The sequence below is a fragment of the Cupriavidus sp. GW823-FHT06D04 genome, from assembly GCF_058795055.1.
This window is the reverse complement of record NZ_JBXAHL010000025.1, coordinates 1-55,142: the sequence shown is the minus strand read 5'-3', so window position 1 is coordinate 55,142 and position 55,142 is coordinate 1. Positions and strand designations below refer to the sequence as shown.

Annotated in this window: 57 protein-coding genes and 1 other RNA gene; 19 read left to right on the top strand and 39 right to left on the bottom strand. The window is 64.4% G+C overall.

The window, feature by feature from the left end; genetic code table 11:
• Window positions 1-123 precede the first annotated feature (123 nt).
• From rfaD to cmk, 8 genes are all read right to left on the bottom strand, one after another.
• Entirely contained in the window at window positions 124-1,119 is a 996-nt protein-coding gene (gene rfaD, locus AC1Q7H_RS25960; protein ID WP_153955029.1) for an ADP-glyceromanno-heptose 6-epimerase, read from the bottom strand.
• Between the two features lie 28 nt (window positions 1,120-1,147).
• On the bottom strand, window positions 1,148-2,095 hold the full coding sequence (gene rfaE1 / locus AC1Q7H_RS25955) for a D-glycero-beta-D-manno-heptose-7-phosphate kinase (RefSeq protein ID WP_013955854.1): 948 nt from the start codon (window positions 2,093-2,095) through the stop codon (window positions 1,148-1,150).
• Window positions 2,096-2,175: 80 nt separating this feature from the next.
• Window positions 2,176-3,558, bottom strand: coding sequence for a UDP-glucose dehydrogenase family protein (locus AC1Q7H_RS25950; RefSeq protein WP_013955853.1), 1,383 nt, complete (start codon window positions 3,556-3,558; stop codon window positions 2,176-2,178).
• Between the two features lie 38 nt (window positions 3,559-3,596).
• Window positions 3,597-4,826: a lipopolysaccharide assembly protein LapB gene (lapB, locus tag AC1Q7H_RS25945; protein WP_013955852.1), complete on the bottom strand. Its 1,230-nt coding sequence runs from the start codon at window positions 4,824-4,826 to the stop codon at window positions 3,597-3,599.
• Between the two features lie 3 nt (window positions 4,827-4,829).
• Window positions 4,830-5,171: a LapA family protein gene (locus AC1Q7H_RS25940; RefSeq protein WP_153955027.1), complete on the bottom strand. Its 342-nt coding sequence runs from the start codon at window positions 5,169-5,171 to the stop codon at window positions 4,830-4,832.
• 286 nt (window positions 5,172-5,457) lie between these two features.
• Window positions 5,458-5,877 (bottom strand): integration host factor subunit beta, encoded by a 420-nt coding sequence (locus AC1Q7H_RS25935; protein WP_041228311.1) that lies wholly within the window; start codon window positions 5,875-5,877, stop codon window positions 5,458-5,460.
• Window positions 5,878-5,907: 30 nt separating this feature from the next.
• The gene (gene rpsA / locus AC1Q7H_RS25930) at window positions 5,908-7,602 is read right to left on the bottom strand and encodes a 30S ribosomal protein S1 (RefSeq protein ID WP_010812954.1); all 1,695 of its coding nucleotides are present in this window, start codon (window positions 7,600-7,602) and stop codon (window positions 5,908-5,910) included.
• Window positions 7,603-7,768: 166 nt separating this feature from the next.
• A complete protein-coding gene (gene cmk, locus AC1Q7H_RS25925) occupies window positions 7,769-8,437 on the bottom strand; it encodes a (d)CMP kinase (protein ID WP_013955848.1) in 669 nt (222 codons plus the stop codon).
• Window positions 8,438-8,562: 125 nt separating this feature from the next.
• Here cmk and AC1Q7H_RS25920 point away from each other — a divergent pair, with 125 nt between their 5' ends.
• On the top strand, window positions 8,563-8,778 hold the full coding sequence (locus tag AC1Q7H_RS25920; RefSeq protein WP_013955847.1) for a DUF2061 domain-containing protein: 216 nt from the start codon (window positions 8,563-8,565) through the stop codon (window positions 8,776-8,778).
• Here AC1Q7H_RS25920 and aroA read toward each other — a convergent pair.
• The 7 genes from aroA to gyrA form a co-directional block, all read right to left on the bottom strand.
• Complete coding sequence (gene aroA / locus AC1Q7H_RS25915) at window positions 8,775-10,079, bottom strand: 3-phosphoshikimate 1-carboxyvinyltransferase (protein WP_211980821.1); 1,305 nt, start codon at window positions 10,077-10,079, stop codon at window positions 8,775-8,777. The two genes, AC1Q7H_RS25920 and aroA, sit on opposite strands and share 4 nt — an antisense overlap.
• Before the next feature lie 41 nt (window positions 10,080-10,120).
• Entirely contained in the window at window positions 10,121-11,017 is an 897-nt protein-coding gene (locus tag AC1Q7H_RS25910; protein ID WP_249678676.1) for a prephenate dehydrogenase, read from the bottom strand.
• Window positions 11,018-11,135: 118 nt separating this feature from the next.
• Window positions 11,136-12,263, bottom strand: a complete 1,128-nt coding sequence (gene hisC / locus AC1Q7H_RS25905; protein WP_153955023.1) for a histidinol-phosphate transaminase — start codon at window positions 12,261-12,263, stop codon at window positions 11,136-11,138.
• 28 nt (window positions 12,264-12,291) lie between these two features.
• Window positions 12,292-13,452 carry a prephenate dehydratase gene (pheA, locus tag AC1Q7H_RS25900; protein WP_010812960.1) on the bottom strand — a complete coding sequence of 387 codons (1,161 nt, stop codon included), beginning with the start codon at window positions 13,450-13,452 and terminating at the stop codon, window positions 12,292-12,294.
• Between the two features lie 108 nt (window positions 13,453-13,560).
• A complete protein-coding gene (gene serC, locus AC1Q7H_RS25895) occupies window positions 13,561-14,718 on the bottom strand; it encodes a 3-phosphoserine/phosphohydroxythreonine transaminase (protein WP_013955843.1) in 1,158 nt (385 codons plus the stop codon).
• A 160-nt stretch (window positions 14,719-14,878) separates the two neighbouring features.
• Window positions 14,879-15,442: a DUF2059 domain-containing protein gene (locus AC1Q7H_RS25890; protein WP_010812962.1), complete on the bottom strand. Its 564-nt coding sequence runs from the start codon at window positions 15,440-15,442 to the stop codon at window positions 14,879-14,881.
• Window positions 15,443-15,536: 94 nt separating this feature from the next.
• Window positions 15,537-18,203, bottom strand: coding sequence for a DNA gyrase subunit A (gyrA, locus tag AC1Q7H_RS25885; protein WP_436221035.1), 2,667 nt, complete (start codon window positions 18,201-18,203; stop codon window positions 15,537-15,539).
• Between the two features lie 433 nt (window positions 18,204-18,636).
• Here gyrA and ompA point away from each other — a divergent pair, with 433 nt between their 5' ends.
• From ompA to AC1Q7H_RS25850, 7 genes are all read left to right on the top strand, one after another.
• Window positions 18,637-19,290 (top strand): outer membrane protein OmpA, encoded by a 654-nt coding sequence (gene ompA / locus AC1Q7H_RS25880; protein ID WP_012352078.1) that lies wholly within the window; start codon window positions 18,637-18,639, stop codon window positions 19,288-19,290.
• A gap of 123 nt (window positions 19,291-19,413) precedes the next feature.
• Window positions 19,414-20,172 (top strand): bifunctional 2-polyprenyl-6-hydroxyphenol methylase/3-demethylubiquinol 3-O-methyltransferase UbiG, encoded by a 759-nt coding sequence (ubiG, locus tag AC1Q7H_RS25875; protein WP_153955021.1) that lies wholly within the window; start codon window positions 19,414-19,416, stop codon window positions 20,170-20,172.
• Window positions 20,169-20,843 (top strand): phosphoglycolate phosphatase, encoded by a 675-nt coding sequence (gene gph / locus AC1Q7H_RS25870; protein ID WP_013955840.1) that lies wholly within the window; start codon window positions 20,169-20,171, stop codon window positions 20,841-20,843. Before ubiG ends, gph begins: the two co-directional genes overlap by 4 nt.
• Before the next feature lie 83 nt (window positions 20,844-20,926).
• Window positions 20,927-21,285, top strand: a transfer-messenger RNA (tmRNA) gene (ssrA, locus tag AC1Q7H_RS25865).
• 165 nt (window positions 21,286-21,450) lie between these two features.
• Window positions 21,451-22,671, top strand: a complete 1,221-nt coding sequence (locus AC1Q7H_RS25860) for a tyrosine-type recombinase/integrase (RefSeq protein WP_492381902.1) — start codon at window positions 21,451-21,453, stop codon at window positions 22,669-22,671.
• 10 nt (window positions 22,672-22,681) lie between these two features.
• Entirely contained in the window at window positions 22,682-23,251 is a 570-nt protein-coding gene (locus tag AC1Q7H_RS25855; RefSeq protein ID WP_492381901.1) for a hypothetical protein, read from the top strand.
• Between the two features lie 229 nt (window positions 23,252-23,480).
• Window positions 23,481-23,687, top strand: a complete 207-nt coding sequence (locus AC1Q7H_RS25850; protein ID WP_492381900.1) for a helix-turn-helix transcriptional regulator — start codon at window positions 23,481-23,483, stop codon at window positions 23,685-23,687.
• A gap of 38 nt (window positions 23,688-23,725) precedes the next feature.
• Here AC1Q7H_RS25850 and AC1Q7H_RS25845 read toward each other — a convergent pair whose 3' ends face one another.
• Entirely contained in the window at window positions 23,726-24,064 is a 339-nt protein-coding gene (locus AC1Q7H_RS25845; protein WP_492381899.1) for an Arc family DNA-binding protein, read from the bottom strand.
• A 28-nt stretch (window positions 24,065-24,092) separates the two neighbouring features.
• Between AC1Q7H_RS25845 and AC1Q7H_RS25840 the strand changes: the two genes are divergently transcribed.
• The 4 genes from AC1Q7H_RS25840 (at window position 24,093) to dnaB (ending at window position 26,891) form a co-directional block, all read left to right on the top strand.
• Window positions 24,093-24,275 carry a hypothetical protein gene (locus tag AC1Q7H_RS25840; RefSeq protein ID WP_492381898.1) on the top strand — a complete coding sequence of 61 codons (183 nt, stop codon included), beginning with the start codon at window positions 24,093-24,095 and terminating at the stop codon, window positions 24,273-24,275.
• Between the two features lie 211 nt (window positions 24,276-24,486).
• Window positions 24,487-24,714, top strand: coding sequence for a hypothetical protein (locus AC1Q7H_RS25835; RefSeq protein WP_492381897.1), 228 nt, complete (start codon window positions 24,487-24,489; stop codon window positions 24,712-24,714).
• A 21-nt stretch (window positions 24,715-24,735) separates the two neighbouring features.
• Window positions 24,736-25,524, top strand: coding sequence for a YdaU family protein (locus AC1Q7H_RS25830; RefSeq protein WP_492381896.1), 789 nt, complete (start codon window positions 24,736-24,738; stop codon window positions 25,522-25,524).
• Window positions 25,521-26,891, top strand: coding sequence for a replicative DNA helicase (gene dnaB / locus AC1Q7H_RS25825; protein ID WP_492381895.1), 1,371 nt, complete (start codon window positions 25,521-25,523; stop codon window positions 26,889-26,891). The genes AC1Q7H_RS25830 and dnaB overlap by 4 nt, the downstream gene beginning before the upstream one ends.
• A gap of 176 nt (window positions 26,892-27,067) precedes the next feature.
• Here dnaB and AC1Q7H_RS25820 read toward each other — a convergent pair whose 3' ends face one another.
• From AC1Q7H_RS25820 to AC1Q7H_RS25760, 13 genes are all read right to left on the bottom strand, one after another.
• Window positions 27,068-27,544: a hypothetical protein gene (locus AC1Q7H_RS25820; protein WP_492381894.1), complete on the bottom strand. Its 477-nt coding sequence runs from the start codon at window positions 27,542-27,544 to the stop codon at window positions 27,068-27,070.
• Between the two features lie 236 nt (window positions 27,545-27,780).
• Entirely contained in the window at window positions 27,781-28,479 is a 699-nt protein-coding gene (locus AC1Q7H_RS25815) for a hypothetical protein (protein WP_492381893.1), read from the bottom strand.
• Between the two features lie 77 nt (window positions 28,480-28,556).
• On the bottom strand, window positions 28,557-29,666 hold the full coding sequence (locus tag AC1Q7H_RS25810; RefSeq protein ID WP_492381892.1) for a phage late control D family protein: 1,110 nt from the start codon (window positions 29,664-29,666) through the stop codon (window positions 28,557-28,559).
• 100 nt (window positions 29,667-29,766) lie between these two features.
• Window positions 29,767-30,183: a tail fiber assembly protein gene (locus AC1Q7H_RS25805; protein WP_492381891.1), complete on the bottom strand. Its 417-nt coding sequence runs from the start codon at window positions 30,181-30,183 to the stop codon at window positions 29,767-29,769.
• Window positions 30,183-31,598, bottom strand: coding sequence for a glycine-rich domain-containing protein (locus AC1Q7H_RS25800; protein WP_492381890.1), 1,416 nt, complete (start codon window positions 31,596-31,598; stop codon window positions 30,183-30,185). Before AC1Q7H_RS25800 ends, AC1Q7H_RS25805 begins: the two co-directional genes overlap by 1 nt.
• A 17-nt stretch (window positions 31,599-31,615) precedes the next feature.
• Complete coding sequence (locus AC1Q7H_RS25795; protein WP_492381889.1) at window positions 31,616-31,786, bottom strand: hypothetical protein; 171 nt, start codon at window positions 31,784-31,786, stop codon at window positions 31,616-31,618.
• Between the two features lie 12 nt (window positions 31,787-31,798).
• Window positions 31,799-32,581, bottom strand: coding sequence for a hypothetical protein (locus AC1Q7H_RS25790; protein WP_492381888.1), 783 nt, complete (start codon window positions 32,579-32,581; stop codon window positions 31,799-31,801).
• Window positions 32,582-32,605: 24 nt separating this feature from the next.
• Window positions 32,606-32,884: a hypothetical protein gene (locus AC1Q7H_RS25785; RefSeq protein WP_492381887.1), complete on the bottom strand. Its 279-nt coding sequence runs from the start codon at window positions 32,882-32,884 to the stop codon at window positions 32,606-32,608.
• Between the two features lie 7 nt (window positions 32,885-32,891).
• Window positions 32,892-33,077, bottom strand: a complete 186-nt coding sequence (locus AC1Q7H_RS25780) for a hypothetical protein (protein ID WP_492381886.1) — start codon at window positions 33,075-33,077, stop codon at window positions 32,892-32,894.
• Window positions 33,074-33,379: a helix-turn-helix domain-containing protein gene (locus tag AC1Q7H_RS25775; RefSeq protein WP_492381885.1), complete on the bottom strand. Its 306-nt coding sequence runs from the start codon at window positions 33,377-33,379 to the stop codon at window positions 33,074-33,076. The genes AC1Q7H_RS25780 and AC1Q7H_RS25775 overlap by 4 nt, the downstream gene beginning before the upstream one ends.
• Window positions 33,380-33,392: 13 nt before the next feature.
• Window positions 33,393-33,593, bottom strand: coding sequence for a helix-turn-helix transcriptional regulator (locus AC1Q7H_RS25770; protein WP_492381884.1), 201 nt, complete (start codon window positions 33,591-33,593; stop codon window positions 33,393-33,395).
• A gap of 227 nt (window positions 33,594-33,820) precedes the next feature.
• On the bottom strand, window positions 33,821-34,405 hold the full coding sequence (locus AC1Q7H_RS25765) for a recombinase family protein (protein ID WP_492381883.1): 585 nt from the start codon (window positions 34,403-34,405) through the stop codon (window positions 33,821-33,823).
• A 16-nt stretch (window positions 34,406-34,421) separates the two neighbouring features.
• Window positions 34,422-34,733 carry a hypothetical protein gene (locus AC1Q7H_RS25760; RefSeq protein ID WP_492381882.1) on the bottom strand — a complete coding sequence of 104 codons (312 nt, stop codon included), beginning with the start codon at window positions 34,731-34,733 and terminating at the stop codon, window positions 34,422-34,424.
• Window positions 34,734-35,224: 491 nt separating this feature from the next.
• Between AC1Q7H_RS25760 and AC1Q7H_RS25755 the strand changes: the two genes are divergently transcribed.
• Window positions 35,225-35,722 (top strand): hypothetical protein, encoded by a 498-nt coding sequence (locus AC1Q7H_RS25755; RefSeq protein ID WP_492381881.1) that lies wholly within the window; start codon window positions 35,225-35,227, stop codon window positions 35,720-35,722.
• Between the two features lie 437 nt (window positions 35,723-36,159).
• On the top strand, window positions 36,160-36,381 hold the full coding sequence (locus AC1Q7H_RS25750; RefSeq protein ID WP_013955839.1) for a hypothetical protein: 222 nt from the start codon (window positions 36,160-36,162) through the stop codon (window positions 36,379-36,381).
• A gap of 198 nt (window positions 36,382-36,579) precedes the next feature.
• Here the strand turns inward: AC1Q7H_RS25750 and AC1Q7H_RS25745 are convergent, their stop codons facing one another.
• The 5 genes from AC1Q7H_RS25745 to AC1Q7H_RS25725 form a co-directional block, all read right to left on the bottom strand.
• Window positions 36,580-38,301 carry a gamma-glutamyltransferase family protein gene (locus AC1Q7H_RS25745; protein ID WP_013955838.1) on the bottom strand — a complete coding sequence of 574 codons (1,722 nt, stop codon included), beginning with the start codon at window positions 38,299-38,301 and terminating at the stop codon, window positions 36,580-36,582.
• A 132-nt stretch (window positions 38,302-38,433) separates the two neighbouring features.
• Window positions 38,434-38,970 carry a DUF1097 domain-containing protein gene (locus AC1Q7H_RS25740; RefSeq protein WP_114132327.1) on the bottom strand — a complete coding sequence of 179 codons (537 nt, stop codon included), beginning with the start codon at window positions 38,968-38,970 and terminating at the stop codon, window positions 38,434-38,436.
• A 37-nt stretch (window positions 38,971-39,007) separates the two neighbouring features.
• A complete protein-coding gene (locus AC1Q7H_RS25735) occupies window positions 39,008-40,276 on the bottom strand; it encodes an amidohydrolase family protein (RefSeq protein ID WP_492379715.1) in 1,269 nt (422 codons plus the stop codon).
• A gap of 146 nt (window positions 40,277-40,422) precedes the next feature.
• Window positions 40,423-41,073, bottom strand: coding sequence for a response regulator (locus AC1Q7H_RS25730; RefSeq protein WP_013955835.1), 651 nt, complete (start codon window positions 41,071-41,073; stop codon window positions 40,423-40,425).
• Entirely contained in the window at window positions 41,070-42,149 is a 1,080-nt protein-coding gene (locus AC1Q7H_RS25725; protein ID WP_492379714.1) for a sensor histidine kinase, read from the bottom strand. The genes AC1Q7H_RS25730 and AC1Q7H_RS25725 overlap by 4 nt, the downstream gene beginning before the upstream one ends.
• Before the next feature lie 417 nt (window positions 42,150-42,566).
• On the opposite strand from AC1Q7H_RS25725, the gene AC1Q7H_RS25720 reads away from it, so the two are divergent.
• The 3 genes from AC1Q7H_RS25720 (at window position 42,567) to AC1Q7H_RS25710 (ending at window position 43,906) form a co-directional block, all read left to right on the top strand.
• The gene (locus tag AC1Q7H_RS25720; RefSeq protein WP_492379713.1) at window positions 42,567-43,148 is read left to right on the top strand and encodes a hypothetical protein; all 582 of its coding nucleotides are present in this window, start codon (window positions 42,567-42,569) and stop codon (window positions 43,146-43,148) included.
• Between the two features lie 91 nt (window positions 43,149-43,239).
• Window positions 43,240-43,440 carry a fimbrial protein gene (locus tag AC1Q7H_RS25715; protein WP_492379712.1) on the top strand — a complete coding sequence of 67 codons (201 nt, stop codon included), beginning with the start codon at window positions 43,240-43,242 and terminating at the stop codon, window positions 43,438-43,440.
• Window positions 43,441-43,504: 64 nt separating this feature from the next.
• Window positions 43,505-43,906, top strand: coding sequence for a hypothetical protein (locus AC1Q7H_RS25710; protein WP_013955832.1), 402 nt, complete (start codon window positions 43,505-43,507; stop codon window positions 43,904-43,906).
• Window positions 43,907-43,969: 63 nt separating this feature from the next.
• On the opposite strand, the gene AC1Q7H_RS25705 is transcribed toward AC1Q7H_RS25710, so the two are convergent.
• Window positions 43,970-44,464, bottom strand: coding sequence for a cyanophycin metabolism-associated DUF1854 family protein (locus tag AC1Q7H_RS25705; protein ID WP_013955831.1), 495 nt, complete (start codon window positions 44,462-44,464; stop codon window positions 43,970-43,972).
• Window positions 44,454-46,751, bottom strand: a complete 2,298-nt coding sequence (locus AC1Q7H_RS25700; protein WP_013955830.1) for a cyanophycin metabolism-associated ABC transporter — start codon at window positions 46,749-46,751, stop codon at window positions 44,454-44,456. The genes AC1Q7H_RS25705 and AC1Q7H_RS25700 overlap by 11 nt, the downstream gene beginning before the upstream one ends.
• A gap of 239 nt (window positions 46,752-46,990) precedes the next feature.
• Here AC1Q7H_RS25700 and cphA (AC1Q7H_RS25695) point away from each other — a divergent pair, with 239 nt between their 5' ends.
• Together cphA (AC1Q7H_RS25695) and cphA (AC1Q7H_RS25690) are read left to right on the top strand one after the other, a co-directional pair.
• Complete coding sequence (cphA, locus tag AC1Q7H_RS25695) at window positions 46,991-49,624, top strand: cyanophycin synthetase (RefSeq protein ID WP_153955015.1); 2,634 nt, start codon at window positions 46,991-46,993, stop codon at window positions 49,622-49,624.
• Between the two features lie 46 nt (window positions 49,625-49,670).
• Window positions 49,671-52,241: a cyanophycin synthetase gene (gene cphA, locus AC1Q7H_RS25690; RefSeq protein WP_013955828.1), complete on the top strand. Its 2,571-nt coding sequence runs from the start codon at window positions 49,671-49,673 to the stop codon at window positions 52,239-52,241.
• Window positions 52,242-52,301: 60 nt separating this feature from the next.
• Here cphA (AC1Q7H_RS25690) and AC1Q7H_RS25685 read toward each other — a convergent pair whose 3' ends face one another.
• The 3 genes from AC1Q7H_RS25685 to AC1Q7H_RS25675 form a co-directional block, all read right to left on the bottom strand.
• Complete coding sequence (locus AC1Q7H_RS25685; protein WP_013955827.1) at window positions 52,302-52,961, bottom strand: amino acid ABC transporter permease; 660 nt, start codon at window positions 52,959-52,961, stop codon at window positions 52,302-52,304.
• A 122-nt stretch (window positions 52,962-53,083) separates the two neighbouring features.
• Complete coding sequence (locus tag AC1Q7H_RS25680; protein ID WP_013955826.1) at window positions 53,084-53,905, bottom strand: transporter substrate-binding domain-containing protein; 822 nt, start codon at window positions 53,903-53,905, stop codon at window positions 53,084-53,086.
• A 200-nt stretch (window positions 53,906-54,105) separates the two neighbouring features.
• Window positions 54,106-55,017 (bottom strand): glutamate/aspartate ABC transporter substrate-binding protein, encoded by a 912-nt coding sequence (locus tag AC1Q7H_RS25675; protein ID WP_492379711.1) that lies wholly within the window; start codon window positions 55,015-55,017, stop codon window positions 54,106-54,108.
• Window positions 55,018-55,142 lie beyond the last annotated feature (125 nt).

Genomic DNA, 55,142 nt, shown 5'->3' with positions numbered 1-55,142 from the left:
TACCACCCCCCGCCGGGGCGGCGAGGTCAGGTCAGGATAGGGGCGGGCCGCAGCTGCGGCCCATGCAGCAACAAAAGTTGACACCGGCCGCACGAAAGCGTGTCAGCCGGTTGCGCGCCGGTATCAGCCGGCGCGTTCGATCAGCCAGCGGCAGTAGCGCGCCACGCCTTCCTCGACGGACAGGAAGGGCTCGCTGTAGCCGGCGCTGCGCAGCTTCGACACATCCGACTGCGTAAAGCACTGGTACTTGCCGCGCAGCGCATCGGGGAACTTGACGTACTCGAGCAGGCCTTCCTGCACCAGTTCTTCCAGCGACAGGCGCGGCTTGCCTTCGGCCTCGCGCAGGGTGTTGACCACGGTGGCGGCGATGTCGTTGAACGGCTGCGCGCGGCCGGTGCCGAGGTTGAAGATGCCGGACTTGTCCGGATGGTCAAAGAAGTGCAGGTTGACCTTGACCACGTCCTCGACCGAGACGAAGTCGCGGCTCTGCATGCCGGGGGCATAGCCGCCGTACTCGCCGAACAGCTTCACCGTGCCGTCGGCGCGGAACTGGTTGAAGTTGTGGAAGGCAACCGAGGCCATGCGGCCCTTGTGCGTTTCACGCGGGCCGTACACGTTGAAGTAGCGGAAGCCCACGATCTGCGACAGCGCCGACGGCAGCCGGCGCCGCACGATCTGGTCGAACAGGAACTTGGAGTAGCCGTACACGTTCAGCGGGCGCTCGAACTCGCGGTCTTCGCGGAACACCTGCGAGGCGCCGTAGGTGGCCGCCGACGACGCGTACAGGAACTGCGTGCCTTGTTCCAGGCAGCTCTCCATCAGCGACAGCGTGTAACGGTAGTTGTTCTCCATCATGTAGCGGCCGTCGGTCTCCATGGTGTCGGAGCACGCGCCTTCATGGAATACCGCCCGCACCTTGCCGAACTCGCCGCGGGCTAAGCGCGCGAGGAAGTCCTGCTTGTCAAGGTAGTCGGAGATCTCGCAGTCGACCAGGTTGTGGAACTTGTCGGCACGGGTCAGGTTATCGACGGCGATGACGTTGGTTTCGCCGCGGTCGTTCAGACCCTTGACGAGGTTGCTGCCGATAAAGCCAGCGGCGCCGGTGACGATGATGGTCATGGTCGGATCAGGATGGGGGCGCCACGCCTCACGGGGCGGCGCCGAACAATTCAGAATAGGAGACGACGGCGGTACCAAGCTTGCCCACCACGATGGCGCCGGCACGATTGGCAAGCTGCACGGCTTCCTTGAGCGGCACGCCGGCACCCAGCATGGTGGCGAGCGTGGCAATCACGGTATCGCCCGCACCCGATACATCATAGACCTCGCGCGCCTGGGCGGAGACGTGCAGCACTTCGGCCTCGGTGTAGAGCGTCATGCCCTCTTCCGAGCGCGTCAGCAGCAGTGCCTCCAACTGCAGCCCGCGGCGCAGGTTCTGCGCGCGGATGGTCAGGTCGGCCTCGGTCTTCCAGGCGCCGACCACGGCACGCATCTCGGCCCGGTTGGGGGTGATCAGGGTGGCGCCGCGGTAGCGCGAGTAGTCGTCTCCCTTGGGGTCGATCAGCACCTTGCGCCCGGCTGCGCGGCTGGCGTCGATCATGCGCGTGACGTGGGTCAGGCCGCCTTTGCCGTAATCGGAAAGCACCAGCACCTGGTAGTCGTTGATCAGGGCCAGGAAGCGGTCCTGTACCGCGGCCAGCACTTCATGCGCCGGCGCGCTCTCGAAATCCACGCGCAGCAACTGCTGCTGGTGCGCCACCACGCGCAGCTTGATGGTGGTGTTGAGCTTGGGATCGCGGTGCAGATAGGGCTGCACGTGGCTCTCGCCCAGCAACGTTTCGAGCGTTCGGGCCGGCTCGTCGTCGCCGACCACGCCCAGCATGCCCACGCGTGCGCCCAATGCCGCGGCATTGCGGGCCACGTTGGCGGCGCCGCCCAGGCGCTCGTCGCTGCGCTTGACCTGCACCACCGGCACCGGCGCTTCCGGCGAGATCCGTTCCACATCGCCGAACCAGTAGCGGTCCAGCATCATGTCGCCGACCACCAGGATATGGGACTGCCGGATCTGCTCCTGCGGAATGACGGTCTTGTTCATGAAGATCCTTGGCAATATCGCGACGGCCGCAGCCGTCGCGCTAGCTTATCGGTTGATGAGTCCGTTGACCCGCCGGCGCCTCATTCGTTCACGGCCGGCCGGGTCGGGCGTCCGATGGCGTGGTACTCCACGCCGTTCTCGACCATGGCCTCGGGCTCATACAGGTTGCGCCCGTCGAAGATCACCGGGGTCTTCAGGCGCCGCTTGATCTGGCCGAAGTCGGGGCTGCGGAACACCTTCCATTCGGTCACGATCACCAGCGCGTCGGCGCCGTCCAGCGCATCCATCTGGTTCTCATGGAAACTCACGCGCGCGGCGCCGCCCGGCAGGTCGGCCAGGTCGGCATCCAGCACGCGCCGGGCTTCGGCCATCGACACCGGGTCGTGCATGCGCAGCGACGCGCCGCGCGACACCAGTTCGCGCGCCAGCACCCGCGACGGCGCCTCGCGCATGTCGTCGGTGTTGGGCTTGAAGGCCAGGCCCCACACGGCAAAGGTGCGGCCGGTCAGGTCATCGCCGAAGCGGCGCACGACCTTGTCGCCCAGCACGCGCTTCTGCGCGCCGTTGACCGATTCCACCGCCTCCAGCACGCGCATTGGCTTGCCATGGTCGGCGGCAGTGCGCATTAGCGCCTGCACGTCCTTGGGAAAGCATGAACCGCCATAGCCAGCACCGGCATACAGGAAGCTGTAGCCGATGCGCGGGTCCGAACCGATGCCCATGCGCACCAGTTCGATATCGGCGCCAACCTCGTCGGCCAGGTTGGCCAGCTCGTTCATGAACGAGATGCGCGTGGCCAGCATCGAATTGGCCGCGTACTTGGTGAACTCGGCCGAGCGCACGTCCATGTAGAAGGTGCGCTCGTGGTGCCGGTTGAACGGCGCGTAAAGCTGGCGCATGGTGGCCTGCGCGTGGCGGCCGGCGACGTCGGCGTTGCAGCCCAGCACGATGCGGTCCGGGCGCATGAAGTCCTCGACCGCGGCGCCCTCTTTCAGGAACTCGGGGTTCGACACCACTGAGAACTGCAGGTCTTCCAGGCTGCGCGCGACCAGCTCCTCGCGGATCGCGGCGGCCACGCGGTCGCCGGTGCCGACCGGTACGGTGGACTTGTCGACCACGACCTTGAATCCGGTCATATGGCGGCCGATATTGCGCGCCGCCGCCAACACGTACTTCAGGTCGGCAGAGCCGTCTTCGTCCGGGGGCGTGCCCACGGCGATGAACTGCACGTCGGCGTGCTCGACACTGGCCGCCACGTCGGTGGAAAAGGTCAGCCGCCCGGCGGCACGGTTGCGCTGGATCAGCTCCAGCAGGCCCGGCTCGTAGATTGGCACGCCGCCTGCGTTAAGCAGCGCGATCTTCTGCTCGTCCAGGTCCAGGCAGAACACGTCATTGCCAAGTTCCGCCAGGCAGGCGCCGGTGACAAGGCCGACATAGCCGCTGCCGATGATGGTGACTTTCATAGCGTTAATTCAATTCTGTTGCACAGGACCGCCCGGGATCAGCCGAGCGTCTCGGAGCGCCGCGGGGCATAGGTTTCCCAACGGTTGCATCCCGGGCATTGCCAATAGAAAAGCCGGGCGCGGAAGCCGCACTCGCGGCAGGTGTAGCGCGCGAGGTTGCGCGTGCGCAGCTGCAGCAGGTCACGGATGGCCGTGGTTTCCTGCGCTTGCTCGTTGTTGCCGTCGGCGCCCTCTGCCGGGGCATCGGCACCCGCCGGCTGCGCGGACGGGGCGCCGGCCGCGACCACCGCCGCCTGCGCCTCGAAATACTTGGTCAGCGCCAGCAGCGTGGGCTGGCGGCGCAGCTGCTCGCGCATCAGGCGCGCGGCGGCTTCCGGGCCGTTCACGTCCAGTTCTGCCTGGTAGGCGGTATCGAGCACCTCAGGCGCCAGCTTGCCCTTGAGCAGGCCGCGCAGCCATTCCAGCGCGGCGCCCTCCTCCTGCAGGCTGGCGTAGGCCTTGACCACGCGGTCCGCCACCAGCGGCAGGAAAGATGCATCCTGCCGTTCGATGCCAAGCCAGTGGCCAAGCGCCGCGCGGGCGTCGCCCGCGGCCGCGGCCACGTCGCCCAGCAGGATCGGGGCGCGCACGTTGGCAGGATTCTCGGCAACGGCCTGGTTCAGCCACTTCACCGCATCTTCGGGGCGCTTGCGCTGCAGCGCGTCCTGCGCCAGCTCGCAGCAGAACTGGGCAATCTGCAGGCTGTAGCTCGTCTGCTCCAGCGTCTGCAGCTCGCGCGCGGCCTCGATCGCCTTCTGCCACTCCTTTTCCACTTCATAGAGCTCAAGCAGCACGCGCTTGGCCGACGCCGCGTACGGGCCCGACATCAGCCGGCGCAGCGATTCCTCGGCACGGTCCAGCAGGCCGGCGCGCAGGAAGTCCTCGCCCAGTTCAAACAAGGCATGCTCGCGCTCGGGCTCGGGCAGGTCGGGGCGGGTCGCCAGGTTCTGATGCACGCGGATGGCGCGCTCGGTTTCGCCGCGGCGGCGGAACAGCGCGCCCAGCGCAAAGTGCAGCTCGGTGGTTTCCGGGTCCAGCCGGGCCACCTCGATAAAGGCATCGATGGCCTGGTCGGGTTGCTCGTTGAGCAGGAAATTGAGGCCCTTGAAGTACGAGCGCGGCAAGGCGCCCTGTTCGCTGATGAGCTGGCGCACGTCGAAGCGCGCCGCCATCCAGCCAAGGCCAAAGACAAGTGGCAGCGCCAGCAGCCACCAGGTTTCAAACATCATGGATCAGACTTTCGGGCCGACTACGTTATAGGGAACAGGCTTGCCGTCACGCGGCGCGGATGCGGCCGCCGACGACGCTGCTGCGGCGGACGCCGGTGCCTGCGCCTCCGCGGCCACGCGGCGCAGTTTCGCCACCTCCATGCGCTGGCGCATCAGCCCGGGCGCGACCGATGCCAGTGCCGCCACCGCGCCCAGCACGAAGGCGGCGAACAGGATCAGGATCAGCGGCGCATGCCAGACGGCATTGAAGAACAGCTGCAGCGAGGCTTCGGCGGTATTGCGCAGCGCCAGCACGAACAGCAGCACGAATACGACGATACGGACGATCCAGGCGAACAGTTTCATGCAGGTAGGCAGCGAGTCAGCGTGACATTGGGACGGGGCAAGCGACAGGCGAGGCGTACTGGCGCAAGGCCCGGCAAGGACCCCGGCATTGTAACGGAATCACTTCCCGGATTCGGTAACGTGGCGGTAACGGGGTGCGAACCCGCTGCGGCGATCGACCCCTGGCATCGACTTGCGCACGATGCAGCACCTGGCATGGCGTCATCTCAGAAGCATCAAACGAAAAAAAGCGCCCCAACGGGGCGCTTTCTTACCAACAACACAGCAGCAGGCAAAGCCCGGGCAATCAGGAGCGGACAAAATTCAGCCCGCTCTCATGCAATCCCGCCGGTGTGACGGGAGCGGCACCCTGGCCAGCCTTGCCCGGCGCGGCTTGCACCGCGCCGCCGGAATGGCCGTTGCCATTGACGCCCGCAGGCACCGGCTGGCTACGGTCAACCCGTTCGCGCAATTCCTTGCCCGCCTTAAAGTGCGGCACCCGTTTCTCGGGCACCAGCACACGCTCGCCGGACTTGGGATTGCGCCCCACGCGAGGCGGACGCTTGTTCAGACCAAAACTGCCGAATCCGCGGATCTCGATGCGATGGCCGTCGGCCAGCGCCTCGGACATCGCGTCGAGTATCGTTTTGACCGAGATGTCCGCGTCCCGCAGCAACAGCTGGGGGAAGCGGGCAGCCAGTTTTTCGACGAGCTCCGACTTGGTCATGGGCATACGCGCAAGCGCGGGGGCCTGCGATTACTGGTTGTCCTGGCCGAGCTTGGCCTTCAGCAGGGCGCCGAGGTTGGTCGTGCCAGCCGTGCCGGTGTCAGCCTGGAACTTTTGCATCGCTTCTTGCTGCTCTGCGCTGTCCTTGGCCTTGATCGACAGGTTGATATTGCGCGACTTGCGGTCGACGTTCACCACCAGGGCGGTGATCTGCTCGCCTTCCTTCAGCACGTTGCGGGCGTCTTCCACGCGGTCAGCGGAGATTTCCGATGCACGCAGGTAGCCTTCCACATCGTCAGCCAGCTGGACCACGGCGCCCTTGGCGTCAACGGCCTTGATGGTGCCCTGAACCAGCGAACCCTTGTCGTTGGCCGAGATGAAGTTGTTGAACGGATCGCCCGACAGCTGCTTGATGCCCAGCGAGATGCGTTCCTTGTCGACGTCGATGCCCAGGACCACGGCTTCGACTTCGTCGCCCTTCTTGTACTTGCGCACGGCTTCTTCGCCAGTCTCTTGCCACGACAGGTCGGACAGGTGCACCAAGCCGTCGATGCCGCCCGGCAGGCCGATGAACACGCCGAAGTCGGTGATCGACTTGATCTGGCCGGCCAGCTTGTCGCCCTTCTTGTGGTTACGCGAGAAATCGTCCCACGGATTGGCCTTGCACTGCTTCATGCCCAGGCTGATACGACGCTTGTCTTCGTCGATATCCAGCACCATGACTTCGACTTCGTCGCCCAGCTGGACAACCTTGGACGGCGCAACGTTCTTGTTGGTCCAGTCCATTTCCGACACGTGCACCAGGCCTTCGATGCCGGCTTCGATCTCGACGAACGCGCCGTAGTCGGTCAGGTTGGTCACCTTGCCGAACAGGCGGGTGCCTTGCGGGTAGCGGCGCGAGATGCCGACCCACGGATCTTCGCCCAGCTGCTTCACGCCCAGCGAGACGCGGTTCTTTTCCTGGTCGAACTTGAGGATCTTGGCGGTGATTTCCTGGCCAACCGACAGCACTTCGCTCGGGTGGCGGACACGGCGCCAGGCCAGGTCGGTGATGTGCAGCAGGCCGTCAATGCCACCCAGGTCCACGAACGCGCCGTAGTCGGTGATGTTCTTGACGATACCGTTGACGATGGCGCCTTCCTTCAGGGTTTCCATCAGCTTCTGGCGCTCTTCGCCCAGGGTCGCTTCGACCACGGCGCGGCGCGACAGCACCACGTTGTTGCGTTTGCGATCCAGCTTGATGACCTTGAATTCCAGGGTCTTGCCTTCGTACGGGGTGGTGTCCTTGATCGGGCGCACGTCAACCAGCGAACCCGGCAGGAACGCACGGATGCCGTTGACCATCACCGTCAGGCCGCCCTTGACCTTGCCGGTCACGGTACCCGAGATGATTTCGCCGTCTTCCAGCGCCTTCTCGAGGTTCAGCCACGATGCCAGGCGCTTGGCCTTGTCGCGGGAGAGGATGGTGTCGCCATAGCCGTTCTCGAGCGCATCGATGGCCACGGAGACGTAGTCGCCGGCCTGCACTTCGAGTTCGCCCTGGTCGTTCAGGAACTCCTCCACCGGCACGAATGCCTCGGACTTGAGGCCGGCATTGACGACCACGAAATTGTGGTCGATGCGCACGACTTCAGCGGAGATCACTTCGCCAGCCTTCATATTGGAGCGGGCGACGGATTCCTCGAACAGTGCGGCAAAGGATTCGTTAGTTTGCAGGTCGGACATAAACGTAAGGTGAAATCCGCAATACGCTGGCCGGCGCGACTATCGCGCTCAGTCTGCCAGGGCAGCGGGGTCAGGTTTGACACAAGCCAGCCACAAGTCTTGCCCGGGCTGGCGCCATCTGGTGCCGTCGGGGTACGCCGCTTCTACTGATGCGCCCGCATGCATCTCATGCACCGGGCCGCACAGCGGCAAACCACTCCAGCACCTGCGCCACTGCCTGGTCCACCGTCATATCGGAGGTATCCAGCAGCTTTGCATCCTCGGCGGGACGAAGCGGCGCGGCGGTGCGGGTGCGATCCCGTACATCGCGCGCTTCAAGGTCACGCAAAAGGTCTTCAATATTAGCAGAAATTCCCTTATCAATCAATTGTTTATAGCGCCTGCGAGCGCGCGCCTCAACACTTGCGGTCAGGAACACCTTGAGCGGCGCATCCGGGAAGATCACGGTGCCCATGTCGCGGCCGTCGGCCACCAGCCCCGGCAGCTTGCGGAAGCTGCGCTGCAGCTGGGTCAGCGCGTCGCGCACCGGCTGGTGCACGGCAATGGCCGAGGCCCGGTTGCCGATCGCCTCGGCGCGGATTGCCAGGCTGACTTCCTCGCCTTGCAGCCAGACGCGGTCAGGGCCGAACTTCACATCGAGGCGGGAAGCGATCTTTGCAAGGGCGTCCACGTCCGCCAGGTCAATCCCGGCGCGGTCGCTGGCCAGCGCCACGAGCCGGTACAGGGCACCGCTGTCGAGCAGGTGAAAGCCCACGGCATCCGCAACCTTGTGCGCGACAGTGCCCTTGCCCGAGGCAGTCGGCCCGTCAATGGCGATGACGTTGACGATAGTCATTATTTATAAAACCAAGAGAAACGATTGATTGTGAATTCAATTGAGAATCATTATCATTTGATTCATGGCACTTCGCCGCAGCCGCGGCACGGTGCCCTTTCCGTCCAGTCGCGAGGCAATCTACCATGGCAAAAACCCTGACGTTCGGCATCATGCACCTTGGCATCGCGTTCAGCGTGACGTATGCGCTGACCGGCAGCCTCGCCATCAGCGGCGCCATCACCTTCATCGAACCGGCCGTCAATACCGTGGCCCACTACTTCTTCGACCGCTACTGGGAGAAGCGCGAGCGCCGCCAGGCCGGGGCTGCCCGCGACCACGCCAACCTGGCCAGCGCTTAGCCGGTCACGCCCGCAAACACGCTGAAGTAATCCGGGAACGTCTTCGCCACACAGCCCGGATCATTGATCCGCACCGGCAGCGGCCCGAAGGCCGCCAGCGAGAAGCACATCGCCATGCGATGGTCATCATAGGTGCCAATGCCTTCGGCCGGAGTCTGCCAGGGCTGCGGCGGCGTCACACGCAGGTAGTCCGCCCCTTCTTCCACGACTGCGCCGAGCTTGCGCAGTTCCGTCGCCATCGCCGCGATACGGTCCGTCTCCTTGACGCGCCAGCTGGCGATATTGGTCAGCGTGGTCGTGCCTTCGGCAAACAGCGCCGCCACCGCCAGCGTCATCGCCGCATCGGGGATATGGTTGCAGTCCAGTTCGATGCCGTGCAGGCACCCGTCGTCGCGTTCCGTGCCGCGCACTTCGATCCAGTTGTCGCCGGCCATCACATTGGCGCCCATGCGGTTGAGCGCCTCGGCGAAGCGCACATCGCCCTGGATGCTGGCCATGCCCACGCCTTCCACCCGGACCGGGCCGCCGCCGATTGCGCCGGCCGCCAGGAAATAGGAAGCGGACGACGCATCGCCCTCGACGAAGATCTCGCCCGGCGAGCGGTAAGCCGCGCCTGCCGGCAGCACGAAGCGTTCCCAGCCCTGGCGCTCGACCTGGATGCCGAAGCGCGCCAGCAGATTCAGCGTGATCTCTATATACGGCTTGGAGATCAGCTCGCCCACCACCTCGATCTCGATGCGGCCGCTGTCGGATTGCGCCATCGGCAGGCTCATCAGCAGCGCGGTCAGGAACTGGCTCGACACATCGCCGCGCACGCGGATCGGCGCATCGATGCGAATGCCGGCCGGCTGGATATGCAGCGGCGGAAAGCCTTCATTGCCCAGGTAGTCGATCACGGCGCCCACTTGGCGCAGGCCGTCGACCAGGTCGCCGATCGGCCGCTCGTGCATGCGCGGCACGCCCGACAGCTTGTAGCTTCCGCCCTGCAGCGCGAGCGCGGCAGTCAGCGGGCGGATCGCGGTGCCAGCATTGCCCATGAAGAGCTCGGCCGACTTGTTCGGGAAATTGCCGCCGGCGCCGGTGACGATGTAGTCGTCGCCTTCCTGCCGCCACGCCACGCCGAGTGTGCGCAACGCTTGCAGCATCACACGGGTGTCGTCGGAATCGAGCAGGTCGCGCACGCGGGTTTCGCCCGTGGCCAGTGCGGCCAGCAGCAGCACGCGGTTGGAGATGCTCTTCGAGCCCGGCAGCCGGACGGTGCCGTTGGCGCGGGTCAGGGGGCCTAGCGTCAGGTGTTCCATGGTTCTCGTGGGCGCCGGGGCGCCGCGGTCAGGCGATTGGTTCAGGGTTCGGTATGGTTGCCCGCGGCACGCTCTGCGCCCCAGGCCAGCCGGGTCTTGCTGGCGCGCGCGAAGATGCGTTCGAGCGCGTCGCCGTCGCCCTTCTCGATCTGCGCCTTCAGGTGCGCCAGCACCGACTGGTAGGTATTCAGCTCACGCAGCAGCGCGTCGCGGTTGGCCACGCAGATATCGCGCCACATCTCCGGCGACGAGGCCGCGATGCGCGTGAAATCGCGGAAGCCGCCGCCGGCGAAGCCCAGCTTCAGCGCCGCATCTTCCGCATTGGCGACCTGCGCCACCAGCGCGTACGACAGCACGTGCGGCAGGTGGCTGACCGCGGCGAACACCGCGTCGTGCTGCACCGCCGACATCACGTGGCATTCTGCGCCGGCGCTTTCCCACATGGCGCGCACCGCGGCGACATCTGCGCGCGAATTTTCCTGCAGCGGGCACAGCACGGCCTTCTTGCCAACGTACAGGTCCGGCAGCGCCGCCTCCACGCCGTTGAGCTCGCGTCCGGCGATCGGGTGTGCCGGCACGAACTGCGCGACCTTGTCGCCCAGCGCCGTCTTGGCCGCCATGATCACGTCCGACTTGGTGCTGCCGGCATCGGTGACGATGGTGCCTGGCTGCAGATGCGGCTCCAGCGCGTGCAGCAGCGCAAAGTTCTGCGCCACCGGCGCGCACAGCACGATCACGCTGGCGCCGCGCGCGGCATCCGCCAGCGTCGCGGCCTCGTCGATCACCCCAAGATCCAGCGCCTTCTGCAGCGAGGCCGGCGAGCGCCCCACCCCGACCACCGTGCCCACCACGCCGGCGCGCTTGAGCGCCAACGCGAGCGAGCCGCCGATCAGGCCGACACCGACAATGACAACACGGGAAAAATGCAATGCACTCACAATCTCAGGCCGCTAGGGGCAGTGGCTCGGACCAGGCCGAGGTAAATCGATGATTGGCAAAGCGGCAGGCAAGCAGCCCGCCGCTACACGCTGCAAAACGCCGCGATTGTAGCCGCGCTCACGCCAGCGCCCGCTCCAGCGCCGCGATGAAGGCCGCGTTCTCCTCGGCCAGGCCAATGGTCACGCGCAGCCAGCGCGGCAGGTTGTAGTTGCCCACCGGCCGCACGATCACACCCTGCTTCAGCAACGCCAGGTTGACGCGCGCGCCGGCGCCGTCGTCATCGCCCACGCGCACCATCACGAAGTTGCCGGACGACGGCACATATTCCAGCCCGAGCCGGTTGAAGGCATCAGTCAGCTGGCGCTTGCCGGCACGGTTCAGCTCGGCGCTGCGGCGCAGGAAGTCGGCATCGCCCAGCGCGGCGATGGCCGCGGCCTGCGCCACGCTGTTGACGTTGAACGGCTGGCGGATGCGGTTCAGCAGGTCCGACAGCTCCGGCTGCGCCACCGCGTAGCCGATGCGCAGGCCCGCCAGGCCATAGGCCTTGGAGAACGTGCGCGACACCATGAGGTTCGGGTAGCGGCGCACCCAGGCAAGCGAATCGTATTGCTGGTCCGCATCCAGGTATTCGTTGTACGCCTCGTCCAGCACCACCACCACGCTGGCCGGCACCCGCTGCAGGAAGGCTTCGATCTGCGCGGCCGGCACGAACGTGCCGGTCGGGTTGTTCGGGTTGGCGATAAAGACCAGGCGCGTATCCGGCGCGATCGCCGCGGCCATCGCCTCGAGGTCATGGCCGTAGTCGCGCGCGGGCACTTCGATGGCGCGTGCGCCGATCTCCTGCGTGGCCAGCGCGTAGACCGCGAACGAGTACTCGGCATAGACGATCGACTGGCCCGGCTCCACCAGCGCATGCGCGGCCAGCTCCAGGATGTCGTTGCTGCCGTTGCCCAGCGTCAGCCAGTCGGCGGGCACGCCGAGGCGCGCCGACAGCGCGCCCTTCAGCGCAAAGCCGTTGGAATCCGGGTAGCGGCCGAGTTCAGCCACCGCATCGGCCACCGCGCGTCGGGCCGACTCGGGCATGCCGAGCGGATTCTCATTGGAGGCGAGCTTGACGATGCCGGCCTCGTCCAGGCCGAACTCGCGCGCGACTTCCGAAATCGGCTTCCCGGCCACGTAAGGCGAAATCGCCCGCACATAGCCGGGTCCGAACACCGTGCCGCCTTGCTTACCCTGCTCTGCCATCTCGTCTCCTTGTTCTTGCCTGGCTGCCTTACTTGCTCGACGGATACGAGCCCAGCACCTTCAGGTAGGCCGCATTGCGGCGCAGCTCTTCGATGGCGCGCGCCACTGCCGGCTCATGCTGGTGCCCTTCCACGTCGACGTAGAAGTAGTACTCCCACGCGCCGCTGCGCGCCGGGCGCGACTCGAAGCGGCACATCGACACGCCGTTCTCCGCCAGCGGCGCCAGCAACTGGTACACCGCGCCAGCCTTGTTGGGCACCGACAGGATCATCGAGGTCTGGTCGCTGCCCGACGGCTCGGTCTCATAGCGGCCGATCACGGCAAAGCGCGTGCGGTTGTGCGGATCGTCCTGGATATGCGTGCGCACGATATGCAGGTGATAGCGGTTGGCGGCGGACTCGCCGGCAATCGCAGCCACGGTCGGGTCTTCGCTGGCCATGCGCGCGGCCTCGGCATTGCTCGATACCGCCTGACGCTCCAGGTGCGGGTAGTTGGCGGTCAGCCAGTGCTGGCACTGCGCCAGTGCCTGCGCATGCGCGCGCACCACTGTTACGCCCTGCATGTCGGGCGTGGATGCCATCAGGTTGTGATGCACCTTGAGCGCAATCTCGCCGCTGATCTTCAGCGAAGTCTGCAGGAACAGGTCGAGCGTGCGCGACACCGCGCCCTCGGTGGAATTCTCGACCGGCACCACGCCGTACTCGACCGTGCCGGCCTCGACGGCACGGAACACCTCGTCGATGCTCGGGCAAGGCACGCCCGACACCTCATGGCCGAAGTGCGCATACAGCGCCTGCTCGGAGAACGTGCCGGCCGGGCCGAGGAAAGCCACTTCCAGCGGCTTTTCCAGCCCGCGGCAGGCGGACATCACCTCGCGCCAGATCGCCGCCACGCTTTCTCCCAGCAGCGGGCCGGGGTTGGCGCCCTGCACCTTGCGGATCACCTGCAGCTCACGCTCCGGGCGGAACACCGGCGCGCCGTACTTCTTCTTTACCTCGCCGACCTCGAGCGCCAGTTTGGCGCGGCGGTTCAGCATCGCCAGCAGTTCGCGGTCAACGGTGTCGATCTGCTCGCGCAGCGGGCTCAGCTCGACCGACAGCTTGCGCTCGGCTTCGCTCAGGTGGCTGTCGTTCTGCTGCTCATTCGGCGGCGTCTCCTCGCGCGCGGGGGTGCGGTCTTGGCTTGTCATTTTGTATGAATCCGGTGGGCCGCCGGGGCGCGGCGGCCGGAGAAAAACTGACCGCTGCCTGCCGGCGCACTGTGCCTGACGTGCGCGGGCAGCCAGCAGGAATGCGCGTCAGGCGGACGTACGCTCGAACTCGCGCATGAAATCGACCAGCGCCATCACGCCTTCCAGCGACATCGCGTTATAGATGCTGGCGCGCATGCCGCCCACAGTCTTGTGTCCCTTGAGCTGCACCAGGCCGTTGGCCCGCGCCTGCTGCAGGAAGGCCTCATTGCGCGATTCGTCGCCCAGGAAGAACGGCACGTTCATGCGCGAGCGGCAGCTCGGATGGATCTCGTTGCGATAGAAATCGCTCTGGTCCAGGTAGTTGTACAGCGCCGACGCCTTGGCGATATTGCGCTGCTCGATCGCGGGCACGCCGCCCTGGCGCTTGAGCCATTTGAAGACCAGGCCGGCGATATAGATCGCATAGGTCGGCGGCGTGTTGTACATCGAGTTGTGCTCGGCCACCAGGCGCCAGTTGAATGCCGACGGGCACAGCGGGTGGGCATGGCCGATCAGGTCATCGCGCACGATCACGATGGTGACGCCGGCCGGGCCGATATTCTTCTGCGCGCCGCCGTAGACCACCTGCACGCGCGACCAGTCGATCGGGCGCGACAGGATATGGCTGGAAGCGTCCGCCACCACGATGCGGTCGCCCTTGACCTGGCCGATATCGGGAATGTTCTGGAACTCCACGCCGACGATGGTCTCGTTGGTGCACAGGTGCACGTAGCCGGCATCGTCCGACAGCTTCCAGTCCGCGACGTCGGGGATGCGGTGGAATTTCTGCGCCTCGCTGGTGGCCGCGATATTGACCGCGCCATAGCGGCGGGCTTCCTGCTCGGTCTTGACCGACCAGGTGCCGGTGACGACGAAGTCAGCCTTGGGCGCGTCGGCGCTGCGCAGGCGCATCAGGTTCAGCGGCACGATGCCGTTCTCGCCAATGGCGCCGCCCTGCAGGAACAGCACATGGAAGTTGGAGGGAATATGCAGCAGTTCGCGCAGGTCCGCGATCGCTTCGGCCTGAATGCCCTCGAACTCGCGGCTGCGGTGGCTCATCTCCATCACCGAGACCCCGGTCCCGCGCCAGGACAGCATCTCCTCCGCAGCCTGTTGCAGCACTTCGGCAGGCAGCACAGCCGGGCCGGGCGAGAAGTTGTAGACGCGTTCGGCCAATGCACGCTGCATCATGCCGGCAAGAGCGGGATTCTGGGGATCGTTCATGAGACGGAGAATGGAAAAATGGCTGCCGGTGTTACCCAAGCAGCCATTATCCCTCAAAACCCGCGCCCCGTTGGGCACCCGGGGCCCGGCCCCGGTGCCGCACCGGCCTGCAAGGCTGCAGGTGGGCGGCGGTCTGAGTCAGTCGCGGATCACGCCAGCATCACTTCGAAGCGGCGGTGATTTCCTTCTCGGCGGCGTCGCGCATCGACTTGCCGACCTGCGGGCCGTACTTCTGCATCATCGAGCCCCAGATCTCCTGGGTCGCTTTGCCCTGGTTGGCCATGAACTTCTGGCCGGTCGGCGACTTCAGGAAGGTGGTCAGGTCCTTGAGTTCCGCCGTCGAGTAGTACTTACCAAAGGCATCGTAGTGCGCCTGGATCGCGTCCTTGCGGAAGCCATCGGTGCTGAACGCCGAACCGGCGCCGTCAACCATGCGCTGGACCGCGCCGTTCTTCTTCAGCTTTTCGACAGCGGCCTGCTTCTGCTTGTCGTTCAGGGTCTTGTTCTCGACCAGCACTTGTTCCAGCACCAGCGGAGCTTCCTGCTTGGCGCCTTGCTGCCAGTTTTCGGCCTGGCCCTTGACGGCCTGGTCCGCCTGCATGACGGAAAGCAGTTCCTTGATGGCTGCTGTCTTTTCCGCATCCTGCGCGTGTGCATGCTGCGCCATCATGAAGGTCGGAACGAAAGCAGCCAGAACAGCGATACGTCGATAGGTTTTGAGCATTGTGACTCCCTGGTAAATACGTCCGTTTTAGTCCGGACAGCCGCGAGGCGAGTTCCGGCTGGCGTCCTATTGTTGCAACAATTTACGATTTATCTTACGGATTAGCGTCCGCGTCGGCCCCGGCAGCACCTTCTGCGCCGTCGGCGTCTTCAGCCTCTTCGCCACCTGCGCCGTTGTCGGCATCGCTTTCGACGATGCGCTGCAGCCCGGACAACTTGGTGCCTTCGTCAACGTTGATCAGCGTGACACCCTGCGTGGCGCGGCCCATTTCGCGGATTTCGGCCACGCGGGTACGGATCAGCACGCCACCGGTGGTGATCAGCATGATCTCGTCCTCGGGCGAAACCAGTGCTGCCGCCACCACACGGCCATTGCGCTCGCTCGTCTGGATCGCAATCATGCCCTTGGTGCCGCGGCCGTGTCGAGTGTACTCAGCAATGGGGGTACGCTTGCCATAGCCGTTCTCGGTCGCGGTCAGCACGCTGCCGCGCACGCCCGCCTCAGCCTCTTCGGCGGTCTCGGCCGGCGCCACCAGCATGGCGATCACGGTCTGGCCGTCTTCAAGGTTCATGCCGCGCACGCCGCGCGCCTGGCGGCCCATCGGACGCACGTCGTTCTCGTCGAAGCGCACCGCCTTGCCGGCGTCGGAGAACAGCATCACATCGTGCTGGCCATCGGTCACGGCCGCGCCGATCAGGTAGTCGCCCTCGTCCAGGTCGACCGCGATGATGCCGGCCTTGCGCGGATTGGAGAACTCGGTCAGCGCGGTCTTCTTGACCGTGCCGCGGGCTGTGGCCATGAAGATGAAGTGCTCGGCGTCAAACTGCTTGACCGGCAGGATCACATTGATCTTCTCGCCTTCGGACAGCGGGAACATGTTGACGATCGGGCGCCCGCGCGAGTTGCGCGAACCCTGCGGCACCTCGTACACCTTCAGCCAGTAGAGCCGGCCGCGGTTGGAGAAGCACAGGATGTAGTCGTGGGTATTGGCCACGAACAGCGTGTCGATCCAGTCGTCTTCCTTGGTCGCTGCCGCCTGCTTGCCGCGCCCGCCACGCTTTTGCGCGCGGTACTCGGAGATCGGCTGGCTCTTCATATAGCCGCTGTGCGACAGCGTGACCACCATATCCTGCGGGGTGATCAGGTCTTCGGTATCCAGCTCGGTCGCGTTCAGCTCGATCTGCGAACGGCGTTCATCGCCAAATTCGGCGCGGATCGCGGTGAGTTCGTCGACGATGATGGTAGTAATACGCTCCGGCCGCGCCAGGATATCCAGCAGGTCGGCAATTACCGCCATGATGTCGCGATATTCCTGGACGATCTTGTCCTGTTCCAGCCCGGTGAGGCGTTGCAGGCGCATTTGCAGGATTTCCTGCGCCTGGCCATCGGACAGCCGGTACAGGCCATCCGCCTGCATGCCGAACACGGGCGGCAGCCCGTCCGGACGATAGGAGGCGCGCCCGCCCGGCGTCTCGCCTTCGGCGCGTGCAAGCATGTCGCGGACCAGGGCCGAATCCCATGCCTTCGCCATCAGTTCCTGCTTGGCGATCGGCGGAGTCGGTGCGGCTTTGATGATGGCGATGAATTCGTCGATGTTCGCCAGCGCCACGGCCAGGCCTTCCAGCACATGGCCGCGCTCGCGCGCCTTGCGCAGCTCGAACACCGTGCGGCGGGTGACGACTTCGCGCCGGTGCGCCAGGAAGTACTCCAGCATCTGGCGCAGGTTCAGCAGGCGCGGCTGACGATCGACCAGCGCCACCATGTTCATGCCGAAGGTGTCCTGCAGCTGGGTGTTCTTATACAGGTTGTTGAGGACAACCTCAGGCACCTCGTTGCGCTTGAGTTCGATCACCACGCGCATGCCGGACTTGTCCGACTCGTCGCGGATGTCGGAGATGCCCTCGACCTTCTTTTCAGTGACCAGTTCGGCAATGCGCTCAAGCAGGGTGCGCTTGTTGACCTGGTAGGGCAGCTCGTCGACGATGATGGCCTGGCGCTGGCCGCGGTCGATGTCCTCGAAGTGCGTCTTGGCCCGCATCACCACGCGGCCGCGGCCGGTGCGGTAGCCTTCGCGAACGCCCTGGATACCATAGATAATCCCGGCGGTCGGAAAATCCGGCGCGGGAATCAATTCAATCAGTTCATCCACCGTGGCCTGCGGGTTGCGCAACAGGTGCAGGCAGCCGTCAACGATTTCATTCAGGTTATGCGGCGGGATATTGGTGGCCATGCCCACCGCAATACCGGACGAACCGTTGATTAGCAGATTGGGAATACGCGCCGGCAGAATTGAAGGCTCTTTTTCAGAGCCGTCGTAGTTGCTGTCGAAATCGACGGTTTCCTTGTCGATGTCGAACAGCATCTCGTGGGCGATTTTCGCCAGGCGGATTTCGGTATAACGCATGGCCGCGGCGTTATCGCCGTCGACCGAACCGAAATTGCCCTGGCCGTCGACCAGCATGTAGCGCAGCGAGAAATTCTGCGCCATGCGGACGATGGTGTCGTAGACTGCGGTATCGCCGTGCGGGTGATACTTACCGATCACATCGCCGACGATACGGGCCGACTTCTTGTAGGCCCGGTTCCAGTCGTTGTTGAGCTCGTGCATCGCAAACAGCACGCGCCGGTGCACCGGTTTCAGGCCGTCCCGCACATCAGGAAGCGCCCGACCCACGATCACGCTCATGGCGTAATCAAGATAGGAGCGGCGCATTTCCTCTTCGAGGGAGACCGGAAGGGTTTCTTTTGCGAATGGATCCATTGCGGCGTGGTTTATGCGGCAGGTTTAAGCGAATGACAGGCCCTTTAGCGCGCGGCACAGTGGGCGCCTGACGGCTGGGCAACGTGCCATTCTAACATGCCGCCACCCCCCGCCTCCCGCTCTCCGGACAGCCCTTACGCGCACCTCCCGAGGCCCTGACTGAAACCTGGAATCCCTGATGCCACAAGGCTTTGCGGGCGACACAAGACCCGTGTTGCACAAACACCACAGGCCCAAAACCCATGCGGCGAATCGAATATATTTACTTCTTAGGAAACGACCCTTGTGGCACAATTCCCCAGCGAAGAGCCAGACATTGTTCGAAGTGGAGCATCCACCACATCGAGAATGTTATACTCCGAAGAATGTATGACTTGTTTTCGTCCATTTGCTCGCAGTAACCCTGCGGTGATCTCATCCTGAGAGGAGAAATATGAAAAAATTTGCCAAGCTCGCGCTCGTTGCAGCTACCGCAGTAATGGCTGCATCCGCTCAAGCTCAGTCCGTCCCTTATGAAAAGAAGGCAGTGAACGACAACTGGGGCAACGGTACGAGCGAGTACGTGTGGAAGAATGGCACGAACGAGCTCTGCTGGCGCGACAGCTCCTGGACCCCGGCCACGGCCAACGCGCTGTGCGACGGCGCCCTGGCCCCGGCCGTAGCGGCACCGGCACCGGCCCCGGTGGCCCCGCCGGTCGTCTCGAGCGAGAAGGTCACTTTCGCTGCTGACACCCTGTTCGACTTCGACAAGGCTGTCCTGAAGCCGGAAGGCAAGGCCAAGCTGGACGACCTGGTCTCGAAGCTGCAAGGCATCACCCTGGAAGTCATCATCGCCGTTGGCCACACCGACTCGTTCGGTTCGGACAAGTACAACGATCGCCTGTCGATCCGCCGTGCTGAATCGGTCAAGGCTTACCTGGTGAGCAAGGGCGTCGAAGCCAACCGTGTCTACACCGAAGGCAAGGGCAAGCGCCAGCTGAAGGTCGATCCGAAGTCGTGCAAGGGCAACCGCAAGTCCCAGATCGCCTGCCAGCAGCCGAACCGCCGCGTGGAAGTCGAAGTGGTCGGCACCCGCAGCGCACGTTAATCGGATCCCTTCCGATGAAGAAAGCCCAGCGCAAGCTGGGCTTTTTTTTTGGTACAGTTGCCCGGACTGTCCTCTCTTCCCTTCACACCGCCGGCGCGGCTAGTGCCGCCGGCCCCGCATACGATGACGTTGCAATCGCAAACCCTTTCCGCAGCCGACGCCGCCAATCAGGACCAGCCGCGCCGCAATGCCGATCCGAAGGAAATCGACAAGTTCAGCGAACTGGCCCACCGCTGGTGGGACCCGGAAAGCGAGTTCAAGCCGCTGCATGAGCTGAACCCGCTGCGCCTGGGCTGGATCGACGGCATCGCCGGCCTGGCCGGCAAGCGCGTGGTCGACGTGGGTTGCGGCGGCGGCATCCTGTCCGAAAGCATGGCGCGCCTGGGCGCCACGGTACGCGGTATCGATCTCTCGACTAAGGCACTGAAGGTGGCAGACCTGCACAGCCTGGAGTCCGGCGTTGCCGTCACCTATGAGGAGATCGCCGCAGAAGCGCTGGCCGCGCGTGAACCGGCCAGCGTGGATGTGGTGACTTGCATGGAGATGCTGGAACATGTGCCCGATCCGGCATCGATCGTGCAAGCCTGTGCGACGCTGGTGAAGCCCGGCGGCTATGTGTTCTTCTCGACCATCAACCGCAACCTGAAGGCCTACCTGCTGGCCATCGTCGGCGCGGAATATGTGCTCAACATGCTGCCGCGCGGCACGCACGACTACGACAAGTTCATCACCCCGTCTGAGCTCGCGCGCTTTGCCCGCCAAGCTAGGCTGGACCTGGTGGAAATGCGCGGCATGACCTACAACCCGCTGTCGCAGGTGTATGCGCTGGGCCGCGACACCGATGTGAACTACATGATGGCGTTCTGCCGGGTGGCAGCATGACGGCCGGCATCGCTGGGGTCTTCTTCGACCTGGACGGCACGCTGGCGGACACCGCGCCGGACCTGGCGGCTGCCGCCAACCGGCTGGTCATCGAACGCGGCCATCCGCCGGTGGCCTATGAGAAACTGCGTCCCGTCGCCTCGCACGGCGCGCGCGGACTATTGGGTGCAGCCTTCGGGCTGCGCCCGGAGGACGCTGAGTTCCCGGCCCTGCGCGACGTCTTCCTCGACTACTACGAGGCCGACATCGCGGTCCACACGCGCCTGTTCGACGGCATGCCGCAAGTGCTGGCCGCGCTCGAGGCAGCGGGCATCCCGTGGGGGATCGTCACCAACAAGATCGCACGCTTCACCGTTCCGCTGGTCGCCGCGATCGGCCTGGCCCCGCGCGCCAGCGCCGTGGTCAGCGGCGACACCACGCCCCACGCCAAGCCGCACCCCGCCCCGCTGCTGCATGCCGCGGCAAGCGCCGGCGTCGACCCGCGCCAGTGCGTCTACGTGGGCGATGACCTGCGCGACATCCAGGCCGGCAAGGCCGCCGGCATGATCACCGTCACCGCCGCCTATGGCTATTGCGGTGACGCCGAGCCGCCCGAGACCTGGGGCGCCGACCACCTGATCCGCCACCCGGCCGAGCTGATCCCGCTGCTGGTGCCCGCCGCGGTCGCCTGATTGTGTCGCAGGGGTGTCCTGGCCGCGCCAGGAACTCCCCGCGACAGCTTGCGTCCAACCGGGTACAATCCATCTTCCTCACTGGGGCCGACCTGGTTTCGACGTGGGTTACAAAGCAGTGGAGGGCATACCGAGGACCCGTCACCTCGTTAATCAATGGGAATGCAATAACTGCTAACGACGAACGTTACGCACTGGCCGCTTAATTGCGGCCGTCCTCGCACTGGCTCGCTGACGGGCTAGGGTCGCAAGACCACGCGAGGTCATTTACGTCAGATAAGCTCCGGAAGGGTCACGAAGCCGGGGACGAAAATTTAGTGACTCGCCGTCGTAGAGCGTGTTCGTCCGCGATGCGCCGGTTAAATCAAATGACAGAACTAAGTATGTAGAACTCTCTGTGGAGGGCTTACGGACGCGGGTTCGATTCCCGCCGGCTCCACCAGTATTCAGTCCGATGCAGTACAAAGAAGTCCGGAAAGCCCCGTAGATCCTAGGTCTCCGGGGTTTTTTCTTGCCTGTTTGTTCCTCATTGTTCCAAGGGAATCAGGGGGTAAGTGGGGGTTATTTTTGGGGTAAGATGCGCACACGACGCCTCACGTACCCCCACATGTCACTGACAAACACAGCGATCCAGAGCGCGAAAGCTACCGACAAGCCACAGAAGCTGTTCGACGGTAATGGGCTGTTTTTGCTCATAGCCCCCAGCGGGGGTAAATGGTGGCGGCTCAAATACCGGTTTGGGGGTAAGGAAAAGCTTCTGTCGCTCGGAACCTACCCCGAGGTCTCCCTGAAGGACGCGAGAGAGCGCCGCGACGCGGCCAGGAAGCTCTTAGCTGACGGGGTCGACCCGGGAGACGCCAGGAAGGCAGAAAAACGCACAGCTCGGCTTAACGCCGAGAATTCCTTTGAGGCCATCGCGCGCGAGTGGCACACGAAATTTTCCCCGGATCTCTCTGAGTCGCACGCCAAGCGAAACCTGCGGCGTCTTGAGGTCCATGTCTTTCCCTGGCTCGGCGGCAGACCGATTGCCAACATCGAACCGCCCGAGGTCCTCGATGTACTGCATCGCATCGAGAAAAAGGGAACCCTTGAGACCGCCCACCGGGTTCGCGTAGTCATCGGCCAAGTCATGCGCTATGCGATTGCCACCGGACGAGCAACTCGGGACGTCAGTGCGGACCTCCGCGGCGCCATACCGCCAGCCAAGGTTAGGCATCACGCAGCAGTAACCGACCCCAAGCAAATCGGCGGACTATTGCGCGCGATCGAAGGATATGAAGGCACCGCGGTCGTGACGGCGGCTCTGCGACTTGCGCCCCTGCTCTTCCAGCGACCGGGAGAACTGCGCCAGGCAGAGTGGGCAGAGCTCGACCTGGACGGCGCGATGTGGACCGTCCCGTCCGCGAGAATGAAGCGCAAGAAAGCGGGCAAGGAGTTTGGGCCGGACCATCTCGTGCCGCTCTCGAAACAGGCCGTGGCGATCCTCCAAGAACTCCAGGTGATTACTGGCCAAGGTAGGTTCGTTTTCCCAAGTCTCCGCAGTCCTCAGCGACCGATGAGCGACATGGCATTGAGCGCGGCATTCAAGCGGATGGGCTTTGACTCTGACACTGCCCTCCCCCATGGCTGGCGCGCGACGGCCCGCACACTAGCTGTCGAGGCGCTGTCCGTCCCTGCCGAGATCGTCGAGCTGCAGCTGTCGCATGAGGTGCGAGACAGCCTGGGCCGCGCGTATAACCGTACGCAGTGGCTCGATCAGCGACGCGATCTCATGCAGCGCTGGGCCGATTACCTAGACTCCCTGAAGACTTCGAATACGCAAGTCTGACACCATGGCTATGAGCGAACCCGACTACAAGTACTGGGCCACCCTAGACACATGGAACATGACTGAAGCCGCCCTGTTGATCGATGGAAAAGATCCACTCGAGCACAAGAGCAACGGCCCTTCAGTCCGCAATGGAGACCACGGGTACGAGAGCGCTTATAAAATCTGGGACGCCTTCCACAGAACGAACTGGAAGACCCTCTTTGGCGGTGAGGCAAAGAAGGGCCGGCTTCCCCCGCGCTGGGTGCTGTCGGTGGCCAAGAAGAAGGGGTTCGACGTCCCGCTAGAGCTGCTACAGCACCTACAGCCCAGCGGCGACGAATCGAATGCCCCAGAGCAGACGTTGCGCGCGTCAGCAGACACCAAAGAGCGCAACACCATGCTGAAGCTGATACTCGGGCTCGCCCATGCCGGCTTCAACGTTGATCTCGACGGCAATAGGAACACAAAGGCAAAGCAAATGCGCGAGGCCCTGGAGCGCTGCGGCCTTGGCGTCGACGACAGCACCATCAAGAAGTATCTCGACGAGGCCAGGCAGCTCCGCAGGCGGGTCCTCGCGGAGCGCGATTCCACCGACTAGAGCGCGAGGGTGTGTGTGGATCGGTGTGGATCGGTGTGGGTGCGTCTGGATGCGTTTCTGTGAACGTGACACACAATCGGAAACATCAAACCACCCGCTATCCCTTATGGGATAAGGGACCACACCCGATTTCACATTTTCTTTGGATAGTCGGACAGTAGCCGCTCTCGCAACACTACGATCACTGCCATGTTCCGGGATGTGCCCGGGGAATCCAGTCAGAGGAAACATGGCAGAACGCATCCATTCAGCGCAGACCATCCTGCGCCGCAAGCAGGTGGAGCAAGAGACCGGGCTTTCGCGCTCGACCATCTACGCCCGCATCAAGCTCGGAACCTTTCCCGCACCGATCCCGCTCGGTCCGCGTTGTGTGGGCTGGCGCCGCGGAGCCATTGACGCCTTCCTGGCGAACCCTGCCGGCTATCGCGCAGCGTAATGGGCCCGGCCAAGCTCGGTGCAAGCAGTTCGGCGAGGCTAGCGCTTACGGGCCCTCGTTACGGGCGGTGTCGACTCTTCCGGCGCTCCCTCGAGCTTTCTCATGACGAGATCAAGCTTGGCGCTCAGGTGTTTGGTTTCCTTGAGCAGAAAATCCACCACTCCTTCTGCGTCACCCCTCGCAAAGCTGGCGGCCAGGCGACTGACGACTTCGGCATTGATCGAGCGTCCGCTCTGGGCAGCAGCTTCCGCGAGCTTCTCTTTAAGCTCCGCCGGCAGCCGCAGTTTCATTTGGGGATCTTCACGTGTCATAGCAAGGATGATGATGGACCACGGTGGTGTTGACAATGGCACCACGGTGGTCCATACTGAAGTCATGAACCACGGTGATCCACCCGGAGAACAGATGAAGCAACAAGACTCGCAGATGAAGATCCGGCTACCGCTCAGTCTCAAATTTTGGCTTGTCAGCCAAGCACGGCTGAACCGTCGAAGTGTCAATGCTGAAGTGGTCTATCAGCTGGAAAGTGTGAAGACAAAAGAAAACGCCCCGGCGGCGGCAACCGTCGAGGCGTTGGATGCGAAGTGAACCCCTTGTCCAAGGAACACACATCATGAGAAATGTTAGCACAGCGCAAGCGCAGCGCAAGAGCAATCCCGTAGTCACGCTGTTTCCCAAGTCCGGAGCGCGTCTCAGCAGGACTAGGATCATCCTTGAGTCTGAGATCAGAAGACCTGGGGAGGCAGCAATCCGACAGCTCATCGCCGGAGAGGCGAGGTCGGAGTTCCCGAATCGTTCAGTGATCGCGAGTGCCGAGGACCTCCTCGCCGATCTCGAATTGCTGCCTCCCGTAGCACAAGTTTCCCGCGAGCAGTTTGTCGTCTTCGCAAACGGCATCGCCGCGGTATCGCGACTGATCGCACTTCGCCTGGCGGAACGCACCCCCGATCTCGAAGCCATCGCACACGCATCCTGGCTGATCGCCGATCTTGCCAACGTTGTCGAGGATGAGCTCGATCGAGGCTGAACAGGCCCCAGGGGGACGGCAGTGAATTTTTACAAGCGCCACATCGGCGACTACATCAAGGACGCCGCGCACCTGACTCTGCTCGAGCACGGCATCTATGCGCGCCTGATGGATGTCTACTACACGAAAGAGTCCGGGATTCCCGATGGACAGGCTGCGCGCCTAATCGGCGCCCACTCGAAGGCCGAACAGCAGGCCGTCAAGAACGTGCTCACCGAGTTCTTCCGCTTGGTTGATGGCGTATGGACCCAGAGGCGTTGCGAGGCTGAGATCTTGGCAGCGAATGCTCAAGCGGAAGCAAACCGGAACAACGGCAAAAGAGGGGGGAGGCCCAAGCGAACCGATACCGACGAGAAACCCAATGGGTTTAATCTGGGTTCTGATTCGGAAAGCGAAAAAAACCTTAGCCAGACTCCAGACTCCATTACTAAAGAACCCCCCATACCCCCCAAGGGGGGCGAAACACCGGCCGACGACAAGACTGCCAAACCGAAGCGCACTGCCATAGGCCTACTGTCGTTCCTGCAGTCTTGCAAGCAATCCGGGAGGAAGCCGATCCCCGAGGGAGATCCCGTGTTCGCCTACGCCGACCAGGCCGGCATTCCGCTGGAGTTCCTGCGCCTGCACTGGCTCGAGTTCAAGGCCCGGTATGCCCATCCTGACGCCAAGCGGTACAAGGACTGGCCGGCAGTGCATCGCAAGTCGGTGCGCGGCAACTGGTTCCGGCTGTGGTTCATCGCCGGTGATGGCGCTATCGCGCTGACCACGGTTGGCGAGCAGGCCAAACGCGTGCATGGAGAGGCTGCATGAACGCCCCAATGCCAGAAATCCGAGGCGACGACCGCCTCACCGCGGTGCCATCTGAACATGCCGTCCTTGGCGCGCTGCTCATCGACAACGACTGCTTCGACCGTCTTGGCGACCTACGGGCCGAGCACTTCAGCGTTGGCGACCACCGGGCGATCTTCGCTGAACTGGCCAGCCAGATCGCTGCGGGCAAGCCGGCCGATGCCGTCACGGTGTTCGATCGTCTGCAGGCCAGCCGCCAAAGCGCAGCAGATCTTGGATATATCCTGGCGCTGGCCCAGAACACGCCTGGCTCGGCCAGCGCCGGCCGTCACGCCGCCATCGTCCGAGAGCGCGCCATCCGCCGCGCCCTAGTGGCGCTCGGCGACGAGCTAGCCCACGAAGCCAAGCAGTCCGCCGAGGATGCTCCGGACCTTATCGACCGCGCCACCAGCCGCCTGGAGGGCATCGCCCAGGCGCGAATGCGCCGTGAGCCGACCCATGTCGGGGCAAGCCTTATCGAGCATGCGAAGATCCTTGCCGACCGCGAGACGGACGCCGTCCGGGCGACGCCGACCGGCTTCCGCGACGTTGACGCGATGCTGAACGGCGGCCTGCGCCCCGGTGAGCTGGTAGTCGTGGCCGCGCGCCCGAAGATGGGCAAGACTGCGTTTGCGCTGAACGTCGCCTCGCACATCGCCCGTGGCAAGCAGGTGCTGGTCCAGTCGATGGAAATGCCCAAGGCGCAGCTAAACGACCGCAACCTGGCCGCGATCGGCCACATCCCGCTGCCGCACCTGCTGAACCCGAAGCAGATGCTGCCGGACGAGTGGACGCGCCTGTCGGAAGCCATGGAGGCGCTCGAAAAGATGGGGCTGTGGCTGGACGACCAGGGCGGCCTGCGGCTGATGGACGTCCGGATGAAGGCCAAGCAGGTGAAACGCAAGGCCGGGCTCGACGTGATGGTGATCGACTACCTGCAGCTCATGGAAGGCGACGGCGACAATCGCAACGCTCAGATCGAAGGCATCACCCGTGGCCTGAAGGCGCTGGCGCTGGAGCTGGGCATCACGATCATCCTGTTGTCCCAGCTCAACCGGGAGCTCGAGCGGCGCCCCAACAAGCGCCCCCAGCCGTCCGATCTGCGCGACTCGGGTGCCATCGAGCAGGACGCTGATGTGGTCATCTTCCTGTACCGCGACGACGTCTACAACCCGGACACGGGCGACAAGGGCATCTGCGAGGTGGACGTAGCGCTGAACCGGCAAGGCGAATCTGGCCGCGTGGCGCTGAAATACGTCGGCGCCGAGACTAGGTTCGAGACGCTGGCCGCTCCGTGGCATCCGATCGCACCGAAACGCCACTCACCCCCGTCGCGCGGCTTCGATTGAGGGCAACACATGTCGACTCACCCGGGCGCGCGGCGTCGACGCATGAGTGTAAGTCTGGGGTAAGCCCAAGCTTGACTGTCAGATGGGTCAGGCTTGGGCGTCAGAATACGGTCGGTTGATCAGTTTATGGACACCAAGCAACCGTCATCTAGACCCATACCTGACATCGGGGCCCGTCAGCGCGGCTTCCCTGACTTGTATGGCTTGAGCTGACCGCTCATTGCGTCGGTCATGATGGCCCATATTACGGAGCCCTCAGTAGCGCGGGTTGTATCGCTCTGGAGAACCTGGCTGTTGACGGTAATCTTGGACTTGACAAACGTGCAGGGTGCCTTGCAGGTGAAAGTGTGCCGGGCTGGTCCTTGCACCACGGCTACCGTGTATGTGCCGTCCTTCTCGCCGAGATAGCGGACCATTAGAAGCGCGGAAGTAAGCTTGCCGGCCTTCTGATCGTCCTCGCTTACCCCCTTCTCATATCCGTATTCGCCGTCTTCCTCGATCGCGTAGAAATGCGTTGGCTTCGGAGGTGGCGGTGGCGTCTGCGCTACCACTTCCGCGGCAGGGGCGGTTTGAGGGGGCGCCTCTGCGGTCGTCTCAGCCTTCCCGCACCCAAAAAGAATCAGCACCACAGCGGCGCCGGCAAGAACTCGCATACGGACCTCCCCTTGTTGTTTTGCGCATTGTAGGCGCCCCCTAATGCTCCCGATGAACCCTACATCGGGAGGGAGTAGTGGCGCCCCAGCGCGGGCGCTGACGAGGGGCCCGACGCCCTCACCACGATCGGCGATAGTCCCGGACCGCGCGGAGCATCTCGTTCATGCGACGCACATGTTCGAGCCACTCCGCAGACCGGAGGCCGTGCTTGAGGGCGTTCTGCGACGATATGGCCTTACCCTCCTCGCTTATCGGCCCGGTTGACCGCTCCCATGGCTTCCAGCGCCTGATTGCTTCCGCCTGTTTGGCCCGGCGTTCCGGGGTCCAGCCATTCGCCATTGCTCGCCTCCAATAGTTCGTTCGATCGTCCGGGCTCTTCCGCGCGCGCGCGCGAGGCGGCCGGGGGCGACGTCCCAGCACCGTTGTTCACCTGCTGCGGCCCATTCGCGTTGTTCTGCTGCCGGATGAATGCCACCGAGCGAGGATTCTTGATCTCACCCAGCACCTTCGCCGTGCTCGCGCACTGCGCTTGGGCCTTCAGCGCCAATCGGAGAATCGCCTCCTTCGCCTGAAACCCGGAGGTTTCGAGGGCCTTCATGCTCATGTGATTGAATAGCGCGTCCAAGGTCATCGCTTGGGTGACCAGCATCGACTCGATCCCAGAGAGGTCGCCGCCGGCGACGGCCTTGGTCTGCTCACGCAGCCTTTTCACGTAGGTGGTGATGTCCGCGTCGTCAGCCAGATATGACGTGAGCTTACGGGACGTGATTGCGCCCCTGGTCACGGGGTTCACCGCGTGCCTGACGATGGCATCAGCGCTGCTTTCACCATCCTTTCGCACAATAGTGAGTGTGTTCTGAGGGCGCTCCGGCGGGGCAACCGCGGCCCCGCCCTCCTTGCTGGCCTCTGTCTCCTTTGCCTTTGCCTTTCCCATACCCTCTCGCTATCAGATTTCAGTGCCGGCAGGGAGAGCGCGCTGATAGCGCCCCACCCGCCCAAGCGGTTATGGCCTCACAACGCCGGGACGGATTCCGGGTTGTGGTTCTTGGCCGAAACGGTCATGGAATACCCATGGTCCACGCTCATCGAGCGGGTGATGGAGTCGACGTAATAGTCCTGGTCGAACTTGGTGCCGGTGCCGTCAAGCCGCACCATGGCCGTTTGTGTCAGGATATTGTCGGCCGGCAGGCGCGCCCAAAGCTTCATTTCGTGCTGGGTGATCTCGCGGTGGGTCTTCTGGGCGAGTTGCGTCGTGGCTTCCTGCGTCAGGCCGCCCCGTCTGATGGTGTAAATCTGGCGGCTGGGCGATGCTTGGCCGGGTTGCGTCGTCTTGCTTTTGCTCGGGTAATAGGCGGTGAAGCCCTTTCCCTGCTTGGAGTTCCACGAGCGGACCACGACTGTCACGCCCTTGGCGACGTTCATGCTGCGCGACAGGTTCAGGTCTTGCACATTTGCCGACGGCAGGCCGTTCTCGCCGACCTCCCAGCGAATCGCATACGGATCGCCCTGCTCATCCGGTCGCGGCTCGAAATGCAGTGTCGTGCCCCGGACATAGCACAGGAACCCTTCGTTCTCCGCGAGGTAAGTCAGGAGATCCCACTCGCTGCGCTCGTCGGTCATGCTGACATGGTCATAGGCGTAAAACGTACCTGCCGGCGTCTTCGTTGCGGGCCCAGATACCGTCAGCCCGTGGGCCTCGGCCAGCTTCGTCGCGATCTGCGACGACGTCAGGTTCTGAAACTGCACCGACGTCTTGGTATCGATGAATGCCGCGGTCAAGTCACGGCCGTTCAGCGTGAGGGCAGTAGCGACTGGGTCGTATTCGACGTCATCGACCTGACCATAGATCAGGCTTATGAGGTCGGCCTCGCTGAAATTCTGCGGATCGGCGGGGAAGCCGGCGAAGATCTCGACGAAGGCCTCTTTCTGGTCAGATAGCCAGTTCGCGTCGGTCTCTGCCGGCAGAGCGGTCGCCGCGAAGGTCACGCGAAAGGTGTCAGCCTGGTAGTGGGTATTGTTGTTCACGGACCAGCTTACCCATGCCGGGACGATGACCCCTGCCACCTTCACGATTGCGCGCGGCTGGCGGGCGGCTGGCTGTATGGGGAGAGTGTTGAGCATATCTGTTCCTAGTTGTGTTGCCGGCCCCATCCAAGCGCCGCCGGCCAGCGCGCAACATGGTCAGCCGCCCGAGGCTGGCATGATTCGGAGTATCGTCAAGTCAGATTGGCACGGGCGGCCAGGTGATCGTCGATGCCGTCAGGTCCACGCGGTACAGTGCGACGCGGTACTGCTTCCACGCTTTCAACGCCGCGGCCTCCGCAGCAGTGGCGACCTCCAGGTCGACTGCGTCCTGCAGCGGAGCCACTCGCTTAGAGGCAACGCTAAGCAGCATGTCGCGCTGCGCCATCATCTCCTCCACGGTCGGCTCAACCGGTGTCGGCACCGGTGCCGAAAACGCGCCATCGACGTACGTCCAACCCTGCTCCGGTTTCGGATCGACGTCAGTGATCTCGACCAACCGCGCAAGGAATGCCTCCGTGAAACGGGCTTCGATAGGAATCTCGAGGTCGCCGTTAAGCAGCGGCGCAATGATCTCGTACACCACGCCCTCATTGATGTGTGCAAACGTCTTCATTATGCGTACTCATAGATGATGACAGTACCTGCCGAACCAGCGGCACCAGGAACAGTCGAACCGTTGATGACGGACACCCCGCCACCGCCGGAACCGTAGCCGACACCAAGGTTGCCAGACAGACCAGAACCTTGACCAACGCCACCACCGCCGCCAAACGCGCTGTCAGCACCATCGCCGCCGAGCGCTTGTCCGGTACCGACGCTGTTGCCAGTAGTGATACCGTAGCGGCCTTGCTTCCCTTGGCCCCACGTAATGAGGCCCGAGCCAGTTGGGCTAAGTGCGGCAGTGCCGCCAGGCGCGATAGCAACCTGAGACACAGTGTAAGTTGCGTTGCCAGCGCTACCGGAGCCGCCTGGAATGGTAACCAGAGCACCCACCGACGTCGTGCCGCCGTTGCCGCCGTTGCCGCCAGCATTACCACCAGCGCCAGCCGCTCCGACCGTGATGGCGAGCGACGAGAAGCCAGACGAATAGGTCGCCTTGGCATATGCGCCACTACCACCGCCGCCGCTAATCGACACCGCACTCGTTGTCGAGGTTGCCCCAGAGCCGCCACCACCACCGACAGCTTCGACGACGATCGCAGTCGTAGCCGCCAGGGCTGTGAATGTGGCCGCTCCGGTCGTAGTTGCCGCACCACCATTTACGGACACCTGCTGTGTGCCGCCAGCGTTGCGCGTGTAGGCGGTCGTACGCAGCAGGCGGCCAGTAGCCTGCGAGATTTGCAGGTACCGCGCGTCAGCTGTCGACTGACTGATTTTCTGCAGCAGTGTCTCAGTGAGAAACGGAGCGCCCACGGCTTGCGCAATGTTTCCCGCGGTGATCGTCGTCTGGCCGTTGGCCACCGTCACGACGTATAGGCCCGTGTAGCCGGCATCTGGCGCCGGCGTGGTCTGGCTGCCGGTCGTGGCCGCGATGCCGGCTTTGGCCGTGATGTTGACGATCCCCTTGCGGACCGTTGCCTGCTGCGCACCGGAGTTGCCAGGACCAGACCAGGCCTGCTGAGGATTTGACGCATTGTAGTAGGGTAGCGCGACAAGGCTTTCGTCGACCTCTTGAAACGCAGCCTGCACCAAGTAGTTCACGCTCTGACCTGCGGTCACCGGGGCCGGACAGGATAGATTGACCACGTCAAGCGACACGCCCTGCTTGAGCACCTGGTGAGCGGTATCAGCGGGCAGTTCGCCATACGCCGTGGCGTCGACGTTCGCCAGTGCGTACATCTCGCCCGGGTTCACGTTCACCTGCAGCGACGCCGGGCTGGTCGGAACGGTGGCCAACCCATTCACCACCGTCGCGGTACCGAGCATGGCCGCCGCCAGCTTGGCGATCGCAACGATCGTATAGCGGTTGGTGTTGAGGAGGTCGGTACTCAGGGGTACCTGGCCCGGATAGATAATTTGTCTGTCCATTGATGTTCCTTGGGTTCCTACTGATCGGCGCGCGCCGCGTCGTTTTCGTCCGTCTTCCCAGGTTGCGGCATGCCGCCATACGGCATACCCCCGCCGTAGCGCGGCACGAGAGTTCCGTCCGCGAGCTCGACGGTAGCCAGCTCACGCTTGCTTTCGTCCGCCGGTGGGTTCATTGCGTCGTGGTTCATCTCGCCTCCTCGTTATTGACCGTGCTTCATGCGAAGCTGCGTCTGCGAGATTTCTCGTTGCGAGAAGCCAAGCCGCTCGATGAGCGGAGCGAAAATCTTGTCTTGAGCGACCGCAAATCGAAGAATTCGGTCGCGGGGCACGTCCTTGAACGAATGCTGCGTAACGACCGTCGCAAACTGGATGTTCTTGGCGGCCCATTCGATCGATTGCCGGCCGAGTTGAATTGCCTCTGCCTCGATGGGATTCTCAGCCCGTCGAGAGTCTTCCCACACCCGTCGGAAATACGTCTTCTCGACGTCCGTCTGGGGGATCGGACTGCGCAGGATTGCCAGCGCCATGCGCTCAGCGTCGCTTCCTGGCTGCCTGGACTGCTCCATAAATTCGGTCCGCGTTCTGACGTCTTGCCGAGACCACCAGTCGCGGATCTCGCGGTCTTCGAGATGCGCGACGCTGTGTGTTCCCTCGATCTTCGGAATGCGGATGATCGCTTGCTCGCGCTCGTTGATTTCCGACTCATATGTGGAGGCGAGGCTCCAAGCCCCGAGCAGCCGAAGATGGGCAGTCTCTGCAACTGGCAGGATATGCTCGGCACGTCCCAAATCGCTGAGCCTTTGATCAGCCCGGATGGACTTAAGCTTGCCGGACCACTCGTCGACAAGAGCCCACATGCTTTTGCCAAGCTCCATCACCTTCTCATTCGCGCCGGTCTGGTCGGGAAATGCGGGGATGTCGAACCTATGCCCTGAGACAACGGTAACCGATTGGTCCTTCGAGAAGTCTTCGTAGAATTCCATGTTGTTTCTCCGGAACGACGTACGTTAGCTTTTGAGGCTGCGGATGATTTGGTTGTGCTGTGCCATCGCGCGGTCGACAAGGCCGCCATGCAGCTGCTCAGTCAGGAACTCCCAGTGGGGCGCGACTTCAGCAACTCCGGCGAAACCGCGACCGGCTTCGATGGCGGCTACGTTTCCATTCGAGAGCGCCATGTCGTAGGCTTTAAGTTGAACCCAAGCTTCCAGGTAGGCCTTCGCGGCGGCCGCATACGCTTCGCCGGCTTCGCGCCTGGCTGCAATAACTTCGCTGATGGTGGTCTTCATGTTCGATTCAGGGATTCATTTCGGGGACGGGAACCCGTGCACATGAGGCACGGAGGAGGCAGAGCAGCGTGGACTGCAGGTGGTCAACGTGAATGACCATTGGAGGCTTGGCAGCCGTATCGCCGCCGACGGCGCTGGAGCGCAGCTCGACGGTGGAGGTATCGGCGCCTTGCGCGAGAACGAACTGGATCATTCGTCGCCCCCCGAGGTGAGGATGTACCTGGCCACGCCATGGTGGATGAAGCCATCGCTGTCGACCGCGGTAATTCGCTCAACGACGATTCGATAGCCCAAGGCCAGGAGTTCTCGAACTCGCGCGGCCGGATGGCTAATGCCCAGCGCGCGGAGGTTGTAGGTCGTTTTCGGGGAAGACCGCAGGAACTCGAGCACGCGTTTTCGTTGCGCCTCGCTGCTCATGTCCCTATCATTGACCTTGGTGGCCTTCTGGGTCGCGCTCTGGCAGGAGCTGCGGCCCTTTTCGTTTGTGGTGGTCATATATGCCGGCCCCTTATGCGTGGGCCTTGGCGGCGCGCGCAGCAATCCATGCATCGAGGTCGCGCTCGAGAAATATGGTGGTGCGCGGACCGGTTTTGATCGGACGCGGGAAGTCGGATTCTTTTTTGACCTTGGCCCACAGCGTGGAAACGCCGATACCAAGCTTCAGAGCCGCTGCGGCGGGGCGCAGTGCGCGCGAGGAAGGCTGTGACATGTGCGAAGCTCCTTGATTGTCACCAAGGCTCGCGCTGCCACAGAAATGAAAAAGGGAAGCGTGAGCCGCTGCTCGTCGCTTCCCTTCCAGGGACTTATGAGTTTGCTTCTGCGGAGGGCATCCACCCGACCTATTCGGTCCGTGCCGCAGTACCTCAACTCAAGCTACTGGGTCTTAGTATGCACCATAAAGTCTGGGTATACAACTATCGCTAAATTATTCAGGTGTCAGCGTGAGAGGCCATAGTGGCCTTCAGCACGCAGGTACTGATAAAGCGTTTCACGCGAGATCCCGAAATCGCGCGCGACAACCGCCTTTTTCTCTCCGGCGGCAATGCGCGCCTTCAATGCTTCGACCTGGTCGGCATCGAGTGAGGGCTTACGGCCCTTGTAGACGCCGTTCTTTTTGGCGATCGCGATACCTTCACGCTGACGCTCGCGGATCATTGAGCGCTCAAACTGAGCAAAGCCGGCGAGCATGGTCATCATCAAGTGCGCCATCGGATCGGCGCTATTACCACTGAACGAAAGGCGCTCTTTCACAAACTCGACCGTCACGCGCTTGTCGTTCAGCTCGCGCACCAGGCGCAGCAGATCCTCGGTGTTGCGCGCCATGCGGTCCATTGAGTGGACGACCAAGGTGTCACCATCGCGCACGTACTTGATAGCCTCCATCAGCGCCGGCCGGTTCGTGTCCTTCCCCGACGCCTTGTCCTCGAATACACGGTCGAGATGCTCGCCGTCGAGCTGGCGCTCCGTGTTTTGGTCAAGGGTCGATACGCGCTTGTAACCTACTCGTTGATGCTTGCTCATTTCTCGCCCCCCCGGTTCAGGCAGTCATCAGCTCGGCGGCCAGCTTAGCGGCGGCGATCGCGCCGGCGGCTTGCTTGGCGGCGCGGGCGGCCGCCAGTTCCTGCTGGCGCTTGCCCTCGGCGACCATCTCACGCGCTTCGGCGGGGGCGATCTTCGAAATGCCCTGATGGGGCACAAACGCATAGAACTGCTCGCCGCGCAGGAGGACATATGAGTCGGGCGCGCGGTCTCCAGGGGTGGCGACAGCGGCGATGACCGTCAGGCCTTTGATGAAGCCAACATTCACGACCTGGCCCTTTTCCCATGCTTGCTTGGTCTTCTTGATCATGATCTCTTCCCTTGTTGTTTTTCGTTGATGTCAGGTTAGATTCTAGAGCCATTTCGTATGATGTCAAGAATTTTATTAGGCAACCCTATACTGACACTTTTGAGCGCACCCCTGACAGTCAGGAACGAGTACACCTCAGCCTGACGCAACGTCCGTACGAGGCCCCCACGACCCGTGGCAACCAGATGGCAACCTTGGCCTTTGAGTCAAACGGGGCCCGCCAGCCATGGCGCCGCCGATCGGTGGGGGGAGCGATTCCTTTAGGGACTCAAAAAACTCGGCACCGCCCCCCTTTTTATGGACTCCGAAAACCCCCAGGCCGCGAAGGTCGTTCATGGGGTTAATTTTCAAAGGCGCTCGGACCTGCGGAGCGCGTCGACGCCGAACGGGGGATTGCATGGGGTTGTTTTCGCAAATGGCAGTCGCCCGCTCGGAGACAGTCGGCTTCCGTGGTAAAACCGCCCCATTCGCCTCCTCATCCTTCTTTACCCATGAATAGATCCGCGCGCGAGCCTACGAACAGCAATCCTCCCAGACCGTTCCTGAAAGATCTTCCGGCCGACGTCGCCACGCACCTGACCACCGCGCTATCTTCGACCGGTGCCACGATCACGCAAGGCGTAATGACTTGGGGGTTCGAGGTTATCAAGCACCTAGCTGTCATTAATGCAGCAGGGCTTGCGGGAGCCACAGCACTCTATAGCGCCACCCCAGCCAAGGCCGCCGCAACAGCGGCCATCCATTGGTTTCTCGGGGGATTGCTTGTCGCGATTGTGACCATGGTGTCCATCTTCTTTGTTGGAATTGCCGTTTCGTTTCGCTACCAGAAGAAGATGATGCAAATATTTGCCAACTTAGAACCCCTGGACGCCATGAAGCTGCCCATTGGGCTCTGGGTTGCGACCGTCGCGAACTGGCTCTTGGCGGGAGGTTCAATCGCTGCCTTCGTGGCGGGACTGTTGGCCCTGCTCAACGGAGTTCCAAAGTAATTGGTGCTCGCATCCCGATCGGCAAGTCAACTCAGCGGTGATGGGGGTATCTATGGGGGTAACTTTTGAAAATTATTTTCGAACCCTAGCCACCACCAAGCGTCTTACGCGAATATTCTGTTGACGCCGGCTCCACCAGTATTCAGTCCGATGCAGTACCAGCAGGTCTAGAAACCCGCGATAGCCAAAGGCTTCGCGGGTTTTTTCTTTGGCCGCCGGATCCCCCGCTATCTATTTCCCAGGACGCCGCGTTTGCAGTTGTTTGCAGTCATGTCCCCAGCGCTGGCCTACGCTGGAATTGCTGCAGGCCGGGCCACGCACGGCGTCAGCATCACAGTGCTCCACAGGCGGACTGGCCTGGCACCGGCTCCCCCGTTGCCAGGCCCTTTCTCCACGCCCGCGCGACCACACATCGTCCACAAGAAACGGAGTTGGCGATGCCAATCAAGTCCATCGAGATCATCCTCACGCGAGACGCGCAGTGGGCCCTGGAATACGACCCCGATAACCCGGGACCGGTCTACCCGTCCCGCGATGCCGCGATTGCCGCAGGCCTGCAGCTGGCGATGACCCACGATGCCGTGCTGACGATTCATGGCATCAATGACAAATCGGACGCGTTCGATTTCAGGGAATTGCACACCCCTTTGCTCCATTGATGGTGGTGCTATCAGCGCGCAGTGGAAAGCAACATCCCCAGAATTGGGGATGCCCGGATCGCGTAGCGGCACCATCATGGCATGCGGGCGTACTGCGACTCGCCCGCTACCACTTGTGGCCCTCGTCCTCCCTGGCCGAGGGCTTTTTCTTGGATGACGCACCGGTACAGCGCAGCGTCACCAGGAAAGCGCCGCGCGCTATACCCCCAGCGCCCGGCCATCGCTGCGCGGGTCGTGCGCGCCGCTAAGCTGCCCGCCGGCATCGATCCGGATCGCGCCCGGATGGCCGGCCAGCTGGCTTTGCGCAGGAATCGGGCTCAGCTGATGGCCGCGCGCGGCAAGCTCGCTGAACACCGGCAGGCCGGCATCCTGTTCCAGCTTGAGGCTGTCGCGGCTGTCCGAGAAGGTCTTGCCCAGCAGGAAGCGCGGGCGGCGCAGTGCTGTCAGCGGATCCATGCCGTAGTCGATCATCCGTGTCAGCACCGCGGCCAGTGTCTGCGGCTGGCCATCGGCGCCTTGCGTGCCGTACAGCAGGTGCGGCCGGCCCTGCTTCAGGTAGATGCCGGGATTGAGGGTATGGAATGGCCGCTTGCCGCCGCGCAGCACGTTGGGGCTGGCGGGATCGAGGCTGAACGATGCGCCGCGGTTGTGCCAGAGCACCCCCGTGTCGCCGACGACCAGGCCGCTGCCCCAGTCGAAATAGACGGTCTGCAGCATGCTCACGCAGCGGCCCGCGCGGTCGGCGGCGCCGATGTAGACCGTGTCGCCGGGCCTGAACACATGCGGCCACGCCATGGCGCGGTCCATGCGGATGCGGCGCGCGTGGGCATCGAGATTGGACTTCGACAGCAGCCGGTCCAGCGGCACGTCGACAAAATCGGGATCGGCGACGTAGCGGTTGCGGTCCAGGAACGCCAGCTTCACCGCCTCGACCAGCAGGTGGTAATAGTCCGCGCTGCCTTCCGGGATACTGGACAGATCGAACCGGTCGAGGATGCCCATGATCTCCAGCGTGGTCACGCCTTGCGTGGGCGGCCGCAGGCCGAGCAGTTCGCCATCGCGGTAGGCGACACGCAGCGGCACTTCTTCGCGCGCCTGGCATCGCGCCAGGTCATGTTCGCGCAACGGCGAGCCGGCCTTGGCCAGCCCGGCGGCAAGGCGACCTGCGAGGTCGCCCTCATAGAATTCGCGCCCGCCCTGTGTCGCCACCCGGTCCAGGGTGCGGGCCAGCTCAGGCTGGCGGAACATTTCTCCGGGCCTGGGCATGCGCCCGTCTGGCATGAAGACCTGTTCGAAGCCATCCCAGCCTGACAGGTCCGCCGAGCGGAACTCCTGCCAGAAGCACTGCGACGGCGTGACCGGGAATCCGTTTGCGGCGTACTCGGTGGCCCGCGCCAGCAACGACGACCACGACTGCGTGCCGCCCCACTGGTCCCGGCTGAAGGCAAAGGCTCGGTCCCAGATCGCAACGGTAGCGGCGGCAGTGAGCGCCGCTGCCGGGCCCCGCAGCGGAATGGTGCCGGCATAGCCCGAGGTCTCGGACGCGGCCTGGCCGATGCCGGAGAACGTGCGCACATTACCGCCGCGGTCGCTGACCACCAGGAAGGCGTCGCCCCCCAGGCCGGTAAAGTGGGGATAGGTCACGCTCAGCACCGCGCCGATGGCAATCGCCGCCTCGATGGCGTTGCCCCCGGCCTTCAATACCTCCAGCCCCGCCTGGCTGGCCAGTCCATGCGGGCTCGTGACCATGCCCGCGGACGAATGCGCCAGCCCCGCACGTCCGGATTGCGCCGGCTCCTGTGCCAGTTCCTGCCCGACTGCAGGCAATACCGTGCTGCCCGCCAGCGCGGCCGACCCGGCCAGGAATGCCCGGCGCGACGTGCCGGTGCCGCAAGGATCCACTTCACCCAGAAATTCCATACCCACTTCCCCCGGATACGCGGCGGCCGGCCGACGCTGGCCTTCCCTGCGCGCCGGCAGCCGCGATAATGATTCGATGATGACGCCGGGTCACGCTGCGCCTGGCACGCAAACCCGGCAGGACGCGTCGGCTCAGGCCTCCGTCTTCCAGCCCTGCCATGGGCGTTCGGCAACGGATTCCGGCGCGGCGTAGTGATGCTTGATCCAGGCATAGGCCGGTCCGAGCGCATTCATGGCGATCACCGCGCCGAGCGCGGCAACGGGATCGCCCGGCACCGGGCCGAAGCCGCCGAACAGCGTTGCAAAATACGAGGCAAAGCCAAAGAACATGCCAGGGATGAAGCGCAGCGTGACGAACACGCGTGCGAGGTACATCATCGAAGCGTTGAGCGTGAACAGGATCACCATCTCCGCCACGATCAGCGCAGGCCCGGAGAACTGCTCGGCCGCCTGGCGGAAGCAAAGCACAATGACAAAGGCAAAGAGCGAGCCCACCGGCAGCGTCGGCCAGATCTTCTTCAGGTTCTCCGGCGTGGGACCGCCCATGGCAAAGGTCGCGGCCCAGCTGATGAAGATGGCCCATGGCGGCAGGTGCGAGGCATGCGCGGCGATGGGAACGGTGGTGATGGCAAGCAGTGAGGCCACGACTTCGGCAGGCAGCTTTCTCATGATCGACTCCTTGATGGACGGGGAACGGGCATTGCTGTCAGTGCGGGCAGCACCGGTGCCGATGGATCTCGCAGCGATGCTGCGTGACGACGGTGATCCTGCCGCGCTTGACCACCCACAGCCGCGGCGGGATGTCGATCAGCGCATCGGCCACCTGGAAGGTATCGAGCACGACCAGGTCCGCCTGGCGCCCTACCTTGAGGCCATAGGTGTCGTGCAGGCCGATCGCGCGCGCGGCGTTGTGCGTGCCCATGTCGAGCACCGCGAGCTGGTGCTCGGGCACGCCGAACTGGGCCACGTGCGCCAGCATGTTGCCGATCTGCAGCATGTCGGCCTTGCCGAACGGCGTGAAGGCATTGCGGATATTGTTCGAGGAATACGCCACGTTGACCCCGCCGCTGTGCAGGGCCTTCACCGGCGCCAGCCCGCGGCGCTGGTTCTGGACGTCCGTGCGGCCGCCGAGATAGAGATCGGTGGCGGGCAGCGTGACGATGCTGATGCCGGCCTCGCGGATCTGCTCGATCAGCGGCTGCAGCTGCGCCGCGTCAAGCGCGCCCAGGCTCGTGACATGGCCCAGCGACACGCGTCCCTGGTAGCCGGCTTCGATGGTCTTCTGCGCGATATATGACACTGCGGCAAAGCGCTGGTCGCCGGTGTCGTCGGCAAAATCGGCATGCATGTCGACCGGCGCGTCATAGCGTTGCGCCAGTTCGAAGACCATGTCGATATGGCGCATGGTGTCGACCCAGCTCAGCTCGTTGTACGGGCAGCCGCCGACCACATCGGCGCCCATGTCCATGGCCTCTGTCATCAGCTCGCGGGTGCCCTGCGATTTCAGGATGCCCTCTTGCGGGAAGGCCACGATCTGCAGGTCGAGCAGATCGTGGTACTCCGATTTCAGCTCAAGCAGCGTCTCCACTCCGATCAGCCCCTGGATCAGGTCGACATCGGGATGCGCGCGGATCGCCACCGTGCCGTTCCTGACCGCCATCTCCAGCACCTGGCGCGAGCGGTCCAGCACATCCTGGCGCTGCTGCTTGCTTTTCAGGATGCCGGTGACGCGGATGGCTTCGTCCAGCGTGCCGAAGCGCGCCGGCAGGCGGCGGTGCAGCAGGGCCTTGTCCAGGTGCAGGTGCGCTTCGACCAGCCCCGGGATGACCGCGCGGCCGCCGGCCTCGATCACTTCATGCGCCGGCACGTCGATGCCGGGCTCGATGGCGGCGATGCGGCCGTCGCGGATGGCGATATCGGTCAGGGGCGCGTCGTCGCGAACGCAGGCGTCCCGGATCAGCAGATCCAGCTGCATGGCTTGTCTCCTCAGGTCTTGTTATGCAGGCGAAGTCAGGGCTTCGCTACCTGAAGCGTAGGTGCCGGGGCGGCATCACGGCATCAGGATTGGCTGAATTCGACCTAAGGATTTTCCTAGACGCACCGCAGCAGATCCGCAGCAGGCTAGGCGGCGTCCCCGGCTTCGGCGAGCAGGCCGTGGCGGATGGCGTAGTGCACCAGCCCGGCAGTCGAAGCGATATCCATCTTGCCGAGGATATTGGCCTTGTGGGTGCTCACGGTCTTGGCGCTGAGCGACAGCGCCGCGGCGATCTCGTTGATGCCCTGCCCCTCGGCCAGCATCTGGAACACCTGCAGTTCACGCGCCGTCAGGCGTGCATGCGGCAACATGGCATCCGGCTGCCGAGCCTGGCTGACAAGCTTGTCGGCAATCGCCGGCGAGACCGCGGTACCGCCGCGCGCTACCTTGCGGATGGCACCGAGCAGCTGGTCGGACTCGACATTCTTGGTCAGGTAGCCCGCCGCGCCTGCGCGGATGGCCTGCACCGCATATTGCGACTCGCGGTACATGCTTAGCACCAGGATCGGCAGCGCCGGATGGCTGGCCCGTATCTGCTGGATCAGCAGGATGCCGCTGCGCCCCGGCATAGACATGTCCAGCAGCAGCACGTCCGGCGCCTGCGCGCGCAGCAGCGCCAACACTTCGCAGCCGTCGGCGGCTTCGGCCACCACCTGCATGTCGGGCACGGTGGAGAAGATCTTCTTGAGCCCGTCGCGGATGATGGTGTGGTCGTCGGCAAGCATCAGGCGGATCATCTTGCGCCTCCGTTACCGGCAGCGCCGGCATTGGGGATCTGCGCCTCGACCCGGGTGCCGCCGCCCTTCTCGCTGGTTACCGTCAGCTTGCCGCCCAGCATCAGCGCACGCTCGCGCATCCCCAGCAAACCCAGGCTGCGGCGATGCCCGGCCCTGGACGCATCGATGCCGCGGCCGTTGTCGGCAACCACCAGCCGCAAGGTTCCGCCGGCCTCGCTCAGTTCCACCCGCACGCGATCGGCGCGGCCATGGCGGCAGGCATTGGTCAGCGCTTCCTGCGCGATGCGAAAGACCGCGGTGCTGAGTTCGGCGCTGAGTTCGGCGCTGAGCTCGCCGACGGGCTGCAGCGCGAGCTCGCAGGCGATGCCGCCGCGCTCGGAAAAAGACTCGGCCAGCCACTCGATCGCAGCAGTCAGCCCCAGCTCATCCAGCAGCGGCGGGCGCAGGTCTGCCGCGATGCGCTGCACCGCATCCACCGTCGAATCCGCGATCTGCTTGAGCATCTGCAAATGCTTGCGGCACGCGTCGTCGGCATCGGGGCCCTGCTGCGCTTCGATAAAACTGAGGCCCAGGCGCAATGCCGTCAGGGACTGGCCCAGCTCATCGTGCAGCTCGCGCGAGATCCGGGTGCGCTCCGCCTCGCGCACGGACTGCAGGTAGGCGGACAGCTCACGCAACTGCGCGCGCGAATCCAGCAACTCCTGCTCGGAGCGCTTGCGGTCGGTAATGTCGCGCGAGATGCCGACCGTGCCGACGACCGCGCCGTCCTGGCCCCGAATCGGCATCTTGATGGTATCGAACCAGCGCAGGCTGCCGTCCTGGCCGTGACGGCATTCCTCATAGCGCCGGCGGATGCCGCTGGCCACCACGGCCTTGTCGGTGCCCAGGTAGACCCGTCCCCATTCCTCCGACCATACCTTGTCCGGCGTGCTGCCCAGGATCTCGGCCTCGGACCGCCCGCATGCGGCCATGAAGGCGTCATTGACCAGCACGTAGCGGGAGCCGGCGTCCTTCAGCCAGGCCTGGTCGGGTATGTTGTTCAGGATGGCCCGCTGCAGGTCGACATACGTATCCATGACTTCTCCTTGTCGGGCCTGTGCCTTGTCGGCAGGTGCCCGATTCATGACAGACAAGAATCGATTCATGCCTTGTCCGCATCAGACGGCATGGCCTGCCTGCAGCCCCTCGCAGACTATAGCCAGCCACCGGCGGCAATGCGCTTGTCGTTTTCCTCAATGGCTCGACGAAAGCGAACGGAGGTCCGGATCACAGCGCCTTGCGGCATGGTGTGGGATCAAGGGGCAGTTGGGCAGCCCTTCGTTCCGGTGGCATGAAATCTCTGACCCAGGTTTAAGGCAAGCCTTATGGTTGCCGGAATGCGCCAAACCGATCGTAGTAGGCGTAACTTCAGCCGGCATGCCGGAAAGCCGGAGGGCCGGCCCACAACCTGGCCGTTTGTGCACGCTGCGCATGCCATCACGGCGATCCCTGCCATGAACGGAAAACAACTTATCAGCACCCTGCGCCATTGGCTGGTGGTACTTGCTCTTCTTGCTGTCCCGCATTTCGCTCAAGCGGCCTGCACTTCCACGCCGGCGATGCCATATCTGCAGGCGCTCAGCAACATGGCAGTCGCCGCCAACCTTGCCGTTGGCAGCACCATTCCCGGAACGGTGCATTACTACTCATTCAGCGGCACCTGTGCCTACGTGCCGCCGTATGTGGTGGCCGGCGCTCCCATCATCTCCTGCTACTACCGCAGCGGCACTGAAGTCATGCCTGGCGTCTACTCCACCGGTGTCGCCGGTATCGGCATCCCGCTGCGCAATGCAGCGGGCCAGCCCATGACCAACGCAGCCGGCGTGAACTGCAATACCCTCAGTGCAAACCTTGGCAACCTCGACTCCAACCTGAACTATTCGGCATCGGTACCGGTGGAGTTCGTGAAGACCGGGCCGATCACCTCAGGCAATCTTGATCCCACCCAGACCCGGTTCGGCTTCGGCGTCTACAAGGGCAGCACGGCAGGGGACTGGGTGGCGTCAACAACTACATCGGCTTCAGCGGCAACGTGACACCGCGGGAAATTGCCTGCAACACTGGTCAACCTGCCTGCTATCAGCGCCAAGACGCTCGCAAACCAGGGGCAATGCAGGGACGGGCGGCATGGCCAGCGGCGCCGGCGTCCAGATCGTCAATGCGAGCGGCACCGCGCCCGTTCCGTTGCAGGTGCGCAAAGCGATGAGCAACATCACGGCCAACGTCCCCGCCACATATCGCTTCGGCGCGCGCTACATCGGCCTGGGCGGCACGCCCTCACCGGGGACGGTATCAAGCGCGATGATCTTTACCATGGATTATCAGTAGCGCGCAGGGAAGCCGCACGGCGAAGGACTACAATAGGCGGTTGCAGTCCTTGAAGGCTTTCGCCATGTCTGACCATCCCCGCTTCACCATCAACCGTTCCATGGTCGCCCTGGTCCCGGAACAGCCGTTCCTGGACTGGATCCAGGCGGTCGATCCCCAGCCGGTGGCCGGCCTCACGTTAGAGCAGGTGCGCGAGGACCAGAGCGTGTTCCTGCTGCCGGAAGAACTGGCCGATACGCACGACAATGCCATGCGCTGGGTCGAGAAGCGCTGGCAGGAGTTCTTTGAATTCATGCTGGGCGAGTGGTTCGACGACTCGATGTGGCCCGAGGAACTGTCGCTGCAGATGTTCCGCGAGTGGTTCAGCGTGCGCTACCACTCGATGGTGTTCGACATGGCGCCTGACGTGCCGGTCATGCACGATGACTGGGACGACGAAGACGACGCGTCCGAGATGCTGCACTAGGACGCGGAACAAGAACCCAGCCGGCAGAGCTCCGGCCAGGGTTCCAGCGTCGCCAGCGACGCCTCAAAGGAAGCGGTCGAGGATCTTTCGGCTGTGCTTGTCCAGCGCCATCAGGTCGCGGATCAGGTAGTGGATGCCGTGCGTGTCCGATACCAGCAGCGTGCTGCCGGCCAGGCGCCGGATCGCCTCTTCGCCGCGCAGCACCAACTCGGTCTGGCCGCGATCGGTCTGCACCGTCCACACGCTGGGCGTGGCGTAGGTCGACACGCTGACGATACGCTCGATCTCCGGCATGAACTCGCGCGAGGCGAGTTCCGCTTCGATCATGTCGCGCTCTGCCTGCGGCACATCCTCCAGCCGCGGAATCCACACCACCTCATGCCCGTCGGTGCTCATCAGGCCGATGCCGCCCTGCGGCGCGGAAATCGGGAAGGCGCGCACCGGCACCACGCCTTCGTGGACGGTGCCGTCCTCGGCGATCAGGACCAGGCGGCCGAACGGATTGCGATCTAGCGTAAACATGGGCGTCGGCGTGGTGGCGGGGATGTCATTGGGCATTGGCGGCCTCCAGCGTTTCAACGGCTTCGTCCTCGCCGTCTCCGTCCTCGGTGTCGACATTGCGCGCCTGCGCCTGGTACAGCTTGTAGTACGCGCCTTCGCGCAACAGCAGTTCGTCATGGCTGCCGACTTCGACGATCTGGCCGCGGTCCATCACCACCAGCCGGTCGGCCTTGCGCAGTGTCGACAGGCGGTGCGCGATGGCGATGGTGGTGCGGCCCTGCACCAGGTTGTCGAGCGCCTTCTGGATTTCCTTCTCGGTGGCGGTGTCGACCGACGAGGTGGCCTCGTCCATGATCAGGATGCGCGGATTAATCAGCAGCGCGCGCGCGATCGAGATGCGCTGGCGCTCGCCGCCCGACAGCGCCTGGCCACGTTCACCGACCAGGGAGTCATAGCCATGCGGCAGGCGCAGGATGAACTCGTGCGCATGCGCGGCGCGCGCGGCGGCGATGATCTCTTCGCGCGTGGCGTCGGGCTTGCCGTAGGCAATGTTGTCGGCAATCGTGCCGAAGAACAGGAACGGCTCCTGCAGCACCAGGCCGATATGGCGGCGGTACTCCGACACCGGCAGCGAGCGGATATCGACGCCGTCGACGCGGATCGCGCCCTCGGAAACATCGTAGAAACGGCAGATCAGGTTGACCAGCGTGCTCTTGCCCGAGCCACTGTGTCCCACCAGGCCAATCATCTCGCCCGGCTCGATCGACAGGTTCAGTCCGCGGATCACCGCGCGGTTGCCGTAGCGGAAGCCCAGGTCGCTCATGTCGATGGCGCCCTCGACCTTGTCCAGCTTCGCCGGGCGCACCGGCTCCGGCACGCTCGACACATGGTCGAGGATGTCGAAGATGCGCTTGGCGCCGGCGGCGGCCTTCTGCGTCACCGAGACGATCCGGCTCATCGAATCCAGCCGGGTGTAGAAGCGGCTGATATAGGTCAGGAACGCCACCAGCACGCCCACCGTGATGGCGCTGTGCGACACCTGCCAGATGCCGAACACCCACACGATCAGCAGGCCGATCTCGGTCAGCAGCGTGACCGTAGGCGTGAACAGCGACCATACCGCGTTGACGCGGTCGTTGATCGCCAGGTTGTGCTTGTTGGCCTCGCGGAAGCGCGACACCTCACGCTTTTCCTGGGCAAAGGCCTTGACCACGCGGATGCCGGGGATGGTATCGGCCAGCACATTGGTGATCTCGGACCAGATCCGGTCGATCTTCTCGAAGCCGTGGCGCAGGCGGTCGCGCACCAGGTGGATCATCCAGGCGATGAACGGCAGCGGCACCAGTGTGACCAATGCCAGCCACGGGTTGATCGACACCAGGATCACCGCCGTCATGACGATCATCAGCACGTCGGTGGCAAAGTCCAGCAGGTGCAGCGACAGGAAAACGCAGATGCGGTCACTTTCCGAACCAATGCGCGCCATCAGGTCGCCGGTGCGCTTGCCGCCGAAATATTCCAGCGACAGCTTTAGCAGGTGTTCGTAGGTTGTTGTACGCAGATCGGCACCAATGCGCTCCGATACGCGCGCCAGCAGGTAGGTGCGCGCCCACCCAAGCGACCAGGCCACCAGCGCCGCGCCCAGCAATCCCGCCAGGTACAGGCGCACGAGGCCGTAGTCGATCGGCACGCCGTTCTGGAACGGGATCAGCACCTTGTCCATCAGCGGCATGGTCAGGTACGGCGGCACCAGCGTGGCCGCGGTGGACAGCAGCGTCAGCAGGAAGCCCGCCAGCAGTTGCCATTGGTAGGGCCGGGCAAAGCGCCACAGGCGCAGCAGCGCCCAGGTCGAGGGCGGGGTTTCCAGCTCCCGACTGCATTGAGGGCACTGCTCCTCGTCAGGGGGCAGCGGCGCCTTGCAGGTCGGGCACAGCACCTCGCCCGCCTCGCCGGCCGGGCGCGCGCCGGCGGCGTCGCGCTGGGCTTCGAACTGGTCAGCCAGCCGCAGCGCGGCCGGATTGTAACCAAGCGTATATCGCCAGCTGGCCAGCCGGCCCTCCGGACCGCTCAGTTCCAGCGCGCCCACGCCCGCGTGGTCGGTGTGCGACAGGCGCAGGGTGGGCGCGATGTTCCATTCCCGCACATTTTTTTCACCGGGAGCCCGGGCAACGATGCGCTGGTCGGTCACAACCAGCCACCCTTGGGTAAAATGCAGCTTCGCGTCGAGGTCCAGAGCCAGTCCGGCCAGGACGGTCTCGCCGGGTCGGAGCCACGATCCGGATTCAGCCCGCCAGGGCTCGTCGGCAGCAGGGGCGGTAGGGACAGGCAGGGAGGACTGGGTCATGGATGGCGCGGCGTGCGTCCAGGGGTACGGACATAACTTGAAACAAATTTAGGCCGGGCACGCTCTGGCGGCCCGCGAATTCGCCCGCAGTATACATAACGACGAACGCGCGGGTACTCCTGATGCACTGCACAATCACTTTTACACGAAGAAAGTCAACCCGCTCTGTGCTGTAACGTTACTGAAAGGTTAGGCTTCCATTTCTCGGGCGGTTCCGCCCACTGCCTCAAGCTAATTCAATGAAAAAGAAGGACATTGAGATTTTCGATGTCATGTCGCTGCGCGGCCCGAATATGTGGACATATCGGCCCGTACTGGAGGCATGGGTCGATATCGGGGAACTGGAGGACTTTCCCTCCAACACGATTCCGGGGTTCTACGAGCGCCTGTCGGCCTGGCTGCCGTCGCTGATCGAGCATCGCTGCAGCATCGGCGAGCGCGGCGGCTTTCTGCAGCGCCTGAAGGAAGGCACCTGGCCCGGCCATATCCTGGAACACGTGACGCTTGAGTTGCAGAACCTGGCAGGCATGCCCGGCGGCTTCGGCAAGGCGCGCGAGACCCCGGTGCGCGGCGTCTACAAGGTGATCGTGCGCGCCTGGCACGAGGAAGTCACCCGCGTCGCACTGTTCACCGCCCGCGACCTGGTCATGGCCGCGATCGAGGACCGTCCCTTCGACGTCCCCGCCGCCGTGGACAACCTGCGCCGCCTGGTGGACGAGCATTGCCTGGGCCCCAGCACCGCCTGCATCGTCGATGCCGCAGACGACCGCGAGATCCCGGCGATCCGCCTGTCGGACGGCAACCTGGTGCAGCTCGGCTACGGCGCGCGCCAGCGCCGCATCTGGACCGCCGAGACCGACCGCACCAGCGCCATCGGCGAAAGCATTTCGCGCGACAAGGACCTGACCAAGAGCTTGCTGGAATCCTGCGGCGTGCCGGTCCCTGAGGGCCGCATGGTCGATTCCCCGGCCGACGCCTGGGACGCCGCCGAGGACATCGGCGTGCCGGTGGTGGTCAAGCCCTATGACGGCAACCACGGCCGCGGCGTGTTCACCAACCTGATGACCCGCGAGGAAGTCGAGACCGCTTACGGCGTGGCCATCGACGAAGGCAACGGCGTCATCGTCGAGCGCTTCATCCCCGGCAACGAGCACCGCCTGCTGGTGGTGGGCGGCCGCCTGGTGGCCGCCGCCATGGGCGAGACCGCGAGCGTGGTCGGCGACGGCAAGTCCACCATCGACGAGCTGATCGAGCTGCAGATCAATTCCGATCCGCGCCGCGGCACCACCGAGGACCATCCGCTGAACCGTGTGCGGCTGGACTCGGCCGCGCGCCTGGAACTGAAGCGCCAGGGCATGGACGCCAGCACGGTCCCGCCCGAAGGCCGCTCGGTGCTGATCCAGCGCAACGGCAACGTCGCCTTCGACGTCACCGACCGCGTGCACCCGAGCGTCGCCGCGCATGCGGCGCTGGCCGCGCGCGTGGTCGGGCTGGACATCGCCGGCGTGGACCTGGTGGCCGAGGACATCTCGCGCCCGCTGGCCGAGCAACGCGGCGCCATCGTCGAAGTCAACGCCGGCCCCGGCCTGCTGATGCATATCAAGCCGGCCGAAGGCACGCCGCGCCCGGTGGGCCGCGCCATCGTCAACCACCTGTTCCCTGAGTCCGATGACGACCAGGGCCGCATCCCGGTGGTGGGCGTGACCGGCACCAATGGCAAGACCGTGGTGGCGCGCCTGGTGGCGCGCCTGCTGCAACTGTCGGGCAAGCATACCGGCCTGGCCTGCAGCGACGGGCTGTTCCTGGACCGCCGCCAGGTGGAAAGCGGCGACCGCGCCAACTGGGAATCTGGCCATCGCATCCTGATGAACCGCGCGGTCGAGGCCGCCGTGTTCGAGAACGACAGCGGCAGCATCCTCTCCGAAGGCCTGGTCTACGACCGCTGCCAGGTCGGCGTGGTCACCAATTTCGACCAGCCCGACCACCTCGGCGACTACTACGTCGAGGACGAGGACCGCATGTACAACGTGCTGCGCACGCAGGTCGACGTGGTGCTGGAGACAGGCGCGGCCGTGCTCAACGCGCGCGACGAACGCCTGGTGGAGATGGCCGGGCTGTGCGACGGCGACGTGATCTTCTTCGGCCTGACGCCGGAGCTGCCCGCGATCGTGTCGCACCGCGCCGCCGGCAAGCGCGCGGTGTACCTGCGCGAAGGCAAGATCGTGCTGGCCATCGGCAGCAGTGAAACCGCGCTGGTGGACGTGGCCGCGGTGCCGCTGACCTACGCCGGACGCGTCGCGTTCCAAGTCGAGAACGTGCTCGCGGCCGTGGCCGCGGGCTGGGCGCTGGGCATTTCCAACGACCTGATCCGCGCCGGCGTGGTGACCTTCGATGTCGGCCAGGTCGACGTGCCGGGCCGCTTCACGCTGTTCGAGCGCAACGGCGCCACCGTGGTGATCGACGACGCCCACAACGCGCCCGCGCTGGAAGCACTGGCGACCGCGCTGGACCGCTTTCCGGCCGAGCGCCGCATGGTGGTCTACGGCGCCGGCGTGCAGCGCCGCGACGAAGACCTGGTGCGCCAGGGCAAGGCACTGGGCCAGCATTTCGACCGCGTCTTCCTGTGCGAGGACCGCAGCGTCAAGCGCGCCCTGCCCGATGCCGAGGCGCGCGCGCTGCTCAAGCAGGGCATGTACGAAGGCCGGCGCGTAACCAAGATCATCGACGAAGGCACGCGTGCCAGCGCCATTGAAACCGCCCTGAGCCAGTTGGTGCCGGGCGACCTGCTGGTACTGCAGTGCGACGAGGCCGCCACCGGCGCCACCGTCGACCTGGTGCACCACTGGATGGGCCAGCCTGCGCGCCGCGGCTGACGCGGCCCCAAGCTCAACCGCGCATAGAAGACACGGAAACCGTTCTATGGAAGTCTCACGTATCCGGGCCCTGCGGGGCCCGAACCTGTGGTGCCGCCACACCGCCATCGAGGCGATCGTGGCCTGCCAGGATGCCACCAACATGCTGTCGGCGCTGCCCGGCTTTGAAGACCGGCTGCGCGCCCGTTTCCCTGAGATCGGGCCGCTGCGCCCGGACGAGGAATCGGGCGAGCTGTCGCTGGCCCACGTGCTGGAAGTGACGGCGCTGCGCCTGCAGGCCGCCGCCGGCTGCCCGGTCACCTTCAGCCGCACCGCGCAGACGGTCGAGCCCGGCACCTACCAGGTGATCGTGCAATACAGCGAGGAAGAAGTCGGCCGGCTTGCATTCGAGCTGGCCGAGGCCCTGTGCCGCGCCGCGCGCAACGACACCCCATTCGACCTCGCCGACGCGCTGCACCGCCTGCGCGAGCTGGACGAGGACGTGCGCCTGGGGCCGAGCACCGGCTCCATCGTCTACGCCGCGGTGGCGCGCGGCATTCCCTACCGGCGACTGACGCAGGGCTCGATGGTGCAGTTTGGCTGGGGCAGCAAGCAGCGCCGCATCCAGGCCGCCGAGACCGACCGCACCAGCGCCGTGGCCGAATCGATCGCGCAGGACAAGGACCTGACCAAGACCCTGCTGCACGCCGCCGGCGTGCCGGTGCCGCTGGGCCGCTCGGTGCGCAGCGCCGAAGAGGCCTGGGCCGCCGCGCAGGAAATCGACGCCCCGGTGGTGGTCAAGCCGCGCGACGGCAACCAGGGCAAGGGCGTGGCGGTGCGCATCCGCACCCGCGAGGAAGTGATGACGGCCTATGAGGTCGCCTCGGACATCAGCTCGGACGTGATCGTCGAGCGCTATATCCCGGGCCATGACTTCCGCCTGCTGGTGGTCGGCAAGCAACTGGTGGCGGCCGCGCGCCGCGATCCGCCGCAGGTCATCGGCGACGGCGTGCATACCGTGCGCCAGCTGGTCGAGGAAGTGAACCGCGACCCGCGCCGCGGCGAAGGCCATGCGACCTCGCTGACCAAGATCCGCTTTGACGATATCGCGCTGGCCACGCTGGCCAAGCAGAACCTGACCGCCGATTCCGTGCCGGCCAAGGGCACGCGCGTGGTGTTGCGCAACAACGCCAACCTGTCCACCGGCGGCAGCGCCACCGACGTGACCGACGACGTCCACCCGGACATCGCCGCGCGCGCCGTGGCGGCGGCGCAGATGGTAGGCCTGGACATCGCCGGCGTCGACGCCGTGTGCGAGACCATGCTCAAGCCGTTCGAGGAACAGGCCGGCGGCATCGTCGAGGTCAACGCCGCGCCGGGCCTGCGCATGCACCTGCAGCCGTCGTACGGCAAGGGCCGCGCGGTCGGCGAAGCCATTGTCTCGACCATGTTCTCCGATGGCGACGATGGCCGCATTCCGGTGGTGGCCGTGTCCGGCACCAACGGCAAGACCACCACGGTCCGGCTGATCACCCACATCATGGCCACCAGCGGCCTGCGCATGGGCATGACCGGCACCGACGGCGTGTATGTCCAGGGCGAGCGCATCGACACCGGCGACTGCAGCGGCCCGCGCAGCGCGCGCAACGTGCTGCTGCACCCGGACGTGGACGCCGCCGTGTTTGAAACCGCGCGCGGCGGCCTGCTGCGTGAAGGCCTGGCATTCGACCGCTGCGACGTGGCGGTGGTGACCAACGTGGGCGAAGGCGACCACCTGGGCCTGTCCTTCATCAACTCGGTGGAAGACCTGGCGGTGCTCAAGAGCGTGATCGTGCAGAACGTCGCGCCGCACGGCATGGCGGTCCTGAACGCGGCCGACCCGATGGTGGTGCGCATGGCCGACGCCTGCCCCGGCAGTGTCACCTTCTTCGCGCACGACCCCAACCAGCCGGCCATGGCCACGCACCGTGCGCAGGGCAAGCGCGTGGTGTTCGTGGACGGCGCCGACATCGTCGTATCCGAAGGCGATACCGAAGTGCGCATCGCACTGGCCGAGATCCCGCTGACGCGCAACGGCACCATCGGCTTCCAGGTCGATAACGCGATGTCGTCGATCGCCGCCGCGTGGGCGCTGGGCATCGACTGGTCGACTATCCGCCGCGGCCTGGCCACCTTCGTCAACGACGCGCAGACCGCCCCGGGACGCTTCAACGTGTTCGACTACCGCGGCGCCACGCTGATCGCCGACTACGGCCACAACCCGGATGCCATCCTGGCACTGTGCAGCGCTGTCGAGACCATCCCCGCCAAACGGCGCGTGGTGGTGATCAGCGGCGCGGGCGACCGCCGCGACGACGACATCCGCCGCCAGACCCAGATCCTGGGCGGCGTGTTCGATGAAGTCATCCTGTACCAGGACCAGTGCCAGCGCGGCCGCGCCGACGGCGAGGTGCTGGCGCTGCTGCGCGAAGGCCTGCAGGGCGCGCAACGCGCCGGCCAGGTCGAGGAGATCCGTGGCGAGTTCCTCGCCATCGATACCGCGCTGTCGCACCTGCAGCCGGGCGACCTGTGCCTGGTCCTGGTAGACCAGGTGGAAGAGGCGCTGGGGCATATCGCCAGCCGCATCGCGCAGGGCTGACCGGCCCGGCGATAAAAAAGGCCAGCTCCGCGGAGCTGGCCTTTTACTTTGTAGCACCGATCAGTGTCGCCCGGGCAGCGACAAGCGCCGCTCCAGCATATGCTGCACGCCCGACAGCCCCGTGCTCAGCACCCAGTAGATGGCCGCCACTGCCAGGTACAGCGGCAACGGCTGGTAGGTGGCCGCGATCACCTCCTGCGCCGTGCGCAGCAGCTCGGTCACGGTGATGACCGATACCAGCGAGGTGTCCTTGATCAGGCTGATCAGGCTGTTGGACAGGCTCGGCACCGCCAGCCGCAGCGCCTGCGGGCCGACCACGTAGCGCAGTGCCTGCACCGGCGTCAGGCCCAGGCTGTAGGCTGCCAGCCATTGGCCGCGCGACACGCCCAGGATGGCCCCGCGCATGCTCTCGGACAGGTAGGCGCCGACATTCAGGCTCAGCGTCAGCACGCCCGCGGGCGTGGGCTCCAGCGCGATGCCGATGCCCGGCAGCCCGTAGTAGACGACAAAGATCTGCACCAGCAGCGGCGTGCCGCGCATGATGCTGACGTAGGTGCGCGCCACCGCCTTGAGCACGCGGCTATGGCTGATGCCCATCAGCGCCACCACCGTGCCCAGCATCAGCCCGAACACCATCGACCATAACGCGAACTTGATGGTCAGCAGCGTGCCCTGCAGCAGTACGGGCAGAGAATCGGTGACAAGCTGGAGAGCGGACATGGGCGTGGCGGCGGCAGAAGAATGAAAAAGAAAGCGGCGCGGCAGCCATGCAGGCCGCGGCGCCGCGACATGATACCGCCCGGCTTGCTGGCCGGCTTACCTGACTGGCTTTCCTGACTGTTTTACTTGATTGGCTTACCGGCGGGCCTGGTCACGTCGGTGCCGAACCACTTCACCGAGAGCTTGCCAAGCGTGCCGTCCTTGGCCAGGTCATCTAGCGCGTGGTTGATGGCCTGCGCGAACTTGGGGTTGTCCTTGCGGAACGGGATGGCCACCTGCGTGGTGGCACCCGCCACGATTGCGCCCTGCCGCAGCGGCAGGTTGGCGGTCTTGACCAGGTAGGCGACCATCAGCCGGTCGTTCAGCGCGGCGTCGACGCGCTGTGCCGCCAGGTCGCGCAGGTACTCAGGCGCGCCGGGATAGGTCTTGACGTCGATGCCCGGCACCGACTTGGCCAGGTCGTTGAAATTGCTGCCCAGGCTGACGCCGAGCTTGTGCCCCTTCAGGTCTTCCAGCGACTTGAACTGGCGGTTGTCGTCCTTGCGCTGGATCAGCTGCGCATCCGAGTAAACGTAGGGCGTGGAGAAGTCCAGCACTTGCTGGCGCTGAGGCGTGACGTTGACCTGGTTGACGATCACGTCGAACTTGCCAGCCTGCAGGCCGGCAATGATGCCGCTCCACTCGGTGGTGACGAACTCCGGCTTCACGCCCAGCTTGCCCGCCACCGCACGCGCCACGTCCACGTCAAACCCTTCCAGCTCGTTCTTCGCGCCGCGGAAGCCGAACGGCGGATACGTGCCCTCCAGGCCGATCTTGAGCACGCCGGCCTGCTTGACGGTATCGAGCAGGTCGGCGGCCTGCGCCGCGGTGGACGCCAGCCCGGCGCCGGCAAGCAGCGAGGCAGCCAGCAGGGATTTGAGCCAACCAGTACGAATCGATCGCATATGTTCTCCAGTGGATGCGGATAAGCAGTGTGGGGTCAGACAGCGCCGGAGGCCGCTTGTGAGGGCCGCCGGCCAGTTGTGCTGCTATGAGCCTATATCGGGCTCAACACTACCGCAAACACTATCGAGTGCTAAATATCGATTCATTATGGCTAAATAACCGCCGGGCCTGATGCCATCCCGGCGGTGGCGCCCTGCTCTTACTGGTAGGCCTTGTCGTTCGGCGCCGCGAACAGCGCTTTCATGTCGGCCGACAGCGGGTAGTTCATGTTGATGCCGCGCGGCGGGATCGGCGACATGAACCACTTGTTGTACAGCTTCTCGGCACGGCCGCTGGTCTGCAGGTCTGCGATCACGCCGTCGGCCAGCTTCTTGAACGAGGGATCGTCCTTGCGGAACATGCAGGCGTAGTTCTCGGTCTGCAGCGGCGCGCCGACCACCACCCAGTCGCCCGCGCTCTTGGCCTTGGTGCGCTCGCCATACAGCAGCGGCTCGTCCATGACGAAGGCAGCGGCGCGGCCGGTCTCCAGGATCAGGAAGGACTGGCCGTGGTCCTTGGTGCTGATCAGGTTCATGTTCATGGCCTTCTCGCCGTTCATCTTGACCAGCAGGCGCTCGCCGGTGGTGCCGGCGGTGGTGACCACGTTGCGCTCCTTCAGGTCGGCGAACTCCTTCACGCCCGAATCCTTTTTGGTCAGCATCTTGATGCCGTATACGAACAGGCTGTTGGAGAACGCCACCTGCTTCTGGCGCTCCAGGTTGTTGGTGGTGCTGCCGCATTCGATGTCGATCGTGCCGTTCTGCACCAGCGGGATGCGGTTCTGCGAGGTGATCGGGGTCAGTCGCACCTGCAGGCCGGGCATCTTCAGTTCGCTCTTCACCTTGTCGACGATCTGCAGCAGGATCTCGTGCGAATAGCCCATGACCTCCTTGCCGTCGGTGTATGAGAACGGGATCGACGATTCGCGATAGCCAAGCGAGATCACGCCGCTGTCCTTGATCTTCTTCAGCGTGTCGCCATCGGCGGCCTGGGCGGCGCCGGCGGTCAGCAGCAGCGTGGCGGCCGCAAGCGCGTGGCGGGTGGCGGATCGGTGGGTGTGCAGTGATTTCATCAGATTTGCTCCGAGAAGCCTCGCCATTCAAGGCGGGGAGTGAAAGGGGCGCCGCCGAGAGGCGGCATTCCCACGTTAGAATGAGCGGCATGATTCGTGTCTACCGCTACCGGGTGAAGTCGCTC

Coding starts and splice junctions, on each gene's coding strand:
- rfaD (WP_153955029.1), bottom strand. CDS start 1,119: ATGACCATCATCGTCACCGGCGCCGCTGGCTTTATCGGCAGCAACCTC.
- rfaE1 (WP_013955854.1), bottom strand. CDS start 2,095: ATGAACAAGACCGTCATTCCGCAGGAGCAGATCCGGCAGTCCCATATC.
- AC1Q7H_RS25950 (WP_013955853.1), bottom strand. CDS start 3,558: ATGAAAGTCACCATCATCGGCAGCGGCTATGTCGGCCTTGTCACCGGC.
- lapB (WP_013955852.1), bottom strand. CDS start 4,826: ATGATGTTTGAAACCTGGTGGCTGCTGGCGCTGCCACTTGTCTTTGGC.
- AC1Q7H_RS25940 (WP_153955027.1), bottom strand. CDS start 5,171: ATGAAACTGTTCGCCTGGATCGTCCGTATCGTCGTATTCGTGCTGCTG.
- AC1Q7H_RS25935 (WP_041228311.1), bottom strand. CDS start 5,877: ATGACCAAGTCGGAGCTCGTCGAAAAACTGGCTGCCCGCTTCCCCCAG.
- rpsA (WP_010812954.1), bottom strand. CDS start 7,602: ATGTCCGACCTGCAAACTAACGAATCCTTTGCCGCACTGTTCGAGGAA.
- cmk (WP_013955848.1), bottom strand. CDS start 8,437: ATGACTATCGTCAACGTCATCGCCATTGACGGGCCGACTGCCTCGGGC.
- AC1Q7H_RS25920 (WP_013955847.1), top strand. CDS start 8,563: ATGGCAAAAACCCTGACGTTCGGCATCATGCACCTTGGCATCGCGTTC.
- aroA (WP_211980821.1), bottom strand. CDS start 10,079: ATGGAACACCTGACGCTAGGCCCCCTGACCCGCGCCAACGGCACCGTC.
- hisC (WP_153955023.1), bottom strand. CDS start 12,263: ATGGCAGAGCAGGGTAAGCAAGGCGGCACGGTGTTCGGACCCGGCTAT.
- pheA (WP_010812960.1), bottom strand. CDS start 13,452: ATGACAAGCCAAGACCGCACCCCCGCGCGCGAGGAGACGCCGCCGAAT.
- serC (WP_013955843.1), bottom strand. CDS start 14,718: ATGAACGATCCCCAGAATCCCGCTCTTGCCGGCATGATGCAGCGTGCA.
- AC1Q7H_RS25890 (WP_010812962.1), bottom strand. CDS start 15,442: ATGCTCAAAACCTATCGACGTATCGCTGTTCTGGCTGCTTTCGTTCCG.
- gyrA (WP_436221035.1), bottom strand. CDS start 18,203: ATGGATCCATTCGCAAAAGAAACCCTTCCGGTCTCCCTCGAAGAGGAA.
- ompA (WP_012352078.1), top strand. CDS start 18,637: ATGAAAAAATTTGCCAAGCTCGCGCTCGTTGCAGCTACCGCAGTAATG.
- ubiG (WP_153955021.1), top strand. CDS start 19,414: ATGACGTTGCAATCGCAAACCCTTTCCGCAGCCGACGCCGCCAATCAG.
- gph (WP_013955840.1), top strand. CDS start 20,169: ATGACGGCCGGCATCGCTGGGGTCTTCTTCGACCTGGACGGCACGCTG.
- AC1Q7H_RS25860 (WP_492381902.1), top strand. CDS start 21,451: ATGTCACTGACAAACACAGCGATCCAGAGCGCGAAAGCTACCGACAAG.
- AC1Q7H_RS25855 (WP_492381901.1), top strand. CDS start 22,682: ATGAGCGAACCCGACTACAAGTACTGGGCCACCCTAGACACATGGAAC.
- AC1Q7H_RS25850 (WP_492381900.1), top strand. CDS start 23,481: ATGGCAGAACGCATCCATTCAGCGCAGACCATCCTGCGCCGCAAGCAG.
- AC1Q7H_RS25845 (WP_492381899.1), bottom strand. CDS start 24,064: ATGACTTCAGTATGGACCACCGTGGTGCCATTGTCAACACCACCGTGG.
- AC1Q7H_RS25840 (WP_492381898.1), top strand. CDS start 24,093: ATGAAGCAACAAGACTCGCAGATGAAGATCCGGCTACCGCTCAGTCTC.
- dnaB (WP_492381895.1), top strand. CDS start 25,521: ATGAACGCCCCAATGCCAGAAATCCGAGGCGACGACCGCCTCACCGCG.
- AC1Q7H_RS25820 (WP_492381894.1), bottom strand. CDS start 27,544: ATGCGAGTTCTTGCCGGCGCCGCTGTGGTGCTGATTCTTTTTGGGTGC.
- AC1Q7H_RS25815 (WP_492381893.1), bottom strand. CDS start 28,479: ATGGGAAAGGCAAAGGCAAAGGAGACAGAGGCCAGCAAGGAGGGCGGG.
- AC1Q7H_RS25810 (WP_492381892.1), bottom strand. CDS start 29,666: ATGCTCAACACTCTCCCCATACAGCCAGCCGCCCGCCAGCCGCGCGCA.
- AC1Q7H_RS25805 (WP_492381891.1), bottom strand. CDS start 30,183: ATGAAGACGTTTGCACACATCAATGAGGGCGTGGTGTACGAGATCATT.
- AC1Q7H_RS25800 (WP_492381890.1), bottom strand. CDS start 31,598: ATGGACAGACAAATTATCTATCCGGGCCAGGTACCCCTGAGTACCGAC.
- AC1Q7H_RS25795 (WP_492381889.1), bottom strand. CDS start 31,786: ATGAACCACGACGCAATGAACCCACCGGCGGACGAAAGCAAGCGTGAG.
- AC1Q7H_RS25790 (WP_492381888.1), bottom strand. CDS start 32,581: ATGGAATTCTACGAAGACTTCTCGAAGGACCAATCGGTTACCGTTGTC.
- AC1Q7H_RS25785 (WP_492381887.1), bottom strand. CDS start 32,884: ATGAAGACCACCATCAGCGAAGTTATTGCAGCCAGGCGCGAAGCCGGC.
- AC1Q7H_RS25780 (WP_492381886.1), bottom strand. CDS start 33,077: ATGATCCAGTTCGTTCTCGCGCAAGGCGCCGATACCTCCACCGTCGAG.
- AC1Q7H_RS25775 (WP_492381885.1), bottom strand. CDS start 33,379: ATGACCACCACAAACGAAAAGGGCCGCAGCTCCTGCCAGAGCGCGACC.
- AC1Q7H_RS25770 (WP_492381884.1), bottom strand. CDS start 33,593: ATGTCACAGCCTTCCTCGCGCGCACTGCGCCCCGCCGCAGCGGCTCTG.
- AC1Q7H_RS25765 (WP_492381883.1), bottom strand. CDS start 34,405: ATGAGCAAGCATCAACGAGTAGGTTACAAGCGCGTATCGACCCTTGAC.
- AC1Q7H_RS25760 (WP_492381882.1), bottom strand. CDS start 34,733: ATGATCAAGAAGACCAAGCAAGCATGGGAAAAGGGCCAGGTCGTGAAT.
- AC1Q7H_RS25755 (WP_492381881.1), top strand. CDS start 35,225: ATGAATAGATCCGCGCGCGAGCCTACGAACAGCAATCCTCCCAGACCG.
- AC1Q7H_RS25750 (WP_013955839.1), top strand. CDS start 36,160: ATGCCAATCAAGTCCATCGAGATCATCCTCACGCGAGACGCGCAGTGG.
- AC1Q7H_RS25745 (WP_013955838.1), bottom strand. CDS start 38,301: ATGGAATTTCTGGGTGAAGTGGATCCTTGCGGCACCGGCACGTCGCGC.
- AC1Q7H_RS25740 (WP_114132327.1), bottom strand. CDS start 38,970: ATGAGAAAGCTGCCTGCCGAAGTCGTGGCCTCACTGCTTGCCATCACC.
- AC1Q7H_RS25735 (WP_492379715.1), bottom strand. CDS start 40,276: ATGCAGCTGGATCTGCTGATCCGGGACGCCTGCGTTCGCGACGACGCG.
- AC1Q7H_RS25730 (WP_013955835.1), bottom strand. CDS start 41,073: ATGATCCGCCTGATGCTTGCCGACGACCACACCATCATCCGCGACGGG.
- AC1Q7H_RS25725 (WP_492379714.1), bottom strand. CDS start 42,149: ATGGATACGTATGTCGACCTGCAGCGGGCCATCCTGAACAACATACCC.
- AC1Q7H_RS25720 (WP_492379713.1), top strand. CDS start 42,567: ATGAACGGAAAACAACTTATCAGCACCCTGCGCCATTGGCTGGTGGTA.
- AC1Q7H_RS25715 (WP_492379712.1), top strand. CDS start 43,240: ATGGCCAGCGGCGCCGGCGTCCAGATCGTCAATGCGAGCGGCACCGCG.
- AC1Q7H_RS25710 (WP_013955832.1), top strand. CDS start 43,505: ATGTCTGACCATCCCCGCTTCACCATCAACCGTTCCATGGTCGCCCTG.
- AC1Q7H_RS25705 (WP_013955831.1), bottom strand. CDS start 44,464: ATGCCCAATGACATCCCCGCCACCACGCCGACGCCCATGTTTACGCTA.
- AC1Q7H_RS25700 (WP_013955830.1), bottom strand. CDS start 46,751: ATGACCCAGTCCTCCCTGCCTGTCCCTACCGCCCCTGCTGCCGACGAG.
- cphA (WP_153955015.1), top strand. CDS start 46,991: ATGAAAAAGAAGGACATTGAGATTTTCGATGTCATGTCGCTGCGCGGC.
- cphA (WP_013955828.1), top strand. CDS start 49,671: ATGGAAGTCTCACGTATCCGGGCCCTGCGGGGCCCGAACCTGTGGTGC.
- AC1Q7H_RS25685 (WP_013955827.1), bottom strand. CDS start 52,961: ATGTCCGCTCTCCAGCTTGTCACCGATTCTCTGCCCGTACTGCTGCAG.
- AC1Q7H_RS25680 (WP_013955826.1), bottom strand. CDS start 53,905: ATGCGATCGATTCGTACTGGTTGGCTCAAATCCCTGCTGGCTGCCTCG.
- AC1Q7H_RS25675 (WP_492379711.1), bottom strand. CDS start 55,017: ATGAAATCACTGCACACCCACCGATCCGCCACCCGCCACGCGCTTGCG.